This is a genomic window from Isoptericola luteus (assembly GCF_020297055.1).
GTDB lineage: Bacteria > Actinomycetota > Actinomycetes > Actinomycetales > Cellulomonadaceae > Isoptericola > Isoptericola luteus.
In genome coordinates, this window is record NZ_JAIXCQ010000005.1 from 1 (window position 1) to 56,806 (window position 56,806).

Genomic DNA, 56,806 nt, shown 5'->3' on the forward strand with positions numbered 1-56,806 from the left:
CCCTTAAGCGCCGATGGTACTGCCCTCGAGAGGGGGTGGGAGAGTAGGACGCCGCCGGACACCATTCACATGAAGGCCCACCCCACCCCGGGGTGGGCCTTCATGCATTTCCAGCCTTCATGCACCCGGTCGGCTGTGAGCCGCCGCCGGGTGCTGGCCCTACGACGCCGGGGCACTTTCTTCGGCGCGACGGCCGAGGTGACCTCAGACACCTCGTCTGGCGGCCTGGCTCTCCCAGGCACCACCGACATGGACCCGCGTGGGAGAATCAGGGCGACCCCATCCATCCGAGAGGAACACCGTGAACGACTCCGCCTCCGAGCAGGGCCGCGACGACGACCGCGCGCGCTCACGTCCCGACGGTGCCCGCCGTCGCGGGCCTTCTGAAGGACGCTCCGAAGGCGCTCGTGGCGACCGTCGGGGTGCCGGCAACGACCGGAACGCACGCCGCGACGACCGCGGCGGCAGGGACGAGCGGCCCTCGCGGCCGTCGTACGGTGACCGCCGCGACGACCGCGGTTCGCGCCGCGACGAGGGCCGGGACGACCGTCGCCCGCCGCGCAGTGACGACCGCCCCTCACGCGGGTCCTACGGGTCCGGTCGGGACGAGCGCGGTTCGCGTCCCTCGTACGGGGCCGGCCGTCGCGACGACCGGGGGCCGCGTCGCGACGCCGGTCGTGACGACCGTCGGCCGCCGGGCAGTGATGACCGTGGGTCGCGTCCGTCGTACGGTGAGCGTCGTGACGATCGGGGGTCGCGTCCGTCGTACGGTGAGCGCCGTGACGATCGGGGGTCGCGTCCGTCGTACGGTGAGCGCCGTGACGAGCGCAGCCCGCGTCGCGACGAGGGGCGCGACGACCGTCGCCCGCCCCGCAGCGATGACCGGGGTTCCCGTCCGTCGTACGGTGAGCGTCGTGATGACCGGGGATCGCGTCCGTCGTACGGTGAGCGCCGTGATGGCCGTGGGTCGCGTCCGTCGTACGGTGAGCGCCGTGACGAGCGCAGCCCGCGTCGCGACGAGGGGCGCGACGACCGTCGCCCGCCCCGCAGCGATGACCGTGGGTCGCGTCCGTCGTACGGGGACCGTCGCGACGACCGTGGCCCGCGCCGGGACGACGAGCGTCGGGCACCGCGCGGTGGTGCGCCCCGCGACGGTGGACGCCCCGGGCGCCCCGCGACCCGTCCGACCGAGCCGCGTCCGCGAGTGGCCGAGCCTGCGATCGACGAGGACGTCAACATCGGTCAGCTCGGGCGCGAGGTGCGCGGCCGGCTGCGCGGTCTGACGAAGGAGAACGCCGAGCGGATCGGCATGCACCTGGTGATGGCCGGGCGCATGCTCGACGTCGACCCCGAGCGGGCCTACGAGCACGCCCAGGCTGCGGTGCGCCGCGGCGGCCGTGTCGACATCGTCAGGGAGGCCGCTGGCATCACCGCATACCGCACGGGTCGCTTCGCCGAGGCTCTGCGTGAGCTGCGGACCGTACGTCGGCTCAACGGCTCGTCGGAGCACCTGCCGATCATGGCGGACGCCGAGCGGGGCCTCGGGCGGCCGGAGCGTGCGCTCGCGCTCGCCGCGAGCGAAGAGGCCGGCACCCTGGACGCCGAGGGGCGCACCGAGCTGGCGATCGTGGCCAGCGGTGCGCGATCCGACCTCGGCGAGCACGAGGCCGCCCTCGCCGTCCTCGACCGGATCCCGGCGGCGGAACGTCGCGGTGACCTGGGGTTGCGCGTGGTCCAGGCGCGGGCGGCGGCGCTCGAGACGGCGGGCCGCACGGCCGAGGCTGCTGCGCTTCTCGCCGGGGTCGACCAGGAAGCGCTCGCGCGGGCGACCGGTGCAGCCGTGGTCGAGGAGGACGTCGTCGTCTACGACGTCTACGACGAGGACGCGGAGCCCGACGACATCACCGACGACGTGGCCGCAGATGACATGGCCGCAGATGACATGGTCGATGACGACGTCGACGAGCTGGGTGACGGCTCGGACGACGGGCTCGACGCCGAGGCCGGCGACGCCGATGTCGAAGGGGCCGACGTCGAAGGTTCCGATGCAGCCGACGTCGACGAGCCCGACGTCGACGAGCCCAGCGAGGCGGCGGACGCCGACGCCGGTGCGGGCACGGCAGCAGCGGACGATGCGACGGACGAGTCGGCCGACGGGAAGACCGAGTGAGCGCGACGCTTCGCGGCAGTGACGTGCCGCTGGTGGCCGCCCACGACCTGGCTCTCGTCGACCTCGACGGCGTGGCCTATCGCGGGCACCAGCCGATCGCGCACGCCGCGTCCAGCCTGGGAGCCGCGCGCGAGGCGGGAATGCGGCTCCTGTTCGTCACGAACAACGCCTCGAGGGAGCCGGAGGACGTCGCGGACCAGCTCTCCGGGCTGGACATCCCGGCGTCGCCGGACGAGGTGATGACGGCCGCCCAGGCCTGCGCGGCGCTGCTGCGCACGCGCCTCGACCCCGGCGCGAAGGTGCTGGTGGTGGGTGGCGCGGGTCTGGTGACCGCGGTGCGCGCTGAGGGCTTCGAGGTGGTCGCCTCGGCCGACGACCGGCCCGACGCCGTCGCGCAGGGCTACGCGGCCGACCTCGCGTGGCCGGACCTGGCGGAGGCCGCGTACGCCGTGGCGGGCGGGGCCTGGCACGTGGCGAGCAACCTCGACCTTTCGCTGCCGACCGAGCGCGGCTTCGCACCTGGCAACGGGGCTCTCGTGGGCGCGGTGACCGCGGCGACGGGAATCACCCCGGACAGCGCGGGCAAGCCGTCGCCGACGATGTACCGGATGGCGGTCGACCGTGCGGGCGCGACGCGCCCGCTCGTCGTCGGCGACCGGCTCGACACGGACCTGGCGGGTGCCCGCGCCGGTGGCTATCCGGGGCTGCATGTCCTCACGGGCGTCTCCTCGGCGCGCGACGCGGTTCTCGCCGGACCGGGCCTGCGGCCCGACTTCGTGGGCGAGGACCTGCGGGCGATCCTCGAGCCGCACCCGCTCCCCGTCGCGACGGAGGACGGCTGGTGGCGGTGCCGGGACCGTGCGGCGAGGGTCACGACCGAGGGGCTGGAGGTCGACGGCCGCGGACCCGCGGGGATCGACGTCGTCCGTGCCGCCTGTGCCGCGGCGTGGGCCGCGGCAGACGAGGGCCGGCCGCTGGACGCGTCGACGGTGCCTGAGCTGACGGCCTGAGCGTGCCGACGACCCCGCTGTGCGTGGTGCGTGGGAGGGTCGCCCGGTCCGGGTAGCGTGGACCCGGGCCGGTTCGCGGAGTCACGCAGGCCCCGTCGGGCAGCGGAGCGAGGAGGGACGATGACGCAGGAACCGGGATCTCCCGAGGAGGTCGCCGGCACCCCGGACGCGCTCCTCGTCGGGCTCGACGACCTCCCGCTGGAGGTTCACGTGGAACGCTTCGCCGCCGTGCACGACGTGCTCCGGGCGCGGCTCGACGGCGAGCCCAAGCCCCAGGCCGCCCCTGACGGGGCGCAGGAGTGATGGCGCCGGCACGCGCCGACGCCGAGCTGGTCCGCCGGGGTCTCGCCCGGTCGCGCGGCGCTGCGGCGGTGCTCGTGGCCGCCGGGCGGGTGCGCGTCGGCGACCGCGTCGTCACCAAGCCGTCCACGCCCGTGGCGCCCGATGCCGCGCTGGCCGTCGTGGCCGACGCCGACGACCCGGAATACGCCTCCCGTGCGGGCGGCAAGCTCGCCGGCGCCCTCGACGCCCTCGGCGCGGACCCCGTGGGCCGCGCCCTGACCGCGGCGATCCCGGGTGCCCGCTGCCTCGACCTCGGTGCGTCGACGGGCGGCTTCACCGACGTCCTGCTGCGTCGTGGCGCGGATCAGGTGACGGCCCTCGACGTCGGGCACGACCAGCTCGTCGACCGGTTGCGCGCCGACCCACGCGTGACGGTGGTGGAGGGCTTCAACGTCCGCGACCTGACCGCGTCCGACCTCGAGGGCGCGCCGGACGTGGTCGTGGGCGACCTGTCGTTCATCTCCTTGACGCTCGTGCTCGGCCCGCTCGTGGCGGTGCTGGGTCCCGGCTCGGCGGCGCTCCTGCTGGTCAAGCCGCAGTTCGAGGTGGGCCGGGAGAGGCTCGGCAGCGGTGGGGTGGTGCGCGACCCGGCGCTGCACGTCGAGGCGGTGCGGACGGTGGCTCTGGCGGCCGCGGCCCGCGGGCTGGCGCCGCGGGCCGTCGTGCCGAGCCCGCTGCCCGGTCCCAGCGGGAACCGCGAGTACTTCTGCTGGTTCGACGCCCCCGCGACCCCCGACGCCGGCGCCCACCCTGTCCACCCTGTCCACGTCGACCTCCAAGGTCTGGACCGCGCCGCGCAGGCCGCGGTGGACTGGCAGCCGTCGTCCTCGTCCCTCCCGCCCGTCCTGCTCATCGAAGGAGCCCAGTGACCCGTCGAGTCCTCATCGTCACGCACGGCGGCCGCCCGGAGGCGCTCGCTGCGCTCTCGGAGGCCGTGCGCGAGCTGACCGCCGCGGGGTTCGAGGTCGCGTTGCACGACGACGACCTGGCCGAGACGTTCGGTGACCACATGGCCCTGACCCGGGCGCGCGAAGGCGTGGCCGAGTCGGAGGTCGTGATGGTGCTGGGCGGCGACGGGACGATCCTGCGCGCCGCAGAGCTCACCCACGGCACGGGGGTGCCCCTGCTCGGCGTCAACCTGGGGCACGTGGGCTTCCTCGCCGAGAGCGAGCGGGAGAACCTGCGCGAGGCGGTGCGTCGGCTCGCCGCCCACGACTACGAGGTCGAGGAACGTGCCGTCGTCGACGTCGTCGTGCACCTGCCCGGCCAGAGCGAGCCGGTCACGGGATGGGCGCTGAACGAGGCGACGGTGGAAAAGGCGCAGCGCGAACGGATGGTCGAGGTGGGCATCGCCGTCGACGGTCGGCCGCTGTCGTCGTTCGGCTGCGACGGCGTGGTGATCTCGACCGCGACGGGTTCGACGGCGCACGCCTTCTCGGCCGGCGGGCCGGTGATCTGGCCCGACGTCGACGCCGTCCTGCTCGTGCCGCTGTCGGCGCACGCGCTGTTCGCCCGCCCCCTGGTCATCGGGCCGCAGTCGACCTACACCGTCAAGGTGCTCGAGCGCAGCCCGATGCCGGCCGTCCTGACCTGCGACGGACGGCGTCGGATCGACCTGCCGGTGGGGGCGCAGGTCGAGGTCCGTCGCGGCGCGCTGCCGCTGCGGCTCGCCCGGCTGTCGACCGCACCGTTCACCGACCGGCTCGTGTCCAAGTTCTCCCTCCCCGTCGTGGGGTGGCGTGAGCTGGCCGCGTCCCGGCCCGAGCACGACAAGGAGGTCTGAGGGTGCTCGAGGAGATCGCGATCGAGAACCTGGGCGTCATCGAGGTGGCCCGGGTGCCGCTGGCCACCGGGCTCACCGTCATCACGGGGGAGACCGGCGCGGGTAAGACGATGGTGCTCACGGCGCTCGGCCTGCTCATGGGCGGCAAGGCCGACGCCGGTGCGGTGCGGCCAGGGGCCTCCGGTGCCGTCGTGGAGGGCCGCGTGCACGTCGCGGACCGGCCCGAGGTCGCCCGTCGGGTGGACGAGGCCGGGGGAGAGGTCGACGACGACGGGACCGTCGTGGTGCTGCGGACCGTCGCCGCGGGCGGCAGGTCGCGCGCCCACCTCGGCGGGCGCAGCGTGCCGCAGGGCGTGCTCGCCGAGATCGCCGACGACCTGGTCACGGTGCACGGGCAGGCCGACCAGCTCCGGCTGCGGACCCCCGCCAAGCAGCGGGACGCGCTCGACGCGTTCGCGGGCCACGCGCACCTGGGGGAGCTCGCCGCCTACCGCGCCGCGTGGGCCGAGCGGGCAGGGCTGCTCACCGAGATCGACGACCTCGTCGCCCGCGCGTCCGAGCGGGCCCGCGAGGCGGAGCTCCTGCGGCTGGGGCTCGCCGAGGTGGAGCGGGTCGACCCGCAGCCCGGGGAGGACGCCGACCTCACGGCGCTCGTCGCGCGGCTCGGCAACGCCGAGCAGCTGCGCGTCGCCGCCCAGCAGGCGCACGACGCGGTGGCCGGTGACGACGTCGAGGTGGTCGGCAGCGCGGTCGAGGCGGTCGAGCGGGCTCGGCACGCGCTGGAGGCGGTGGCCGGCGACGACCCGGCGCTCGGCGGGTATGCCAGCAGGCTGGCCGAGGCCGGGTACCTCCTGGCCGACGTCGCCACGGAGCTCTCCGCGTACACCGACGACCTGCAGGCCGACCCGGCCGGCCTCGAGACGGCCCATGCCAGGCTCGCCGAGCTCACGGCGCTGACCCGCAGCTACGGGGAGACGATCGACGACGTCCTGCGGTGGGCCTCGGAGGCCGGGCTGCGGCTGCTCGACCTCGACGACGGGGGCGAGCGACTGGAGTCGATGCGTCAGCGCACCGCGGAGCTGGACGAACGGCTCGCGGACGCCGCAGCCCGGCTCACGGTGACGCGGCGCACGGCCGCGGACGCGCTCGCGGCGGCCGTGACCGACGAGCTGGCGGGCCTCGCGATGAGCGGTGCGCGCCTGGTCGTCGATGTCGCGCCCGCACCCGAGCCGGGGCCGTGGGGCGCCGACCAGGTGGCGTTCCTGCTGGAGCCGCACCCGGGCGCGCCCGCGCGACCACTCGGCAAGGGCGCGTCGGGCGGCGAGCTCTCGCGCGTCATGCTGGCGGTCGAGGTCGCGTTGGCGACCGCCCGGGTCGAGGAGTCCGACGCCGCGTCCGGCGCGTCGGCGCCGCTGCCCACGTTCGTGTTCGACGAGGTCGACGCCGGGGTCGGCGGGCGTGCGGCGGTCGAGGTCGGCCGCAGGCTCGCGTCGCTCGCCCGGAACACCCAGGTGGTCGTGGTGACGCACCTCGCGCAGGTGGCGGCCTTCGGTGACGCGCACCTCGTGGTGACGAAGTCCCGCGGCGACGAGGGCGACGAGAACGACGGGGCCGGGGCTCGGGGTGCCACGGTGACCGGGGTGCGTGCCGTCGCGGACGACGAGCGCGTGCGGGAGCTGGCGAGGATGCTCTCGGGCCAGGAGGAGTCGGCCACCGCGCGGCAGCATGCGGTGGAGCTCCTCGAGTCCTCCACCGTGGGACGATAGGGCTGATGAAGATGATTCTGCGCAAGTCCGACCGCGCGCCCGAGCCGGACGCCGAGCTGCCCCAGACCGTGGGGCCCGCCCGGGTCGGTTCCCGGACGAAGGACCTGACCAAGCGCCTGCGAGCGGGCGACATCGCCGTCATCGACCACGTCGACATCGACCGCGTGGCCGCCGACGCGCTCGTCACCGCCGGCCCCGCCGCGGTGCTCAACGCCGCCCGGTCCACGTCCGGGCGATACCCGAACGCGGGCCCCGGCATCCTCGTCGAGGCGGGCATCACGCTCGTCGACGACCTCGGCCCCGCCGTCATGTCGCTGGCGGAGGGTGCGACGGTCACGATCGACGAGGGCAGGGTCGTCGTCGACGGCGTGACCGTGGCGGAGGGGACGCGCCAGACCGCGGAGACGGTGGCCGCGGAGACGGCGGTCGCCCGTGAGGGGCTGTCGGCGGAGATCGAGAACTTCGCCGAGAACACGATGACGTACCTGCGCCGGGAGCGGGACCTCCTGCTCGACGGCGTGGGCGTGCCCGACGTCCGCACGAGCTTCGACGGCAGGCACGTGCTGATCGTGGTCCGCGGCTACCACTACCGCGAGGACCTGGCGATGCTGCGGTCCTACATCACCGAGAACCGGCCCGTGCTCGTCGGCGTCGACGGCGGCGCCGACGCGATCGTCGACGCCGGCTGGAAGCCGGACATGATCGTCGGCGACATGGACTCGGTCTCCGACCGGGCCCTCTCGTCGGGCGCCGAGATCGTCGTGCACGCCTACCGGGACGGGAACGCGCCCGGGCTGGAGCGCGTGCGCGCGCTCGGCGTCGACCCGGTCGTGTTCCCGGCCACGGGGACCAGCGAGGACATCGCCATGCTCCTGGCGGACGACAAGGGCGCAGAGCTCATCGTCGCCGTGGGCACGCACGCCACGCTCGTGGAGTTCCTCGACAAGGGGAGGGCGGGCATGGCCAGCACCTTCCTCACCCGGCTGCGCATCGGCGGCAAGCTGGTCGACGCCAAGGGCGTCTCCCGCCTGTACCGCACCCGGATCTCGAACCTGCAGCTCACGCTCCTCACGCTCGCCGGTATCGCCGCCGTCGTCGCGGCGCTCTGGTCCACCTCTGTCGGCCAGACGTTCTTCGGCCTCGTCGGTGCCCGCATCGACGACCTCGTCTCCTGGGTGGGCAGCCTCTTCGGCGCCTGACGTCCGCGGCCCGCTACCCTGGGTCGCCGCACGCACCGCACCGCCACGACCACCCGCCGCCCCCGACCAAGGAACTCTCTCCGTCGTGATCGACTTCCGGTACCACCTCGTCTCGCTGATCTCCGTCTTCCTCGCCCTGGCGATCGGCATCATCCTCGGTGCGGGCCCCCTCCAGGGCGCCCTCGGCGACCAGCTCACCGACCAGGTGGGCACGCTGCGCGCCGAGCGCAACGCGCTCCGCGACGAGCTCAACCAGGCGGAGGCGACCGCCACGGAGCAGCGTCGTTTCATCGACGCCGCCGGCGACCAGCTCGTCGCCGGTGCGCTCACCGACAAGCGCGTCGCCGTCGTGGACGTCGACGGGGCGGGGGACGGCGTGACGGGGCCGCTCGTCGAACAGCTCGAGGCGGCCGGAGCCACGATCGTGGCGCAGGAGGCGCTCACCGAGTCGTGGACCGCGGCCGACGAGGCGACCATGCGCGACACGGTCGCGGGCGGCCTGCGCGAAGGGCTCGCGGACGGCCTCGAGGAGGGCACGATCGGCGACGAGACGGGCACGTCCGCGGTGCTGGGCGCAGCCCTCACACTGGCGCTGACCGACGCGGACCCGGTGGACCCCGCCCTGCGGAGCACGGAGGCGGCGGACCTGCAGCAGCAGCTGGAGCGGTTTGGCCTGGTCGACGTCGAGATGGCTCCCGAGGCCCCCGCCGACGCGATCCTGCTGGTCTCCGGCGGCGAGACCGGCGCGCAGGGCGAGTCGCCCGACGACGTCGACCCCGCCGAGTGGGGCGTGGGGTCGCTGGTGGGCCTCGCGGGCATGGCCGGGGACATCACGGGGGCCACGGTGGTCGCCGGGCCGACGACGGCCGACGGCGACCTCGTCTCCGAGGTGCGGGCCGACGACGACGTGGTGAGCGTCGTGAGCACCGTCAGCGGCACCGAGCAGCTCACCGGGCGGGTCGTCGTCCCGCTCGCGGTCGCCGCGCAGCTGGGTGGCACCGTGGACCAGTACGGCTTCGAGGAGGGTGCGACGGTGCTCCCGGCGAAGCCGGAGGAGCAGGACGCCCAGTCGGACGACGCGTCCGCCGACGGGCAGGAGACGACGGGGGACGAGCAGTGACCGGCGTGCGCGCGGGTCTCGGCGCGGCGGCCGTGGCGGCCGCCGTGACCGCCGGTGTGCGCAGGGTCCTCGACACCGACCCGCCCGGCGGCGCGGCGCGCTGGACCCGCACCAACCATCGCGGCGAGCCCGTGAGCATGCTGGAAGGGCCGGCCGTCGCGGCGGGCCTCGTCGCGGGTGCACTGGCCGCCGGCTCGGGCCGGACGGCGTCCGCGACGGCGCTCGCCACGGCGGGCGCGGGAGCGTTCGGCCTGGTGGACGACCTCGCCGAGGACGCCTCCACCCGCACCAAGGGGCTGCGCGGCCACCTGGGCGCGCTCGCGCAGGGCCGGCTCACCACGGGCGGTCTCAAGGTCCTCGGTATCGGCACCACGTCGCTGGTCGCGGCGGCGGTCGGCACGCGGCGCACCGGTGGCGCCGTCGGGCACGTGGCGGACGTCGCGGTGAACGGCGCGCTCGTCGCCGGGACGGCGAACCTGCTCAACCTCCTGGACCTGCGCCCTGGGCGCGCGCTCAAGGCCGCGGCGCTGCTGAGCGCGCCCGCGGCGTGCGGTGCCACCGGGGCCACGACGGGCGCCGTCGCGGGCGCGGGCGCGGTCGCCGCCACGGGCGACCTGGCCGAGCGCGACATGCTCGGGGACGGCGGGGCGAACGCGCTCGGTGCCCTCGTCGGGTCGCAGTGGGCGTTCGGCGCCCCGCGGCCGGTGCGTGTCGCCGCGCTCGCCGCCGTCGTGGGCCTGACCCTCGCGTCGGAGCGTGTCAGCTTCTCCGCCGTGATCGACGCGACACCATGGCTGCGGCGTGTCGACCGCCTCGGACGCCGCCCGGCCGAGGCCGCCGCGCCGGACCTGGCGGACGCAGCCCGAGCTTCGGACGAGGACGCGCGCGCTTGACGACGCCGGCCGGCCGGGCGCGCGCCGGCCAGACGCTCGCCGGGGCGGCCCTGCTCATCACGGTCGTCACGCTGGCGAGCCGTGTGGTCGGGTTCGGCCGCTGGCTCGCCCAGGCGCAGTTCCTCGGCACCGGGGGCGTCGACGCGCCGTTCAACTCGGCGAACCTGCTGCCCAACGTCCTGTTCGAGGTCGCAGCCGGGGGCGCGCTCGCTGGCGCCGTCGTGCCGTTGCTGTCGGGCTACCTGCTGCGGGGCGACTCCGAGCGCGCCTCGCGCACCGCCTCCGCCCTGCTCGGCTGGACCCTCGCCGTGCTCGTCCCTGTCGGCGGGCTCATGGCCCTGCTGGCGGGCCCGATCTCGGAGCTGCTCCGGCTGGACGACCCGGTCAACACGGCGGTCGCGGCGGACTTCCTGCGCGTGTTCGCGCTCCAGATCCCCCTGTATGGGCTGGCCGTCGTGCTCGGCGGGATCCTCCAGGCGCACAAGCGGTTCTTCTGGCCGGCCTTCGCCCCGCTGGTCTCCAGCCTCGTAGTCATCGGGGTCTACGCGGTCTTCGGGGAGCTGGCGGAGGGCAACCAGCAGGACGTCGCCGCGCTGACCTCCGAGGCGCTGGGCTGGCTCGCGTGGGGGACGACGGCAGGGGTGGCGTTCCTGGCGCTGCCGCTGCTCGTGCCGGTGCACCGCACGGGGCTGCGGCTGCGGCTCACCCTGCGGTTCCCGGACGGCGAGGGCCGCCGGGCCGCCCGGCTCGCGTTCGCGGGGGTGGGCGCGCTGGTGGCCCAGCAGCTGTCCGTGCTGGCCGTGATGGCGGCGGCGAACGAGGCGGGTGACGCCGCGACGTTCACCGTCTACCTGTACGCCCAGCAGGTGTACTTCCTGCCCTACGCGGTGCTCGCCTTCCCGATCGCGACGAGCGCCTTCCCGCGGTTCTCCGAGCACGCCGCCGCCGAGCGGTGGGACGACCTGCGCGGCCTGGTCTCGTCGACCACGCGGCTGCTGCTCGTCACCGTCGGTGCCGGGGCGGCGGCGCTCGTCGCGGCGGCCCCGCTGGTGCAGAACGTGTTCGACCTGGTGGCCGTCGGCGACGCCGCGGGCATGGCCCAGGCGCTGACCTGGATGGCGCCGGGGCTCCTGGGCTACGCCCTCGTGCTGCAGCTGTCCCGGGTGCTGTATGCCCTCGACGCGGGCCGCGCGGCCGTGGTGGCCACCGCGGCCGGCTGGCTCGTCGTGGCTCTCGGGGCGGGCGCGACGGTGCTCGCGTTCCCCCTGGCGGCGACGGCGGAGATGCGTCCGGCGGTGCTGTCCTGGCTGGGAGGTGCCACGACCGTCGGCATGACGGTCGCGGGGGCCGGCCTGCTCCTGGCCGTGGGCAGCCGGCTCGGTCGGACGGCCCTCAGCGGGGTGTTCCGCACGCTGGCCGTGGTGGTCGTCGCGGGCGCTGGTGGAGCGGCGCTCGGCCGGGCCGTGGTGCCCGTCGCGGACCGCGCGGCGGCGACCGGCACGGACGGTGCGTCCGCGGAGACGGTCTTCACGGCCGGGGCCTTCGCAGCCGACGTGGGCCTGGGGCTCGGGGCCGGGCTGATCGCGGCGGCCGTCGTCGTGGCGCTCGTGTGCCTGACCGACCCGCCGGTGCGGCGCCGGCTGGGCGCGCTGGTGCGCCGGGTGTGAGGTTCGTCCGCGCCACGCCGCCGGGGGCCCACATCGCGGGCGAGCGGGCGGTTGTCGTTTAGGATGGAGTTCCGTGGCCGACACCAACCGACTCCAGCCCCGATCCACCAGCCGCGCCGGTGCCACGCACCAGACGCGCCACATCTTTGTGACGGGCGGTGTGGCCTCCTCGCTCGGCAAGGGTCTGACGGCGTCGTCGCTCGGCCGGCTCCTTCGCTCCCGCGGCCTGCGCGTCACGATGCAGAAGCTCGACCCCTACCTCAACGTGGACCCGGGCACGATGAACCCGTTCCAGCACGGCGAGGTCTTCGTCACCGAGGACGGCGCCGAGACGGACCTCGACATCGGGCACTACGAGCGATTCCTCGACGTCGAGCTCCCGGCCTCCTCGAACGTCACCACCGGTCAGGTCTACTCCCGGGTCATCGCCAAGGAGCGTCGCGGCGAGTACCTCGGTGACACCGTGCAGGTGATCCCGCACATCACCGACGAGATCAAGTCCCGCATGCGTGACCAGGCCGGGTCCGACGTCGACGTCATCATCACCGAGATCGGCGGCACCGTCGGCGACATCGAGTCGCAGCCGTTCCTCGAGGCGGCGCGGCAGGTGCGCCACGAGCTCGGACGGGACGACTGCTTCTTCCTGCACGTCTCGCTGGTGCCCTACATCGGCCCCTCGGGGGAGCTGAAGACCAAGCCGACGCAGCACTCCGTCGCGGCGCTGCGCTCGATCGGCATCCAGCCGGACGCGATCGTGCTGCGCTCGGACCGGGTGGTCCCGGACGGCATCAAGCGCAAGATCGCGCTGATGTGCGACGTCGACAACGAGGCCGTGATCAACTGCGCCGACGCGCCGTCGATCTATGACATCCCACGGGTCATCCACTCCGAGGGCCTTGACGCCTACGTGGTGCGCCGCCTCGACCTGCCATTCCACGACGTCGACTGGGACGGCTGGAACCGCCTCCTGGAGCGGGTGCACGAGCCCGAGCACACCGTCGAGATCGCGCTGGTGGGCAAGTACATCGACCTGCCGGACGCGTACCTGTCGGTGATCGAGGCCCTGCGGGCCGGCGGGTTCGACAACGACGCCAAGGTGACCATCCGCTGGGTCGCGGCCGACGACTGCAAGACGCCCGAGGGCGCTCAGGAGTCGCTCCAGGGGGTGGACGCCGTGCTGGTGCCCGGCGGGTTCGGCGTGCGCGGCATCGACGGCAAGCTGGGCGCCCTGCGCTGGGCGCGCGAGAACCTGGTGCCCACCCTCGGCATCTGCCTCGGCCTGCAGTCCATGGTCATCGAGTACGCGCGCAACGTGCTGGGCCTCCAGGACGCGTCGTCGACGGAGTTCGAGCCGGACAGCACCCACCCGGTGATCGCCACGATGGCCGAGCAGCTCGCCATCGTCGGCGGTGAGGGCGACCTGGGCGGCACGATGCGGCTCGGCTCGTACGAGGCGCACCTGACCCCGGGCTCGGTCGTCGCGAAGACGTACGGGTCGGAGCGGGTGTCCGAGCGGCACCGTCACCGTTACGAGGTGAACAACATCTACCGCGAGCAGCTCGAGGCCGAGGGTCTCGTGTTCTCCGGGACGTCGCCCGACGGGACGCTGGTGGAGTTCGTCGAGCTCGCCGCCGACGTGCACCCGTACTACGTGAGCACCCAGGCGCACCCCGAGTTCAAGTCGCGCCCCACCCGCTCGCACCCGCTGTTCTCCGGGCTGGTCGCGGCGGCCCTCGTGCGGCAGGGTGCCACGGCGTGACCCGCCCCCCGGGTGCCGCGGGCGCCGACGGCGGTCACGGCACGGACGGCAGCGTCGTGGACGAGGTCGACCCGCGCCCGGTGCGGCGTCACGAGACGCTGCACCGTGGCCGGATCATGGACCTGGTGCGCGACGACGTCGACCTGGGCCCGGCGGGCGTGGTGACGCGTGAGTACGTCGACCACCCGGGTGCCGTGGCGGTCGTCGTGCTCGACGACGACGACCGCGTCCTGCTCCTGCGGCAGTACCGGCACCCGGTGCGCTCGTCCCTGTGGGAGGTCCCGGCGGGCCTGCTCGACGTCGACGGCGAGCCCGCGGTCGGCGCGGCGGCGCGCGAGCTCGCCGAGGAGGCCGACCTCACGGCCGAGGTGTGGGCCGTGCTCGCGGACTATGCGACCACGCCCGGCGCGAGCAACGAGGCCGTGCGGGTGTTCCTGGCACGCGGCCTCGCCGAGGTGCCCGGGGACGAGCGGCACACGCGCACGGGCGAGGAGGCCGGCATGGTCCCCGTCTGGGTGCCGCTGGACGAGGCGGTGGGCCTCGTGCTCGACGGCAGCCTGCACAACCCGTCGACGGTCGTGGGGGTCCTCGCCGCGGCGGCGAGCCGTACGCAGGGGTGGGCGTCGCTGCGCCCCGCCGACGCGCCCTGGCCCCACCGCCGTGGGGCGCTGCCCGACGCACCGACCGGCAGCTAGGTCGCCGCGGGTCGGGCCCCTGGGGGCCTGCGTCGTGCCCGGGGGCCGGGGCCCGGGGGTCGTGCCCGGGGCCCGGGTCGTCAGGCGCGGGTGCGCAGGCGCAGGATGGCGTGAGCGGTGGCCCAGACGAGGGTGCCGGCCCCGACCATGTGCAGCCCCACGAGGAGCTCCGGCAGGCCGGTGAAGTACTGCACGTAGCCGATCAGGCCCTGGGCGAGCGTCACGCCCAGCAGGAGCCACGCGGCCCGCCGCGCGAGGACGACGGCGGCGCCCGCCCCGGCCGGCAGGCGGTGCAGCAGGACGATGAGCAGGACGAGGACCAGGGCGAAGAGCCACACGGAGCCCGAGTGGGCGCGGGTCACCTCGAGCGGGTCGAGCGCGAGGCGGTACCCGACCTCGTCGTCGCCGGAGTGCGGCCCCGCCCCGGTGACGAGCACCCCGAGGGTGACGACCGGGACGAGCAGCAGGCCGAGCAGCGCGCCCAGCGTGCTCACCTGCCGGTTGCCCACGGGCACGGGGGCACCGTCGCCCTCGCCGTGCCGGTGCAGCAGGTAGGCGCTGAACCAGACGAGGGCCGCGGACGCGCCGAAGTGCAGAGAGACCCAGCCGGGGTGCAGGTCGAGCAGCACGACGACGCCGCCGATGACGGCCTGCGCCAGCACGCCGACGAGGGGGACGACGCCCAGCGCGCGGTACCGGGCGGTGCGGTCGCGGTCGGTCCACACGAGCAGGAGCACCATGATGCCGATGACGCCCAGGACGCCCGTGATCGTGCGGTTGCCGAACTCGATGTAGGGGTGGATCGACGACGCCTCGTGGAACTGGGGGGTGAACTGCCCGGGCTCGCACAGCGGCCACGTGGAGCAGCCGAGCCCGGAGTCGGTCAGGCGCACCGCGCCGCCGGTGCCGATGATGAGGATCTGCCCGATCACGTTGGCCAGCAGCACCCCACGGGTCCAGGGGCGGAACCGGGCGAAGCGGTCCGGCTGCTCCGACGTCTCGGGGTCGACGGAGGGGCGCACGGCAGGACTTGGCGACGTCACGGGTCCACGCTAGCGCTCGTGGCGGCGTGCTCCGGCGCGAACGGGCGCCCAGGGTTGTGACCTTCGCCCGCCCGGGCCCGGCGGGGTGCCGGGTGCGGGTCCCGGGACGACGTCCGCGGGCGCTACTGCCAGCGGAAGAAGCGGACCGTGGCCCCGGCCAGCAGCGCCGTCCACGCCGCGAGGACCACGACGGCCAGGGGCGGCACCCCGGTCCCCAGCAGCGCGCCGCGCATCGCCTCGCCCAAGGCCCCGGAGGGCAGGAACGTGGCGAGGTGCGCCAGCGGGCCGGGCAGCTGGTCCGGCGGCACGAGCAGGCCGCCACCCACGACGAGGAGCACCAGCAGGAGGTTCGCCACGGCGAGGACGCCCTCGGCCCGCAGCGTGCCCGCGATCAGCAGGGCGAGAGCGGTGAAGGCCGCGGTGCCGAGCAGGCCGGCGCCGACGGCCGCGGGGATGCCGGCGACGTGGGGCTGCCAGCCCAGCAGGAGCGCGGTGACGCCGATGACGACGACCTGGACCACCTCGACGGCCAGGACGCCGAGCACCTTGCCCGCCAGGAGCCCGCTGCGGCCCAGGGGTGTGGTGGCCAGGAGGCGCAGCACGCCGTTGCGGCGGTCGAACGCGGTCGCGATCGCCTGCGACGTGAACGCCGTCGTGACGCAGGCGAGGGCGAGCACGCCCGGGGTCACGAAGTCGATGCGCGGCAGCCCGCCGGTGTCGAGCCCGATGATGCTCGTGCGGGCGAGGCCGACGAGGACGAGCACGGGGAGCACGATCGTCACGAGCAGCTGCTCGCCGTTGCGCAGGATGGTCCGGGTCTCGAAGCCCGCCTGGGCCGTCACGCGCCGCGCGGGGGAGGCCGCGCCCGCGGTCCCGGGGGCCGGCGGGGGAGCGCTCGTGGTGGTGTCGCTCATCGCAGGTGCCGTCCCGTCAGGTCGAGGAAGACGTCCTCCAGCGTGCGGCGGCCCACCGTGATGCGGCCCGCGAGGACGTCGTGGTCGGCGAGCCAGGCCGTGAGCTCGGCGAGGGTGCGCGGGTCGGCCGGCCCCGTCACGACGTAGGACCCGGGCTCGGCCTCGGCGGCGGACCAGCCGGTCGCCGCGTCCGGCGTGACCGTGCTGAGCCGTGCGGTGAGCGGGGCGAGGTCGAGGCCCGCGACGGTGTCGAACCGCAGGGTGCCCGCGTCGCCGTCGGGCTCGGTCGTGAGCAGGTCGTGGACCGTGCCGGAGGCCAGGAGACGCCCACGGTCGACGACGTGCACGTGGTCCGCGAGGTCCTCCGCCTCGTCCATGAGGTGCGTGGTGAGCACGACGGCGACGCCGTCGGAGCGGAGCTCGCGCACCAGCTCCCACACGGCGTGCCGGCTCTGGGGGTCCATGCCGGCGCTGGGCTCGTCGAGGAAGACCACCTCGGGCCGTCCGACGACGGCGGCCGCCAGGGCCAGTCGCTGGCGCTGGCCCCCGGAGAGGCGCCGGACGGTCGTGCGGGCGAACAAGTCCACCCCGAGCCGCTCGGAGAGCTCACCGGTGTCGCGCGGCGCGGCGTACATCGCGGCGACGTGGCGCAGCACCTCCCCGGCGCGCGCCCCGGTCGGCAGGCCGCCGTCCTGGAGCATGACGCCGACCCGCGGCCGCAGGGCACGGGCGTCGGCGACGGGGTCGAGGCCGAGCACCCGCACGCTGCCCGCGTCGGGGGTGCGCAGCCCCTCGCAGCACTCGACGGTGGTGGTCTTGCCCGCCCCGTTGGGGCCGAGCACCGCGGTGACGGCGCCCGCACGCGCGACCAGGTCCAGCCCGTCGACGACGTCGCGTCCGCCGTAGCGCTTGACGAGCTGGTGGACGACGACGGCGTGGTCCGCCGTCGGGACGACGCCGGATGGCGCGATGCTGGTGGGCACCGGAAGATTCTACGGACTCCACCGACCGGGATCTGCAGGAAGAGGCGGGAGAAGCCATGACCTTGTACACGTTCACACCCCCGGCCGACGTGGCGGCCCTGGCGCGCAGGATCTGGTACTGGCCGGTCGTCCGCGGCGTCCTGGCCCTGCTGTTCGGCCTGCTGGCGATCTTCCTGCCCGACAAGACGCCGGGGCTCATGGTGCAGGTCTTCGGCATCTTCGTGCTGGTTGACGGGCTCGTGAGCCTCGTCGACGGCCTGCGCAGGCGGCGCTCGTCCGCCGGCTCGGTGAACACCGGCGTCGGCGTCGTGGCGCTCGTCCTGGGGGCGCTGCTGCTGTTCCTCCCGGAGGTCTTCCTCGGCATCGCGCTGGTGCTGGTGGCGATCTGGGCGCTGCTGCTCGGCCTGCTGCAGCTGTTCGTCGTGCCGGCGCTGCGCCGGCGGGGCGGGGCGTCGTGGGTGTGGAACCTGATCGCGGGCGTCCTGTTGATCGCGCTGGCGGTCGTGTGCTTCGTCAACCCCGGCAGCGCGATCGTCGGTCTGTCCGTGCTCATCGGCGTCTTCGCCGTGGTGATCGGCGTCGCGATGCTCGCGCTCGGGCTGAAGCTGCGCGCCCTCGGCGCGCAGGCGGCCGCGGGCGGTCCACCGACCCGGCGGGGGGAGATCGTCGAGGGCGAGGTGGTCGACGAGGAGGAGTGATCTTCGCGACATCCGGCTCACATCGGCCCTTTTTGCCGGGCCTGGTGAGGCTTGCCTTGCTTGACATCCTGGATTACGCAACAAGGATGTTCTCTATATCGACGATGCTGCGCAGGGTGACGTGTGCCCCTGGCGGCGCCGTCCCGCAGGGTGACGACCGGAGGAGGTGCGCATGACGACGACCCCCGTGGCGCACCGGCCTGCGCCGTCAGGCCCGGCCACCGGCGACCTCGACGGCACCACGCGTCGCCGGGTGCTCGAGCTCGTGGCCGCGGAGGGCCCGGTCTCGGCGGCCGAGCTCGCCCAGGCCCTCGGCCTCACGTCCGCAGCGGTCCGCCGCCACCTCGGCGTCCTCGAGGAGGACGGCACGATCGTCGTCCGTGAGGCGGGTCCCTCGACCGGCCGCCGCGGGAGGCCCGCGCGCCGGTACGTCGTCAGCACCCGCGGACAGTCGGACCTGGCGGGCGGCTACTCCGAGCTCGCCGCGCAGGTGATGCGTCACCTGCGCGAGGTCGGCGGCCACGACGCCGTCGCGCGGTTCGCCGCCGAGCGGTACGACGCCGTGGTGCGGCGCTTCGCGCCCCGGCTGACCGCCACCGACCCGCAGGGGCGTGCCGCACAGCTTGCCGACCTCCTGGCCGCGGAAGGCTACGCGGCCTCGGTGCGCCCCGTCGGCACGCTCGTCCCCACGATCCAGCTCTGCCAGGGGCACTGCCCCGTCCAGGGCGTGGCCGAAGAGTTCGGCGAGCTCTGCGAGGCGGAGGCCAAGGCCTTCTCCGAGCTGCTCGGCACCCACGTCCAGCGGCTGGCCACCATCGCGGGCGGCGCGCACGCCTGCGTCACGAACATCCCGATCCCCCCGACCGTATCGACCCCCACCCCCGCGAGCCGCGTCAGCGGCCAGCAGGAAGGATCACGATGAGTGCTCCCACCCAGGACGCCGCCCAGGCCTCTGGCGAGCAGCGCGCCGACAAGCAGAGCGATGACGAGATCATCGCCTCGATCGGTGCCTACGAGTACGGCTGGCGCGACAGCGACGCCGCGGGCGAGACCGCCCAGCGTGGCCTGAACGAGAACGTCGTGCGCAACATCTCGGCGCTGAAGGACGAGCCCGAGTGGATGCTCAAGGCCCGCCTCAAGGCGCTGCGCCTGTTCGACAAGAAGCCGATGCCGAACTGGGGCGCCGACCTCACGGGCATCGACTTCGACCGGATCAAGTACTTCGTGCGCTCCACGGAGAAGCAGGCCACGTCCTGGGAGGAGCTGCCCGAGGACATCAAGGCCACGTACGACCGGCTCGGCATCCCCGAGGCGGAGAAGCAGCGACTCGTCGCCGGCGTCGCCGCGCAGTACGAGTCCGAGGTCGTGTACCACCAGATCCGCGAGGACCTGGAGGAGCAGGGCGTCATCTTCGTCGACACCGACACCGGCCTGCGCGACTACCCCGAGCTCTTCGCCGAGTACTTCGGCACGGTCATCCCGTCGGGCGACAACAAGTTCGCCGCGCTGAACTCCGCGGTGTGGTCGGGCGGCTCGTTCGTCTACGTCCCGCCGGGCGTGCACGTCGAGATCCCGCTGCAGGCCTACTTCCGTATCAACACGGAGAACATGGGCCAGTTCGAGCGGACGCTGATCATCGCGGACGAGGGCTCGTACGTGCACTACGTCGAGGGCTGCACCGCACCCATCTACACGAGCGACTCGCTGCACTCGGCCGTCGTCGAGATCATCGTCAAGAAGAACGCCCGCGTGCGCTACACGACCATCCAGAACTGGTCGAACAACGTGTACAACCTGGTGACCAAGCGCGCCACGGCCGCCGAGGGCGCCACCATGGAGTGGGTCGACGGCAACATCGGCTCCAAGGTGACGATGAAGTACCCGGCGATCTACCTGCTGGGCGAGCACGCCAAGGGCGAGACCCTGTCCATCGCCTTCGCGGGCGAGGGCCAGCACCAGGACGCCGGCGCCAAGATGGTGCACGCCGCGCCGCGCACGTCCAGCTCCATCGTGTCCAAGTCGGTGGCCCGTGGTGGCGGCCGCACGTCGTACCGCGGCCTGGTGCAGGTGCTCGAGGGCGCCTCGCACTCCGCCTCGACCGTGCTGTGCGACGCGCTGCTCGTCGACCAGATCTCCCGGTCCGACACCTACCCGTACGTCGACGTCCGCGAGGACGACGTGTCCATGGGGCACGAGGCGACGGTCTCGCGGGTGAGCGAGGACCAGCTGTTCTACCTCATGTCCCGGGGCATGGAGGAGACCGAGGCGATGGCCATGATCGTGCGCGGGTTCGTCGAGCCCATCGCGCGCGAGCTGCCCATGGAGTACGCGCTCGAGCTCAACCGCCTCATCGAGCTGCAGATGGAAGGGTCCGTCGGCTGATGGCCATCACTACCGATCACACCCGCGCCGTGGCCGACGGCGCCCACTCGCACGGCGTCGTCCCCGCGGGGTCGCGCGCCGAGCGCAAGACGTCGTTCGACCTCGCCGACATCCCCGTGCCCACCGGGCGCGAGGAGGAGTGGCGGTTCTCGCCGGTCGCGCGCCTCCAGCCGCTGTTCGCCGAGGACCTGGGCGCCGGCGGCGTCCTGACCACGGTCGTCGAGGCGCCGGAGGCCAAGGTCGAGATCGTCGGCAAGGACGACGCGCGCCTGGGCACCACGGGCAAGCCGGGCGACCGCACGGCCGTCACGGCCTGGAACGCGGCCCAAGAGGCGACCGTCATCACGCTCCCGGCCGAGGCCGTCGCCAGCGACGTCACCTCCGTGCGGGTCGAGGGCGTCACCAAGGACGTCACGGCCCAGCACCTGCTGGTGCGCGCGGAGCACCACGCCGAGGGCGTCGTCGTCATCGACCACCGTGGCGACGCGATGCTCAACCAGACCGTCGAGATCGTCGTCGAGGACGGCGCGCACCTCACGCTGGTCTCCGTGCAGGACTGGACGGACGGCGCCGTGCACGCCTCGAGCCACCGCGCCCGCGTGGGTCGTGACGCGAAGCTCAAGCACGTCGTGGTGACGTTCGGTGGCGACGTCGTGCGCATCACCCCGGACGCGACGTTCACCGCCGAGGGCGGGGAGGTCGAGATGGTCGGCCTGTACTTCGCCGACACGGACCAGCACCAGGAGCACCGCCTCTTCGTGGACCACGCCGTGCCGCGCTGCAAGTCCCGCGTCACCTACAAGGGCGCGCTGCAGGGCGTCGGGGCGCACACGGTGTGGGTCGGCGACGTGCTGATCCAGGCCGAGGCCGAGGGCACCGACACCTATGAGCTGAACCGCAACCTCGTGCTGAGCGACGGCGCGCGCGCCGACTCGGTGCCGAACCTCGAGATCGAGACCGGCGAGATCGACGGTGCCGGGCACGCGTCCGCCACCGGCCGGTTCGACGACGAGCAGCTGTTCTACCTCATGGCCCGTGGCATCCCCGAGGTCGACGCCCGTCGCCTCGTGGTGCGCGGCTTCTTCGCCGAGCTGATCGAGGAGATCGGCGTGCCGTCCGTGCGCGACCGGCTCATCGCCTCGATCGAGGCCGAGCTGGAGAAGTCGATGAGCGTCATCACCGGGATCGCCCCCGCAGCCGCCGGCGAGGCGGAGCAGGCGTGACCGCCCAGCCGGCCTGCTCCGTGGACGACCTCGGACCGGAGGAGGCCATGCTCGTCGAGCTCGCCGACGCGGACGGGACCACGGTCCCGGTCGCGATCGCGCGGGACGTCGACGGCGGGTGGCACGCCATCAGCGACATCTGCTCGCACGGGCAGGTGTCGCTCTCGGACGGCGAGGTGGAGGGGTGCCTCGTGGAGTGCTGGCTGCACGGGTCGCAGTTCGACCTGCGCAGCGGCAAGCCGCTCCAGCTCCCCGCGACGCAGCCGGTGCCGGTCTACCCGGTGACCGTGGACGGCGACCGCATCCTGGTCGACGTCGACGAGCCGCTCGCCATCGCGTCCTGACGCCGTCCTGACGCTCACTCAGCCCAAAGACTTTCGCTACACGACCTGGAGACACAAGAGATGCCCACCCTGGAGATCCGCGACCTGCACGTCAGCGTCGACACCAAGGAAGGCCCCAAGCCGATCCTGCGCGGTGTCGACCTGACCATCAACTCCGGCGAGACGCACGCCATCATGGGCCCGAACGGCTCCGGCAAGTCGACCCTCGCCTCGGCGCTCGCCGGCCACCCGAAGTACCAGGTGACCTCGGGCACCGTGACGCTCGACGGCGAGGACGTCCTCGCGATGACCGTCGACGAGCGGGCGCGCGCCGGCCTGTTCCTGGCCATGCAGTACCCCGTCGAGGTGCCCGGCGTGTCCGTGGCCAACTTCCTGCGGACCGCCAAGACCGCCATCGACGGCGAGGCGCCCGCCCTGCGCACGTGGGGCAAGGAGGTCAAGGCCGCGATGGCGGACCTGCGCATCGACGCCGCCTTCTCCGAGCGTTCCGTCAACGAGGGCTTCTCCGGTGGTGAGAAGAAGCGCCACGAGATCCTCCAGATGGAGCTCTTCAAGCCGCGCTTCGCGATCCTCGACGAGACGGACTCCGGCCTGGACGTCGACGCCCTGCGCGTCGTGTCCGAGGGGGTCAACCGCGCGAAGCAGAACACGGACGTCGGCGTCCTGCTCATCACGCACTACACGCGCATCCTGCGCTACATCAAGCCCGACTTCGTGCACGTCTTCGTCGACGGCAGGATCGCCGAGGAGGGCGGGCCCGAGCTGGCCGAGCGCCTCGAGAACGAGGGCTACGACCGGTACGTCGGTACCGGCACGACGATGTCGGCCTGAGACCGGCCCGGACCCACGAGGCAGACATGACCACCACCGGCACCGCGCGTCCGGCAGGGACGCCCGCAGCACTGTCCGCGACCGAGCTCGCCGCCGTGCGAGCGGACTTCCCGCTGCTCGGGCGCACGGTGCGGGGTGGTCGTGACCTCGTGTACCTGGACTCCGCCGCCACCTCGCAGAAGCCGAACGTGGTGCTGGAGGCCGAGGTCGAGTTCTACGAGCAGCGCAACGCCGCCGTGCACCGCGGCGCGCACCAGCTCGCCGAGGAGGCCACCGAGGCGTTCGAGCAGGCCCGGGCGGCGGTCGCCGCGTTCGTCGGCGCCGACCCGGGCGAGATCGTGTGGACGTCGGGAGCGACGGCGGCGATCAACCTCGTGGCGTACTCCCTGGCCAACGCCACGGCGGGTCGCGGGGGAGCGGCCGCCGAGCGGTTCCGCCTCGCCCCCGGCGACGAGATCGTCGTCACCGAGGCGGAGCACCACGCCAACCTCGTGCCGTGGCAGGAGCTATGCGCCCGTACGGGCGCCGTCCTGCGCTGGTTCGGCGTCGACGACGAGGGACGGATCGACCTCTCCGACCTCGGCTCGGTCATTACCGCACGCACCCGGGTGGTGGCGTTCGGGCACGTCTCGAACGTCACCGGGGCGATCGCACCGGTGGCCGAGATCGTGGCCGCGGCGCGGCAGGTCGGCGCACTGACCGTCCTGGACGCCTGCCAGTCGGTGCCGCACCTGCCGGTGGACCTGCACGCGACCGGCGTCGACTTCGCGGCGTTCAGCGCGCACAAGATGGTCGGGCCCACGGGCGTCGGCGCGCTCTACGGGCGGCGCGAGCTGCTCGAGGCGATGCCGCCCGTGACGACCGGCGGATCGATGGTCGAGGTCGTGACGATGGAGGCGACGACGTACGCGCCGCCGCCGCAGCGGTTCGAGGCCGGTACCCAGATGGTCGCTCAGGCGGTCGGCATGGGGGTGGCCGCGCAGTGGCTGGAAGAGCTCGGGATGGACGCGGTCGCTGCCCACGAGCAGCACCTGGCCACCGAGCTGGTGCGGATCTCCGAGATCCCGGGCGTGCGGATCGTCGGCCCGGCCGACGCGCACGACCGGATCGCCGTCGTGTCGTTCGTCGTGGACGGCGTGCACGCCCACGACGTCGGTCAGGTGCTGGACGACCGCGGCATCGCGGTGCGGGTGGGCCACCACTGCGCCCAGCCGCTGCACCGGCGGTTCGGCGTCGCCGCGACCGCCCGCGCGTCGGCGTCGGTCTACACCACCACCGAGGAGATCGCCGCCTTCCGGGAAGCATTGGCAGGCGTGCGGGCGTTCTTCGGTGTGGACTGAGAATTCGGCGACGGTGAAGGCAGGCAAGTGAGCTCTCTCGAGCAGATGTACCAGCAGGTGATCCTGGACCATGCGAAGCGCCCGCACGGCCAGGGCCTGGTCGACGTGGCCGCCGGGCACCTCGGCGGGGAGTCGCACCAGGTGAACCCGACCTGCGGCGACGAGATCACCCTGCGGGTCGACGTGGACGGCGACACCGTGGCGGGCGTGTCCTGGGAGGGCCAGGGTTGCTCGATCTCGCAGGCGTCGGCCTCGGTGATGACCGAGCTCGTCGCGGGCCGCCCCCTGGCAGAGGTGGCCCGGCTCGACGCCGCGTTCCACGACCTCATGGGATCGCGGGGCAAGGGGCTGGAGGACGAGGCGGCGCTCGACGACCTGGGGGACGCGAGCGCGTTCACCGGCGTGTCGCAGTATCCCGCCCGCATCAAGTGCGCGCTGCTCGGCTGGGCGGCGCTCAAGGACTCCCTCGCGCGCAGCGGCGCGCTGGGCTGAACCGGAGGACACGATGACCGAGAACACGACCGAGCCGGCCGCGCCGGCGGCCGCCCCCACGCCCACCACCGCGGCGGACGTCGAGGAAGCCCTGCGCGACGTCATCGACCCCGAGCTGGGCATCAACGTCGTCGACCTGGGCCTGATCTACGGCGTGCAGGTCGACCAGAACAACCACACCACGATCGACATGACGCTCACCTCCGCGGCCTGCCCGCTGACCGACGTCATCGAGGACCAGTCCGGCCAGGCGCTCGAGGGCATCGTCGACGGCTTCCGCATCAACTGGGTCTGGATGCCGCCGTGGGGCCCGGAGAAGATCACCGACGAGGGCCGTGAGCAGCTGCGGATGCTGGGCTTCAACGTCTAAGGCCGCACCTCCTGTCCACGGGGCACCCTGCCCTGGTCGCTGCCTCCGGGCCGGGCAGGGAGCCGCCGGTCGAGGTAGGCGAGGAGCAGGGCCAGCAGGACCCCGAGGGCGAGGACGACGCCGACGCTCCGTAGCGCGGCCGGATACCCGACGACGTCCACGTCGAGGAACGGGTACGGGTACCAGCCGGTGATCTCGCCCTGCACGAAGGTGTAGACGACCCACGCGACGGGCCACTCCAGCGCCCGGACGACGGTCGTCGCAGTGATGCGCGGTCGCGGGCCGAACATCATCCAGCCCGCGAGGGCGATCCACGGGGCGGCGTAGTGGAACCCGATGGTGAGCCACAGGCCGAGACCGGACAGCTCGACGTCCGGCGACAGCACCAGGGCGAACACCAGCCCGGTGATGACGATGCCGAGCATCGCGTCGAGCCGCAGCACCCGCCATACGGGTCCGTCCCTGTCGGGCCGTAGCGCCAGCGTGGCGCTGCTGGCCAGCAGCAGGACGTTGCTCTGGATGGTGAAGTAGCTGAACATCCGACGGAACCGTTCGCCGGTGGCGACGGTCTCGGTGGCTTGGCCGGAGTTCGCGTCCACGCCGCCTGCGAGGATCACCGCGATCTGTACGACGAAACACGTGCCGATCACGGCCACGAGCAGTCCGTTGAGGACCCGAGGTGCCACCGGTCGTCGCCGCATGGGGTCATTCATCGCACGGGCGCCCGCCTGCGTCAACGACAGGCGCGCGTGGTACAGGCACGTGCTGCCGCGGCGTGCCGGTGGGCGCGTGCCGTGGACGGGTGCACGCTGGACGCGATGAATCGCGCGCCCGGTCAGGCGCACGGGTCCTGATCGGGTGGTCTTCTCGGATCCGGCATCGGCGCGTGGACGCGGCTGCGCGACCTCAGGCGGGCGGCTAGGCATGACCGGGTGGGCCGCGTCGAGAGGGGCCGGCCCGCGAGGGCTGGGCACCCGGGCGCACCACCGGGGACGCTGGAATCACATCGTCCCCGTGGCGGGGACGCCGTCGGCCAGCCCGTAGCGCAGGTACACGGTGCCCTTCGGGCTCGCCACGGGCTGGGACAGCAGCGTGACGTTCGAGGGCACCGCGCCGCCGTCGAACAGCTTCTTCCCGGTGCCGAGCACGATCGGGTGCACCCACAGGTCGAGACGGTCGAAGAGCCGCTCGCGCAGGAGCGTCTGCACCAGGTCCAGGCTGCCGACCACCTTGACGTGCTCGTGCCGGTCGCGGACCTCCCGGACGGCCGCCGGCAGGTCGGGGCCGAGCTGCGTGGTGCCGGCCCACGACAGGTCGGGCGTGCCGCGTGAGGCGACGAACTTGGGGACGCGGTTGAACAGGGTGGCGAAGTCGCCGCTCTGGTGCGGCCAGTAGGCGGCGAAGATGTCGTAGGTCCGGCGGCCGAGCAGCAGGGCGTCGGTGCCCTCGTACGCGGCCGCGATCTGCGCTTCCGCGACGTCGTCGATCAGGGGCGCCTGCCAGCCGCCGAACGCGAAGCCGTCCGGGTCCTCGTCCGGCGCGCCGGGCGACTGCCCGACCAGGTCGAGGGTGGCGAACAGCTCGATGTCGATGAGTCCCACGGTTCCTCCTGGTGTGTGTCACCAGGGGGGACCGGCCCGGGCCGCCGGACTCATCGGCGCGCGCGAGACTGTGATGGTGAGCATCGTCGCGCGCAGGCTGCGCTCCCTCGTCGCCCCGCTGACGCGCACGCGCGCCTTCCGCCGGTGGGCGCCCAGGGCCATGCCTCCGGTCGAGCGGGCGCTGGCCCTGGTGACGCGGGGTCGGTTCCAGCTCAGCGCGGTGCTGGTGCCCTCGCTGGTGCTGCACACGCGCGGTGCACGCTCGGGCAACCTGCGGCAGACCTACCTGATGTACACGCCGGACGGAGCGGGCGGCCTGATCGTCGCGGGCACGGCGTTCGCGCAGGACCGGCACCCGGCCTGGACGTACAACCTGCTGGCCGACCCGGAGGCGTCGGTCAGCATCGCCGGGCGACGGACCCGGGTGCGGGCGACGCCGCTGCGCCCCGACGAGCGCGACGCCGCGTGGGAGCGGATCGAGGCGCAGTGGCCGGGCTACCGTGCGTACGAGCGGGACTCGGGCCGGGAGGTCCGGCTGTTCCGGCTGCGGCGCGTCCCACCCGGCTGACGCGCGGCACGGCCGGGTGCTAGCGTGAACCGCATGCGCAGCGCACAGGTCACGACGACGCCGGACACCTCCGGCGCCCGCTGACCGCTGCACCGCAGCACCTCACGCACCGGCCCCGGAGCTCGCTCCGGGGCCTTCGTCGTCCCTGGGCAGCTCCGTCCCACGAAGGAGCACCGCCATGAACAGCCGTCCCGCCCCTCACGCCCAGGGGCCCGCCCCCGTCGACCATCGTGACCTCGGCCGCGACATGGGCATCTTCGCTACCAGCCCGCTCGTCGGCCCGGGGCTGCCGCTGTGGCAGCCGGCCGGGGCGGTCGTGCGGCGCGAGCTCGAGCGCCTCGCCGAGGACGTCGCGCTCGCGGGCGGGAGCGAGCCCGTCTACACCCCCGTGCTGGGCAAGCGGTCGTTGTTCGAGCGCTCGGGTCACTGGGACAAGTTCGCGGACGACATGTTCGAGCCCTTCGACGACGGTACCGACGACCCGCTCGTGCTGCGGCCCGCGAACTGTCCGCACCATGCACAGGTCTACGCGTCGGCGCCCCGCAGCCATCGGGACCTGCCGGTGCGGTACCACGAGCTCGGCGCGATGTTCCGCGCCGAGCGGTCCGGCGTGCTGTCCGGTCTCAGCCGGGTGCGGCAGATCAACCTCGACGACACCCACGTGTTCTGCCGCCCGGACCAGGTGGCCGCCGAGGTGCGGCTGGCGCTCGACGCCGTCGCCGAGGTCGTGCGGGTGCTCGGGATCGAGGTCGACCACGTGCGGCTGTCGCGGCGGGACGACTCGGGCCGCTGGCTCGGGGAGCCGGCGCGGTGGGACGACGCCGAGGGCCAGCTGGGCGACGCCCTCGCCGGCGCGGGCCTCGCGTGGGTCGACGGGCCGGGGGAGGCTGCGTTCTACGGACCGAAGCTCGACGTGCAGGTCCGCGACGCGCGGGGCCAGGTCGAGAGCGTCGCCACCGTGCAGATCGACTTCAACCAGCCCGAGCGGTTCGGTCTCGAGTACGTGGTTCCGGACGGTTCCCGTGCGCGCCCGGTGATGATCCACCGCGGCACCGTCGGGTCCATGGAGCGGATGACCGCGTTCCTGCTCGAGCAGCACGGCGGCCGGCTGCCGTTCTGGCTCGCGCCGGTGCAGGTGTGCGTGCTGCCGGTGGGCGACGTCGCGGCCGAGGACGCTGCGCGGGCGCTGCGCCGCCAGGGGGTCCGGGTGCGGGTCGAGGCGGACGGTTCGCTCGGCAACCGGGTCCGCCTCGCCCGGGGTCGCCGGGACGCGCTCCTGGCGGTGCTCGGTCCTCGCGAGGCGGCGGCCGGCGTGCTCGCGGTGAGCGACCCGTCGACCGGGGAGCGGGCCGACCTGCCGCCGGACGAGCTGGCGCGGCGTGCGGCGGCGGCAGCATCCCACCGGGCGCGGGCGGTGAGCCTGCGAGACGTGGACCCCGCCGCTGACCGGTCCTGACGACGGGTCATGACGACACCACATCTTGTGGTCTATCGCCCTGCTGACCACTAGGGCTAGTGTTCGCGTTGCTGGCCAGCGCAGACATGGTTCTCCGTCCCGGATGAAGGTAGGCAGATGTCCACCGTCCTGAAGTACGTCGTCGTCGCCGTTCTCGCCGTCGTGTCGATCGCCTGGCGCGACCTCAACCTCCACACGTTCCTCGCGCCGGGGGTCGAGCTCGTCACGGTGCTCGCGGTGGCCTCGGCCGTCCTGCTGCCCCGGGTGCCGGCCGTCGCGGTCCCGCTGGTGACGGTCGCCGTCGGCGACGTGGTCCTCGGCTCCTCCTCGGCGATCTCCCTCTACGTCTGGGTGGCCTGGTGCGCCGTCGCGGTGGGTGCGCTGGCCCTGCGCGCGGCCCGGAGCCGGCGCGCGACCCTCGCGCTCGGCGCCGGGTTCGGGGCAGCCGCCAGCACCCTGTTCTTCCTGGTGAGCAACTTCGGCACCTGGATGCTCGGGCGCGGCGAGTGGTACGCCGACTCCCTCAGCGGGTTGCTCGCCGCCTACGCGGCGGGAGTGCCGTTCTATCTCGTTCCGCTCGGGGCCAACCTCGTCCTCGTCCCGGTGGCCGCCCTCGCCGCCCACGCCCTGCGCGCGTCGAGCGCCGTCCCCGCGCCGTCCCCGCTGCCTGTCCGCTGACCCGGCCACCGGCCGCCAGAGAGGAAACTCGTGCTCACCTTCCAGCTCCCTGACTCCTTCGTCGCGGCGTACGCCGGGCGGCCCGTGCCCTGGGGCTACGCGGACGCCGCCGGGAACTCCCTCGGCGAGATCACGTTCCTGCGCACGTACTCCCGCCAGCGCGAGGACGGCACCAAGGAACGCTGGCACGAGGTGGTCCGCCGAGTCGTCGAGGGCATGTTCTCGATCCTGCGGGACCACACGACGAAGCAGCGACTGCCCTGGGACGAGGTCTGGGCGCAGGAGACGGCTCGGGACGCCTACGAGCGGCTCTTCGAGCTCAGATGGAGCCCGCCGGGCCGCGGGCTGTGGGTGATGGGCACCCCGCTGGTCAACTCCCTCGGCAACTCCGCGCCCCTGCAGAACTGCGCCTTCGTCTCGACCGACGAGATGAGCGCCGCCGAGCCGGCGCTCCCGTTCACCTTTCTCATGGAGGCGTCCATGCTCGGCGTGGGCGTCGGGTTCGACACCGCCGGCGCCGCCCGGGGCCTGACGCTGCAGGACCCGAGGGTGCACGACGCGAGCGAGGGACTCGTGCTCGACGCCACCGGGCGGGCCCTGCCGCCGGTGGTCGGGGCGGGGACGCCCGTCCACACGATCCCCGACACCCGGGAGGGCTGGGTCGCCTCCACGGCCATGGTCATCGACGCCTACCTCCGGGGCGACGAGCTGCCCGTGATGGACTACTCGCTCGTGCGGCCCCTGGGTGCGCCGATCCGGACCTTCGGCGGCACGGCCGCCGGCCCCGTGCCGTTGCACCGCCTGCACACGGCCCTCCGCGGCGTGCTGGCGGGACGCGCCGGAGAGCCGCTGACCACCCGGGACATCGCCGACATCGGGAACCTCATCGGGGTGTGCGTTGTCGCCGGCAACGTCCGCCGCTCCGCCGAGATCCTGCTCGGCCGGATCGACGACCCGGACTTCCTCGACCTGAAGAACCCCGAGGCCTTCCCCGAGCGCAACTCCTACGACCCCGCCCGGCCGGGATGGGCGTGGATGTCGAACAACTCGGTCGTCGTCGACACCGCCACCGACCTGTCGGGCCTGACGGAGGCGATCGCGCGCAACGGCGAGCCCGGCGTCGTCTGGCTCGACACCACCCGTGCGTACGGTCGGCTGGCCGACCCCGCCGACCACAGGGACCACCGGGTCCAGGGCTACAACCCGTGCGCGGAGCAGCCGCTGGAGTCGTTCGAGTGCTGCACCCTCGTGGAGACCTTCCCGTCCCGTGCGTCGTCGAAGGAGGACTACTTCGCAACGCTGCGGATCGCCTTCCTCTACGGCAAGGCCGTCACCCTGCTGCCCACCCACTGGGAGCGGACCAACGCCGTCATGCAGCGCAACCGGCGGGTGGGCACCTCGATGTCCGGGATCGCGGACTTCGTGGACACCCACGGCACGGAGGTGATGCGCGAATGGATGGACGAGGGCTACGGCGTGGTCCGCGCGTGGGACACCGAGCTGTCGGAGGTTCTCGCGGTGCGCGAGTCGATCCGCACCACGACGGTCAAGCCCAGCGGCACGGTGAGCATCGTCGCCGGCGTCTCCCCGGGCGTGCACTGGGCGCCGGGCGGCACCTACTTCCACCGGGCGATCAGGTTCCGCACCGAGGACCCGCTCGTCACCCTGTTCCGGGCCGCCGGGTACCGGGTGGAGCCCGCCGGCGAGGACCCGTCCGGGACGTCGGTCGTGTTCTTCCCGATCCGGTCGGCGGCCCGCCGCTCGGAGAAGGACGTCACCCTGCGGGAGAAGGCCGGGCTGGCCGCGCTCGCGCAGCGGTACTGGTCCGACAACTCCGTGTCGGTGACGCTCTCGTTCGACCCGGAGACCGAGGGCGGGCAGATCGGCGACGTCCTGCGCGACCTCGCCGGGCGCCTCAAGACGGCCTCGTTCCTGCCCCAGGGCAACTTCGTCTACCCGCAGATGCCGTACACGCAGATCACCGCCGAGGAGTACGAGGCGGCGTCGCGGCGACTCGTGCCCGCCTACCTCGACGCCGTGTACGACGGCGACCTGGAGACGATCGACGCCCTCGGCGAGGCGTTCTGCGACACGGACGACTGCGAGCTCGACGGGATCCGCATCAACGCCGAGCTCGGGGGAGCCTCGTGACGCCGGCGCTCAGAGCGTGTCGGCGGACAGGGCGTCGCAGTCCTGCATCGTGCCGCCCTCGTACCCCATGGTGAACCAGCGCACCCGCTGCTCCGAGGTGCCGTGGGTGAAGCCCTCCGGGGTGATCCGGCCGGTGGCCTGTCGCTGGATGTGGTCGTCGCCGACGGTGGCCGCGGCGTCCAGCGCCTGGCCGAGCTCGGCCTGCGAGATCGGGTCCAGGAAGGTGACGCCGGTGTCGGGGTCGACCACTGTCGCGGCGGACCCCGCCCACATGCCGGCAAGGCAGTCGGCCATGAGCTCGATGCGCACGGAGTCGGACTCGGGCCCGCTGCCGCCGCGGTCGGCGGCGTCCATCGCTCCGGAGAGCTGCTCGACGTGGTGCCCCATCTCGTGCGCCACGACGTACATCTCCGCGAGCGGCCCGCCCTCGGCGCCGAACTGGGAGCTGAGCTGGTCGAAGAACGACACGTCCACGTAGATCGTCTGGTCGGGCGGGCAGTAGAACGGCCCCGTCGCGCTCGACGCCGCGCCGCAGCCGGTCGTCGTCGACCCGGAGAAGCTCTCGACCGGCGGGGGCACGTACTCGACGCCCGCCTGCTCCGGCAGCACCTGCTCCCAGTAGGCGTCCAACGACTGCACGCTCGCGGACAGGCGGCACTCCCGGTCGCTGTTCGCCTCCTGGGCCGTGCAGTCGTCGATGAACTGCTGCTGACCCTCGCCGACGGGCGCGGGGCCCTCCTGGACCGCGCCGCCGAGCGAGCCGACGACCTGGCCCAGGTCGCCGCCGAGGAAGACCGCCAGCAGCGCCACCACGACGGCCCCGATGCCGCCACCCACGACCGCGCCCCGGCGACCGCCGCCCTTGCGGACCCGGCCGCCCTCGAACTGCCCACCCTCGTTGAACGTCACGAGCACACGGTAGGCCGGGCGGGCAGCGCTCGCGCCCGGATCGGGGCACGGGTCACGACAGGAGCCACGGCAGGCGTCACGACTCGTAGCCCGTCGGCGTCTCGACCGACTCCCAGTGCCACGGCTCCGGGAGACGCCCGTTCGGCCCGGCCCAGTCGGGATGGTGCCACCCGTGCTCCTCGGCGTGATCCGTGAGCCAGCGGTAGCGGGCGCTGTCGAAGCCGTCAGGCCCCATGGCCAGGTCGACGGCCGTGCCCAGCCCGTGGTTGGAGCAGCCGGGCGGCGCGGCGAGCGGGTTCGGGTCGTCCGGGTTGTAGACGTCGATCTGTTGCGCATAGCTCCGGTAGGCGGAGTTGACGGTGAGGTGCTGCCCGAACTCGGCCAGGTAGGCGCGGTCGAGCTCGACGAGGCCGTCCAGGACGTCGGCCCGCACCAGGTACTGCGGTGCCCACGGGATCGGCGCGAGCTCGGCGTCGTCCAGGCGCCCGGCCTCCGGGAACCAGACCTGGTCGGGCTCCGGGCAGGCGGCGGTGTCCTGCGCCGTCAGGAGCATGGTGGTGGAACGCCCGAGCTCGTCGAGCTGCGCCAGCAGGGTGGCGGCCACCGCCTCGACGTCCTCGAGCGGCGCGCCCTGCAGGGCGTCGTCGCCGCTCGCGTCCAGCGCCTCGACCGCGGACCCGAGCGCGGTCCGCGCCGTGGTGCCGACGTCGTCCGCCACCGCGCGCCCCTCGTCGGCCAGCTCGTCGCTCGCGGCCAGCACCACCTCGGCCCGCTCGGCCACGGGTGCGAGCGCCTCCCGGGCCCCGCCGACCTCGGTGTGCGCGAACTCCAGCCGCGAGGCACGCACCGCCGCGACGCCCTCGTCGAGACGCACCTGCAGGGGGTCGGCGTCCCCCGGCCGCACGTCGAGGAGGGGGGTGCCGTCGAGGACGTCCTGCGCGTCGTCGACGGCGGCGGTGAGGACCGTCCGCACCGTCGTGTCGGCGACCCGGTCGGCGGAGTCGGCGAGCTCCGTGCGTGCCGTGGCGGTCCGGGCGGCCAGGTCGGCCTGCTCGCCCCGGACCGTCCAGACCAGGGCTCCGGCGGTCCCGGCCAGCGCCACGCCCACCAGGACGAGCGAGACCGCGACCCGCACGCCGCGACGACGCCCCGGCAGCACCCTCGCGTGCCGCAGGTCCAGGTCGACGGCGCGCGAGCGCGGCCGGACCAGGTGGAGCAGCGCACCCCCGGCCGCGGCGCCGAGCGCGTACCAGGCGAGGTCCGTGGCGCCGAAGGCCGTGCCGAACACGTACCTCGCCTCCGGGACCGCCTCGAGGATCTGGGCGGGGACCGCGCTGAGGTGGGACAGCTCGATCGCCGCGCAGACCACGAGGGCGGCACCGGCCGCCACGACCGGGCTCGTGCGCGGACGCACCAGGACGAGGAGCAGGAGCACGAGGACGGTGAAGAGGGCGTCCCCGAGGGGGCCGCCGACCTCCGGGGGGAGCACGGCCCGCCCTCCGAGCCCGGCGAGGATCACGACCAGGGCGAGGACTGCAGCCGTCGGGCGGGGGGTGCGGGGCAGCCGGGACGTCACGGTCAGACACCCTATCGACCGTCGTGACGCCGGCCGGCCGCCGTTCGTGCGGTTTCGGGGGAGGTCTCCGGGGTGTGACGTGCGTCGTCGTCGGTGCCCGCGACGCCCCGTAGACTCGGAGGAGCCTCCCACCCCCTTGTCGAAGGACACCCCTGCCTTGATCACCGCCCACGGCGTCGAGCTGCGCTTCGGCGCCCGCGTCCTGCTGCACGAGGCCACGTTCCGCGTGGCCCCGGGCGACCGCATCGGCCTCGTCGGTCGCAACGGCGCCGGGAAGACGACGCTCACGAAGACGCTCGCCGGCGACACCCTGCCCACGGGCGGCAAGATCGTGCGCGGCACCGACATCGGGTACCTGCCGCAGGACCCGCGCACCGGCGACCTCGAGGTCGTCGCCATGGACCGCGTGCTCAGCGCCCGCGGCCTCGACCGGGTGGTCGCGCAGATGCGCGAGGCCGAGGGCCAGATGGCGTCGGCGGACCCGGAGACGCAGACCGCGGCGATGGAGCGGTACCCGAAGCTCGAGGCACGGTTCCTCGCGGCCGGCGGGTACGCGGCCGAGTCCGAGGCGCACCGCATCACCAGCAACCTCGGCCTGGACGACCGCGTGCTCGCCCAGCCCCTGAACACCCTGTCCGGGGGTCAGCGCCGGCGCATCGAGCTCGCGCGCATCCTGTTCTCCGGCGTCGACACCCTGCTGCTGGACGAGCCCACCAACCACCTCGACGCCGACAGCATCGTGTGGCTGCGCGACTACCTCAAGTCGTACCCGGGCGGGTTCATCGTCATCAGCCACGACGTCGAGCTCCTGCGGGCGACCGTGAACAAGGTGTTCCACCTGGACGCGAACAGGGGCGAGCTCGACCAGTACAACCTCGGCTGGGACGCCTACATCGCCCAGCGTGAGCAGGACGAGCGCCGCCGGCGCCGCGAGCGCGCCAACGCGGAGAAGAAGGCCGGGGTGCTGCTCGCCCAGGCCGACAAGATGCGGGCCAAGGCGACCAAGGCCACAGCCGCCCAGAACATGATGAAGCGCGCGGAGCGCATGCTCTCGGGCCTCGAGGGCGAGCGCCAGGCCGACCGGGTCGCGCACCTGCGCTTCCCGACGCCGGCACCGTGCGGGCGCACGCCGCTCACCGCCGAGGAGCTGTCCAAGAGCTACGGCTCGCAGGAGGTCTTCGCCGGGGTCGACCTCGCGATCGACCGGGGCTCCCGGGTCGTGATCCTGGGGCTCAACGGCGCCGGCAAGACGACGCTGCTGCGCATCCTGGCCGGTGTGGAGGCGTCCGACACGGGCGAGGTCGTGCCCGGGCACGGGCTCAAGATCGGCTACTACGCGCAGGAGCACGACACCCTCGACATGGACGCGACGGTCGTGGCGAACCTGCGGCACGCGGCGCCCGACCTCACGGACACCCAGGTGCGCTCCGTGCTGGGCTCGTTCCTGTTCAGCGGCGACGACGCCGAGAAGCCCGCGCACGTGCTCTCCGGCGGCGAGAAGACCCGGCTGGCGCTGGCGACGCTCGTGGTCTCGAGCGCCAACGTGCTGCTGCTCGACGAGCCCACCAACAACCTCGACCCTGCGTCGCGCGCCGAGATCCTCGGGGCGCTCAACACGTACGAGGGGGCCGTCGTGATGGTCACCCACGACGACGGCGCGGTCGAGGCCCTGGAGCCGGACCGCGTCCTGCTGCTGCCGGACGGTGACGAGGACCTCTGGTCGGACGACTACGCCGAGCTGGTGTCCCTGGCCTGACGGGGGGTGCCGCCGCCTGCCGCCGCGGAGTCCTCCGCGGCGTCGATCAGGGCGTCCTCGTAGTCCTCGTCGACGCGCCGGGGGGCGCGTCGGGGTCGCGCCGCCCCGCGCCCCCGCGACCCGCCGGGGTCCGGGCCGGCCGCGAGCAGGTCGCCGGCAGTGACGGTGGCGGGGCGCGTCTCGCGCCGCCACAGGGCGACGAAGCCGCCGACCGCGCCCAGCGCGAACACGCACCACTGGAACGTGTAGCTGAGGTGGGAGCCGGGATCCGTGTCCGGCTCGGGCAGCGCGACCAGCGCCGTCGTCGGGGCCGGGTCCTCCGCCCGCAGCTGGCCGTAGGCGCCGACCGTGCGGCCCTGCGCCCACGCGCCGCCGCCGGGCCCGGCCGCGAGCACCTGGTCGGTGCTGATCGCCTGCACCTGCCCGTCGGGGGTGCCGCGGTCCGAGGCGGGCTCGTCGGCGCGCATCGTGACCTCGACGCGCACCTCGCCGTCGGGCGGGTCGGGGACGGCGGCCGGCTCGCTCGCGTCCGCCCCGACCGGGACGAAGCCCCGGTCGACGACGAGCACGACCTGCTGCCCGTCGGCGAGCGTGGTCTCGAACGGGACGAGCAGGTGGAACCCGGCGGTGCCGCCCACCGGACGGTTCCGCAGCAGCACGGTGTCCTGCGGCCGGTAGGTGCCGGTGGCCTCGACGGGACGCCAGACGTCGTCGTCGCCGAGCGTGTCGCCGGGGCCGTCGAGGACGTCGCCGAGCGGGACCGGGGCGGAGGCGTAGTTGGACTCGACGAGGTCGATCTGCGCCTGCCGGTCGGTGTAGCGGTGCCACTGCCAGAACGCGGCGAGGACGCAGAGGGCGGCGAGGAGCACCGCCGCGAGGCCGAGGGTGACCCACTGGCGGCGGGTCCGCGGGGCGTCGGCCCCGTCGGGGGACGGCTGCTCGGGGACGGGCGTGGTCACGCGCGCTCGAGCTCCGTGACGGGCACGGTCTGCTTCCAGAAGGACCTCGCCCCGAGGAACTGCTCGAGGTGCTCGCGGTGCGTGTCGCACGCCAGCCACACCTTGCGGCGCTCCGGGGTGTGCAGCCGCGGGTTGTTCCACAGCAGCCCCCACCGGGCCTCGCCGCGGCAGCCCTTCGCGGAGCAGATCAGCTCGCCCGCCACGGGGTCGGCGCTGCCTCCGAGCAGGTCCATCAGTGCTCCTTCGTCGGGTCGTCCGAGCGGGTGCCCGGGGTGTCGTCGCGGGTGTCGTCGGTGTCTTCGCGGGCGTCGGTGTCGTCGGGGGCCTCGTCGTCCTGGTGCTCGATGACGCGGCCGGGACCGCTCGACGGCGAGGCCGCGTCGCCGGGTGGGGCCGGGGCCGGGTCCGCGGGCGCCCGCAGCGCCGGGAGGTCGGCCCTCACGAAGGGCGAGGTGTCGTAGGTGACCCGGTCGCGGCCCGCGTTGGCGAACAGCACGGCCGAGTACGGGAGCACGACGGCGGCCGCGAGGAGCACCATCTGCAGCCAGAGGATCCCGCGCGCGAGGAAGATCGCGGACAGGAAGCAGACGAGCCGGATACCCATCTGCACGAGGTACCGCCGGGTCCGGCGCGCCTGGTCCTCGGAGAGCGGCTCCGGGGCGTTCGTGATCGACGGGACGTCGGCCGGGCCCTGTGCAGGAGGCTGCCCGCGCCCGGGCGAAGGCGCTCCGGCCGGCGTCGATCGGGCATTGCTCACCGTGCCAGTCTACGGCGGCACGGGTGCCTTCCTCACGCCCCCGGACGGCTCCGGGTTGTAGGTAACCGACAAACGGTCGCGATCCGCTGTGGCCCGTCCCCAGCCGGTGTCCTGGCCGGTCCGGGGTAGCGTCACCCTGGGCCGGGCACACCCGTGTCCCGTCCCGACAGACCGCACGCCGTACCCGCCGCCCGAGGAGAGAACCGTGACCGACGCCCCCGCCGCGCAGCCCCAGGAGACCCCCGCTCGCGTCGTGGTCGTGACCGGAGCCGCCCGCGGCATCGGCCGCACCATCGCCGAGCGCTTCGTGGCGGCCGGCGACACCGTCGCCACCCTGTACCGCGGCGGCGACCTGCCCGCGGGCGTGCACGGCTTCGTGGCCGACGTCACCGACAGCGCGGCCGTGGACGCGGCGTTCGCCGAGATCGAGAAGTCGCTGGGCGCGGTCGAGGTGCTCGTCGCCAACGCGGGCGTGACCCGCGACCAGCTCCTCATGCGGATGAGCGACGAGGAGTTCGAGACCGTCCTGGACGTCAACCTCACCGGGACGTTCCGCTGCGTGCGCCGCGCGTCGAAGGGCATGATCCGCGCGCGCAAGGGCCGCATCGTGCTCGTCGGCTCGGTCGTCGGGCTGTACGGCGGGCCCGGGCAGGTCAACTACTCGTCGTCCAAGGCCGCCCTGGTCGGCATGGCGCGCTCGATCACCCGTGAGCTCGGCGGGCGCGGCATCACCGCGAACGTGGTGGCACCGGGCTTCGTCGAGACCGACATGACGGCCACCCTGCCCGAGGCGACCCAGCAGCAGTACAAGGCGTCCATCCCCGCCGGGCGGTTCGCCTCCACCGACGAGGTCGCGGGCGTGGTCCAGTTCCTGGCCTCGGACGCCGCGGCCTACGTCTCCGGCGCCGTCGTCCCCGTCGACGGCGGACTCGGCATGGGGCACTGACCGCTCCCGTGCCACCGCGGCCCCGGCCGCCCCACGCTCTCCCCGCACCCAGCGAAAGGTCATCATGGCTCTGCTCGACGGCAAGAAGCTCCTCATCACCGGCGTCCTCACCGACAGCTCGATCGCGTTCCACGCGGCCCGGCTGGCCCAGGAGGAGGGCGCCGAGGTGGTCCTGACGTCCTTCGGGCGCCAGATGAAGCTCACGCAGGCCTTTGCCAAGCGCCTGCCGGTCACGGCGCCGGTCGTCGAGCTCGACGTCACCAGCGGAGACGACCTGGCCGCGCTCGCCGACCGCGTCCGCGAGCACACCGACCACCTGGACGGCGTCGTGCACTCCATCGGGTTCGCGCCCCAGACGGTCATGGGCGGCAACTTCCTCGCCGCGGGGTGGGACGACGTCGCCACGGCGCTGCAGGTCTCGACGTACTCCTACAAGTCGCTGGTCGAGGCGGCGCGCCCGCTCATGTCGGGCGGGGCGTACGTGGGGCTCACGTTCGACGCGCAGTTCGCCTGGCCGGTCTACGACTGGATGGGCGTCGCCAAGGCCGGTCTCGAGTCCGCGAACCGCTACCTGGCCCGTGACCTGGGGCCGCACGGCATCCGGTGTAATCTCGTCTCCGCCGGGCCCATCCGCACCACGGCGGCGAAGTCCATCCCGGGCTTCGAGACCATGGAGGAGGCCTGGCCGCGTCGCGCGCCGCTCGGCTGGGACCAGACGACGGCGGAGCCTGCGGCGCGCGCCGTGGTGGCTCTCCTGTCCGACTGGTTCCCCGCCACGACCGGCGAGATCGTCCACGTCGATGGCGGAGTGCACGCGATGGGTCAGTGACCGGTCCGCACCTGGACCGGCGCGGGGTCGACTACTCTCCGCAGTAGTCACGGAACGGGTGGACGGGGAGCATGAGAGCCGATTCGCACGCCGAGGGGACAGCGCCGGTGCGGCGCCTGGTCCTCCTGCGGCACGCCAAGGCCGAGCCGGGGCGCGGCGTCGTCACGGACGACCAGCGTCCGCTCGCGCTGACGGGCCGCAAGCAGGCCTCCCGGGTGGGCATGGCGTTGACGGCGGCGAGGCTCGTGCCCGATCTGGCCCTCGTCTCCTCCGCCCTGCGGACCCGCCAGACCTGGGACCTCGCCTCCGCGCACCTCGACGGTGCCGCGGACGTGGTGCTGCAGGTCCGCGACGAGCTGTACGAGTCGAGCGTGAAGGACGTGGTCGCGCTGCTGCGCGACGTGCCCGACCACGTCCGGACCGTCCTCGTCGTCGGCCACGAGCCGACGATGGCGGCCACGGCCGCCCACCTCGCGGGGGAGGGGTCCGACGACGCGGCGCTCGCGCAGGTGCGCGTCGGGGTCCCGACCGCGACCTACTCCGTGCTCGAGTCCGCCGACCTGCCCTGGTCGGGCTGGGGCAGGTCGGCGGTCCGGCTGGTCCACGTCGGCCGGCCCTCCTGACCGGAGGGCCGCTGGGGCGCCCTAGGTCCCGGCGACGGCGTCGACCCCGTCGATGACGTCGAGGACCGCGTCCAGCCGGGGGCCGTCGACGCTGAACGGCGACTGGGCGCGCACCACCGGCTTGGCGGCGAACGCGATCCCGATGCCGGCGGCGCCGATCATGTCGAGGTCGTTCGCGCCGTCGCCCACCGCGACGGTGTCGGTCATGGCGATCCCGCACTCGGCGGCCCAGCGCCGCAGGGTCGCGGCCTTGTCCGCGCGGTCGATCACGGGACCGACGGTGCGGCCGGTCAGCACGCCGTCCGAGACCTCGAGGCGGTTGGCGCGCCACAGGCGGATGCCGAGCGACTCCGCGAGCGGCTCGAGGATCTCCGCGAACCCCCCGGAGACGAGGCCGAACTCCCAGCCGCGCCGCCGCGTCTCGGCGACGAGCTCGCGGGCGCCGGGGGTCAGCTCGACGGCGTCACGCACCGCGTCAAGGGCCTCCGTCCGGACACCGGCCAGCGTGGCGACGCGCTCGCGCAGGGAGCCGGCGAAGTCCAGCTCGCCGCGCATCGCGCGCTCCGTGACGGCGGCCACCTGGGCGCGCGTGCCCGCGTGGTCGGCGATGAGCTCGATGACCTCGGCGGTGATGAACGTGGAGTCGACGTCGGTGACGACGAGCCTGCGGGGGAGGACGTGCGAGTGCGCGGACTGCTGATCAGGCAAGGACGGTGCCCTTCGGGACGACGGTGATCCCCGACGCCGTGACGGTGAACCCACGGGCCCGGTCCTCGTCGTGGTCGACGCCGATCCGGACCCGCTCGCCCACCACCACGTTCTTGTCGAGGATGGAGCGGTGGACCTGGGCGTGCCTGTGAACCTGGACGTGGTCCATCAGGACGGAGTCCGTGACGGTTGCCCAGGAGTGCAGGTACGTGCCCGGGGACAGGATGGACCCTGCGACCGTCGCCCCGGAGATGAGGACACCAGGCGAGACGATCGAGTCGGCGGCGTGGCCGAGGCGGCCGGCCCCGGCGTGCACGAACTTGGCGGGCGGCAGGCCGGTGTAGCCCGTGAAGAGCGGCCAGTCCGAGTTGTAGAGGTTGAACACGGGCTGGACGGTGATGAGGTCCTGGTTCGCGTCGAAGTAGGCGTCGATCGTGCCGACGTCGCGCCAGTAGTCCCGGTCGCGGTCGGTCGAGCCGGGCACGTCGTTGCGGATGAAGTCGTAGACGGCGGCGGTGCCCTCGGCGACGAACGCGGGCACGATGTCGCCCCCCATGTCGTGCCGCGAGTCCGGGTCCGCCGAGTCCTTGGTGACCGCCTCGACGAGCGCGTCCGCGTCGAAGACGTAGTTGCCCATCGAGGCGAGCACCTCGGTGGGGGAGTCCGGCAGCCCGACCGGGGCGACGGGCTTCTCGAGGAAGTCGCGGATCCGGGTGGGGTCGTCCGGGTCGACGTCGATGACGCCGAACTGGTCGGCCATGGCGATCGGCTGCCGGATGGCCGCGACAGTGGCCCGTGCGCCCGAGGAGACGTGGGCCTCGACCATCTGCGAGAAGTCCATGCGGTAGACATGGTCGGCGCCCACCACCACGACGATGTCGGGCCGCTCGTCGGAGATGATGTTGAGGCACTGGTAGATCGCGTCCGCGCTGCCGAGGTACCAGTGCTTGCCGACGCGCTGCTGCGCCGGCACGGACGAGACGTAGTTGCCCAGCAGCGGGGACATCCGCCAGGTCTTGGAGATGTGCCGGTCCAGCGAGTGCGACTTGTACTGCGTCAGCACGATCACCTGGAGGTAGCGCGAGTTGATGATGTTCGACAGCGCGAAGTCCACGAGGCGGTAGATCCCGCCGAACGGGACGGCCGGTTTGGCCCGTTGGGCAGTGAGCGGCATGAGCCGCTTCCCCTCGCCGCCGGCGAGGACGATCGCGAGCACGCGGGGGTGGGTCGACGCCATGGACCCGACCCTAGGACCTTCGAGCCCCTGGCGCCGCGCGACCGCCCGGTGCGGCGGCGGTCGGGCACCGGATCACGTTAGGTTGGCGTGCGTGAGCACCGCCTCGACACCTGCGCCGCCCTCCGTGCGGATCGACCTGCTGACCCGGGAGTACCCGCCGCACGTGTACGGGGGCGCCGGCGTGCACGTCGCCGAGCTGTCCGCAGCGCTGCGCGGACAGGCGGACGTGCGGGTCCGGTGCTTCGACGGCCCGCGCCCCGACGGCGGCCCCGGGGTGACGGGGTACGGCGTGCCCGCCGAGCTCGCGGGGGCGAACCCCTCGCTGGGCACGCTGGGCGTCGACCTCCAGATGGCGGCGGACGTGGCCGGGGCCGACGTCGTCCACTCGCACACCTGGTACGCGAACCTGGCCGGGCACCTGGCGTCCCTGCTGCACGGCGTCCCGCACGTCGTGACGGCCCACTCGCTGGAGCCGCTGCGGCCGTGGAAGGCCGAGCAGCTCGGCGGCGGGTACGCGGTGTCGTCGTGGGCCGAGCGCACGGCCTACCTGTCCGCCGCGGCGGTCGTCGCGGTGTCGGCGGGCATGCGTGCCGACATCCTGCGCGTGTACCCCGAGCTGGACCCCGAGCGCGTGCGCGTGGTGCACAACGGCATCGACCTCGCGGGGTGGCAGCGGCCGCCGGCGGGCGACGAGGCCGCCGACCGCACGGTGCGCGCGCTCGGCATCGACCCGGAGGCGCCCGCGGTGGTGTTCGTCGGCCGGATCACCCGGCAGAAGGGGCTGCCGTACCTGCTGCGCGCGGCGGCGCTCCTGCCGCGCGAGGTGCAGGTGGTGCTCTGCGCCGGCGCGCCGGACACGCCCGAGATCATGGCGGAGGTCCGCGGCCTGGTCGACGAGCTGCGGCGGGCTCGCGGCGGGCCGCCCGGCGACGACGCCGGCGTGGTCTGGATCGAGCAGATGCTCCCGCGCCCCGACCTGGTGGCGGTGCTCGCCGCGAGCACCGTCTTCGTGTGCCCGTCGGTCTACGAGCCGCTGGGCATCGTCAACCTCGAGGCGATGGCGGTGGGCCTGCCCGTCGTCGGCACCGCCACCGGCGGCATCCCGGAGGTGGTCGACGACGGCGTGACCGGTGCGCTCGTGCCGATCGAGCAGTCCGACGACGGCACCGGGACGCCGCTCGACCCCGACCGGTTCGTGGCCGACCTGATGGGCGCGCTCACCAGGGTGCTCGAGGACCCGGCCCGAGCCCGGGCGATGGGAGCGGCGGGCCGCCGTCGCGCGGAGGAGCACTTCGCCTGGTCGACGATCGCGCAGCGGACGATGGAGGTCTACCGCAGCGTGCTGTAGGTGGCGGCCGACAGCGCGTGGCGCGCCGTGCGCTCCACCTCGCGCAGCGCCGTGGTGCGCTGGTCGGACTGCCAGAGGTTGACCGCGCCGCCCTCGTCGACGGTCGCGAGGTCGACGATCGCCAGGAGCCGGGTCGCGAGCTGCAGCACCCGGCCGCGGCGCCCGTCGAGGTCGGGCACGGGCCAGCCGGACGTGGTGCTGCGGCGCACGCGCTCGATCGCGTCCGCCGCGTCGTCGCGCCAGCGGGCGACGTCGAGGGAGTCCAGCGCGTCGGTGGCCACCACGAGGCTCGTGCGCAGGTCCCGCTCGGCGTCCGGGAGCGACCCGAGCGCTCCGGCGACGAGGGTGGTCCAGGCGGGCACCGGCCGGACCTCCCAGCGCACCAGGTGGCCCGGTTCCAGCGAGCTGCCGAAAGCGGTGACCTGCGGCACGGCGGCCCACGAGCCGTGCGGGGTCGTCACGACCACGCACTCGCCCGCCTCGGTGGCCTGGGGGTTCACGTCGGCGGGGACACCGGCGGGGTCGCCCGGCGCGGGCAGGAGCGCGCAGACCTCCCGGGGGCCGGTGCACCACGACGTGACGAGGTCCTTGAGCCCGGCGTCGGCGCTGGTGCCGGGCAGCCCGGCGACGGTGTGCGGCTCGTCGTCGTCCTGGACGCTGCGGACGGCGACGCCCGGCGAGGTGCCGACCGCGCCGAGCCACAGCGCCAGCACGACGCTGCGCGGGAGGGCGTTCTGGTCGGTCTCCACGGGCACCCACCCTAGACGGCGTGCGGAGGTGCGTGCAGGCAGGTCGCGCCGTCCGGGCGCCGGTGCGGGACGCCGGTGCGGGCGTCGCGCTCGGGTAGGGTCGGGCCTCATGAGCGCGGTTCTCGACCTGCAGGGCGTCACCGTCCGACGCGGCCCCAAGACCATTCTCGACGGCGTCGACTGGCAGGTGAACGAGGGCGAGCGCTGGGTGGTCCTGGGTCCTAACGGCGCCGGCAAGACGACCCTCCTGCAGATCCTCGCCGGTCGGCTGCACCCGACGGCCGGGACGGCGGACCTGCTCGGTGAGCGGATCGGCCGGGTCGACGTCTTCGAGCTGCGCCCCCGCATCGGCTTCTCGTCCGCGGCGCTCGCCGAGCGCATCCCTGGCCACGAGAAGGTGCGCGACGTCGTCCTGACCGCCGCCTACGGCGTGACCGGCCGGTGGCAGGAGGAGTACGAGGCGTTCGACGACGAGCGGGCCGGTGACCTCCTCGCGGCGTTCGACGTGGCCGAGCTCGCCGACCGGCACTACGGCACGCTGTCGGAGGGGGAGCGCAAGCGCGTCCAGATCGCGAGGGCCCTCATGACGGACCCCGAGATCCTGCTGCTCGACGAGCCCGGTGCGGGGCTCGACCTGGCGGGCCGGGAGGAGCTCGTGGGGGCGCTGTCCGAGCTCGCCGGGGACGAGGCGTCCCCCGTGCTGGTGCTGGTCACGCACCACGTGGAGGAGATCCCGCCCGGGTTCACCCACCTGCTGCTGCTCGGCCAGGGCACCGTCCAGGCGGCCGGCCAGCTGGGCGAGACGCTCACGGCCGACAACCTCTCCGAGGCCTTCGGGATGCCGCTCATGGTGGCCCACGGGGGCGGCCGCTGGCTGGCGCGCGCCGCGCGGCCCGGCGGCCGCTGAGATCTTTCGGGGGCGTGCGATTGCTTGGTAAAGTCTAAGCAAAACCCTGTGACCGGAGGACATGCTCCCCGGTGCGGGCTCTGGTGGAGGTGACCATGGATTCGTGGCTGTGGTGGGTCGGCGCGGCGCTGGTGCTGGCCGTGATCGAGATGCTCTCCTTGGACCTCGTGTTCATCATGCTGGCGGGCGGTGCTCTCGGCGGCGCGGCCACGGCGGCCCTGGGTGGGCCCCTGTGGCTCCAGTTCGTCGTGGCGTGCCTCGTCGCCGCGCTGTTCGTCTTCACTCTGCGGCCCTGGCTGCTGCAGCACCTCCGCGCGCGCGGCCCGCTCGTGGAGACCAACGCCGCCGCGCACGTGGGCCGGCCCGCCGTGGTCATCGCGACCGTCACCGAGACCGGTGGCCGCGTGAAGCTCGCCGGCGAGGTCTGGAGCGCGCGGCTCGAGGACGACGGCGTCCCGAACAGCTCGGACGCCCTGCCCGAGGGCACCGAGGTGCGCGTGGTGCGGATCGACGGGGCGACCGCCGTGGTCGTGCCCGTGGTGACGTCGCACGAGCATCCCGCCTGACCCCGGTGGCCGGGACCCCGGCCACCGGCTCTCGTCCTGACAAGAAAGGGACACCGTGTCCGAAGAAGTGACCGCCGGCTCTGTCGCCATCTGGATCTTGATCATCGCGCTCGTGATCTTCTTCATCGTCGCGCTCTTCAAGATGGTGCGGGTCGTGCCGCAGGCGACGGCCCAGATCATCGAGCGCCTCGGTAGGTACAACAAGACCTTCGAGCCCGGCCTGCACTGGCTCTTCCCGTTCATCGACCGGGTGCGCGCCGGCGTCGACCTGCGCGAGCAGGTGGTTTCGTTCGCCCCGCAGCCCGTGATCACGAGCGACAACCTCGTGGTCAGCATCGACACGGTGATCTACTTCCAGGTCACCGAGCCCAAGTCGGCCGTCTACGAGATCGCGAACTACATCACCGGCATCGAGCAGCTCACGGTGACCACGCTGCGTAACGTGGTCGGTTCCATGGACCTGGAGCAGACGCTGACCAGCCGCGACCAGATCAACGGCCAGCTCCGCGGGGTGCTGGACGAGGCGACCGGCCGATGGGGCGTGCGCGTCAACCGCGTCGAGCTCAAGTCGATCGACCCGCCGGCGAGCGTGCAGGGTGCCATGGAGCAGCAGATGCGCGCCGAGCGCGACCGCCGAGCGACGATCCTCACGGCCGAGGGCGTCAAGCAGTCGGCGATCCTCACGGCCGAGGGCGAGAAGCAGTCGCAGATCCTGCGCGCGGAGGGCACCGCCCAGTCGGCGATCCTCACGGCCGAGGGCGAGGCGCGCGCCATCCTCCAGGTCTTCGACGCCATCCACCAGGGCGACGCCGACCCGAAGCTGCTCGCGTACCAGTACCTGCAGATGCTGCCGCAGATCGCCAACGGCACGGCCTCGAAGCTGTGGGTCGTGCCCACGGAGTTCACCGCGGCTCTCGGGTCGATCGCGCAGGGCTTCGGCGGCACGCCCGGTACCCCCGGGATCCCGGCGCCGCCCTCCGAGGGTGACGACGGCCCGACGCAGCGGCAGCGCCCGCTGTTCGGCGAGTCGGCGCTGACCGACCCGGGCGAGGCGCTCGCCGAGGCGCGCCGCCAGGCCGAGGCCGCGACGGCGGACGCGACCAGTGCGGGGACGCGCTCGGGCTCGCCGTTCGACCCGGGCGCCGAGCGTGGTCAGCGTCCGGTGGCCGAGCCGCCGCTCCCTCCGTCCACCCCCGGCGCGGCGCCCCGGCCGCTCGGGGTGGACCCGGAGGACCCGTCGCAGCCGTGACCGGCTGAGCGGGCGCCGCGTCGGACGGCGGGAACACGCCGAGTCCGCCGAGCTACGTCAGGATCGAGAGGGCCGTCACCCCGAGGGGTGGCGGCCCTCTCGCGCGCCGGGGAGCGGCGTGGCGGGCGCCAGTTGCGGAGTGAGCGCTCACTCATTTACGGTGGACGCCGTGACCCCCAGCCCGACCCCCGGCAGGCGCGCTGCACCTCTGTCGCCCGACGACCGGCGCAGCGCGATCGTCGAGGCGGTCCTGCCGCTCGTGGGCGAGCGTGGCATCGACGTCACGAGCCGCGAGCTCGCCGACGCCGCGGGCGTGGCGGAAGGGACGATCTTCAGGGCGTTCGGCGACAAGCACACCCTGGTCGGTGCGGTCGCCGTCGAGGGCCTCCACCGCGCCTCCGGCCCCGACGCGACGCGGGCCGAGCTCGCGGCGATCGACCGGGGGCAGCCCCTGGAGGCCCGGCTGACCCAGGTCATCGAGCTCGGACGCCACCGGATGGCCGACGTCGTGCGGTGGATGTCGGTGCTGCGCCTGCTGCACCACCGCGCCGGCGCACGCGACCAGGTGCCCGGCAAAGACGTCCAGGACTTCCGGGTGAGCCTCATGGAGCAGCGCGAGCTGCAGCGGCAGGCCACCATCGACGGGCTCGGCGCGGTGCTCGCGCCGGACGCCCACCGGCTACGGGTGCCGGTCGACGTCGCCGTCGCCATGCTGGAGGCGAGCATCGCCGGTACGCACGGCCGCGTCGACCACCTGGTTCCCGCCCCCGACGCCGCCGTCATCGCCGACGCCCTCGTGCACGGCATCGCGCGGACCGAGGAAAAAGAGCAGGACCGCCGTGCCGCGGTGCCGGAGAACCACCACCGAGCGACCCCCCGACCCACCCGACCCGAGGAATCCTGATGCTCGTCTCCCTCGCGCGGACCTACCTGCGCCCCTATGCGGGCGCCGTGTGGACGCTGCTGGCCCTGCAGCTGCTCGCGACGCTCGCCTCGCTGTACCTGCCGTCGCTCAACGCCGACATCGTCGACAACGGGGTGACGCAGGGCGACACCGCCTACATCATGCGCGTCGGCGGCTGGATGCTCGTCGTGAGCCTCGTCCAGGTCGCGTGCGCGATCGGGGCCGTGCTGCTCGGCGCCCGTGCGGCGACGGCCCTGGGCCGGGACGTGCGCCGCGACCTCTTCGACGCCGTGCAGGGCTTCTCCGCCCGCGAGCTCGGCCGGTTCGGCGCCCCGTCGCTCATCACCCGCACCACCAACGACGTGCAGCAGGTGATGATGGTGGTGCTCATGACGTTCACCATCATGGTGATGGCGCCGATCATGCTGGTCGGCGGCGTCATCATGGCGTTGCAGGAGGACGTGGAGCTGTCGGCGCTGCTGCTCGTGATGGTGCCGGTGCTCGGCATCGCCGTCGGCCTGCTGATGTGGCGGATGGTGCCCTACTTCCGGGCCATGCAGAAGCGGATCGACGCGATCAACGCGGTGCTGCGCGAGCAGATCACGGGCCTGCGCGTGGTACGGGCGTTCGTCCGCGAGCGGCGCGAGCTCGAGCGGTTCGGCGCCACGAACGAGGCGCTGTACGACACGTCCCTGAACGCGGGCAAGCTCATGGCGCTCGCCTTCCCGATGGTCATGCTCATCATGAACGCCTCGAGCGTCGCGGTGCTGTGGTTCGGCGCCCAGCGCATCGAGAGCGGACAGATGCAGGTGGGGGCGCTCATGGCGTTCCTCAGCTACATCATGTTCATCCTCATGGCGGTGATGATGTCGACGATGATGGTGATGATGGTGCCGCGCGCGGCCGTCGCGGCGGGGCGCATCACCGAGGTGCTCGACACCGAGACGTCCGTGACGGAGCCGGTCGCGCCCGTCCCGCTGACCGCGCTCTCCGACGGCGCGGGCCCGCGCGGGGTGGTGCGCTTCGAGGGGGTCGAGTTCCGGTACCCCGGGGCCGACGAGCCCGTGCTCCAGGACCTGACGTTCACGGCGGTGCCCGGCGAGGTCACCGCGATCATCGGTTCCACCGGAGCCGGGAAGACCACGTTGCTGGGTCTGGTACCCCGCCTGGTCGACGTCACGGGCGGCCAGGTGACGATCGACGGCGTGGACGTGCGCGACCTGGCGTCCGCGGACGTCGGCTCGCTGCTGGGACTGGTACCGCAGAAGGCCTACCTGTTCAGCGGGACGGTGGCCGACAACCTGCGCTACGGGCGCGCGGACGCGACCGACGACGAGATGTGGGCGGCCCTGGAGATCGCGCAGGCGCGCGACTTCGTCGAGGCGCTGCCCGAGGGGCTCCAGGCGCCGGTGGCCCAGGGCGGGTCCACGTTCTCCGGCGGGCAGCGCCAGCGGCTGGCGATCGCGCGCGCCGTCGTGCGCCGGCCCCACGTGTACCTCTTCGACGACTCGTTCTCCGCGCTCGACTACGCCACGGACGCTCGGCTGCGGGCCGCGCTCCGGCCGCGGACGCGCGAGGCGACGGTGATCGTCGTCGCCCAGCGGGTCGCGACCATCCGCGACGCCGACCAGATCCTCGTGCTCGACCAGGGCCGCATCGTCGGCCGCGGCACGCACGCCGAGCTGCTGGCCGAGAACGCGACCTACCAGGAGATCGTCTCCTCCCAGATGTCCCTCGAGGAGGCGGCATGAGCACCGAGAGCAAGGCGCCCCCCGCGCGACGGGGTCCCGGCGGCCCGATGGGGATGGCAGGCGGCCCCCCGGTCGTCAAGGCGATGGACTTCCGCGGGTCGCTGCGGCGGTTCGCCGGGGTGATGCGCCCCGAGCGCACGCGCGTCGTCCTCCTGACCCTGTGCGGCGTGGTCTCGGTCGCGCTCAGCGTGGCCGGGCCGAAGATCCTGGGCGACGCGACCAACGTGATCTTCGAGGGCGTGGTCGGCAAGGCGCTCGGCGACACCCTGCCCGCGGGCACCACGGCCGAGCAGGCGATCGACCAGCTGCGTGCGTCCGGCGACACCGCGCAGGCCGGCCTGCTGGAGTCGATGGACCACCTGGTCGTCGGCCAGGGCGTGGACTTCGCGCGGCTCGGCCAGATCCTCCTGACGGTGCTCGCGATCTACGTCGGCGCGTTCCTGTTCGGGTGGATGCAGGCGCGGATCATGACGATCGCGGTGCAGAACACGATGCGCCGCCTGCGCGACGACGTCGAGGCCAAGCTGCACCGCGTGCCCCTGAGCTACGTCGACAAGCAGGCCAAGGGCGAGATCCTGTCGCGCGTCACCAACGACATCGACAACGTCGCGCAGACGACGACCCAGACGCTGGCCCAGCTCGTGACGTCCCTGCTCACGGTGGTGGGCGTGCTCGCGATGATGTTCTGGATCTCGTGGGTGCTGGCGCTGGTGGCACTCGTCACCGTGCCGCTGTCGGTGATCCTCACGGTGCAGATCGCCAAGCGATCCCAGCCGCAGTTCGTGGCGCAGTGGGCCGCCACCGGCCGGCTCAACGCGCACGTCGAGGAGATGTTCACCGGGCACGCGCTGGTCAAGGTGTACGGGCGCCAGGAGGCCGCGGCTGCCACCTTCGCCACGGAGAACGACGCCCTGTACGACGCGTCCCGGCGCTCGCAGTTCATCTCGGGCACGATGCAGCCGTCCATGGGCTTCCTGGCCAACCTCAACTACGTGCTCGTGGCCGTGATCGGCGGCCTGCGGGTGGCCTCGGGCCAGCTCTCGCTGGGCGACGTGCAGGCGTTCATCCAGTACTCGCGCCAGTTCACGCAGCCGCTGTCGCAGATCGCCTCGATGATGAACCTGCTCCAGTCCGGCGTCGCGTCGGCCGAGCGCGTGTTCGAGCTGCTCGACGCACCCGAGCAGGACCCGGACCCGGCGGACCCGCGGCGCCTCGCGGACGTGCGAGGGCGGGTCGCGTTCGAGGACGTGTCGTTCTCCTACGACCCCCAGACCGCGCTCATCGAAGGCCTGGACCTCGTGGCGGAGCCCGGGCAGACGGTGGCGATCGTCGGCCCCACCGGCGCGGGCAAGACCACCCTGGTCAACCTGCTCATGCGCTTCTACGAGGTCGACGGCGGCCGGATCACGCTGGACGGCGTCGACACCCGCGAGCTGACGCGAGACGACCTGCGCTCGCGGATCGGCATGGTGCTGCAGGACACGTGGCTGTTCCAGGGCAGCATCGCCGACAACCTGCGGTACGGGGTGCGCGCCGACGCCGGCCTGTCCGACGAGGACTTCCTCGCCGCGACGCGCGCCACGCACGTGGACTCGTTCGTGCGCACGCTGCCCGAGGGCTACGACACCCTGCTCGACGACGAGGCGACCTCGCTGTCCGCGGGGGAGAAGCAGCTGGTGACCATCGCCCGCGCGTTCCTCGCCGACCCGGAGATCCTCGTCCTGGACGAGGCCACGAGCTCGGTGGACACCCGGACCGAGGTGCTCGTGCAGCAGGCGATGAACGCTCTGCGCGCGAACCGGACGTCGTTCGTCATCGCGCACCGGCTCTCCACGATCCGCGACGCGGACCTCATCGTGGTGATGGAGCACGGGCAGATCGTCGAGCAGGGGGACCACGAGACGCTGCTCGCCGCCGACGGCGCCTACGCCCGGCTGTACGACTCCCAGTTCAGCGCCCCCGTCGTGGACGAGGAGGAGATCGCCGCGGGTCGCGCCGAGGTCTGACCCCGACCCCCGATCAAGCGTGCTGGCTTGATCCTCACACGGGCCGTGCGAGGATCAAGCCAGCACGCTCGATTCCTCTCCGGGGTCGGGGAGCACGAGCAGCCGGGCGGGCGGCGCCCCCTCGTGCTGCCAGTCGAACCGGGCCTCGCCCACGACGCGCCACCCGCGGTGCACGTACACGGCGTGCGCGACGCCGTCGCGGTCGTCGACGTCGAGCACCGGGGTGCGCCTCTGGGCCCGCAGGTGCGCGACGGCGACGTCGAGCAGGGCCCCGCCGATGCCGCGGCCCTGCGCCTGCGGGCCCAGGAAGAGCACGGACACGCATCCCAGCTCGGCGACGGGCCGGCCCGCGCCCGCCGACCAGATGGCGCCGTACCGGTCGTCGGGCACGGTCGTCACGCTGACGTGACCGACGGCCCGGCCCGCCATCTCGGCGACCCAGGCGCGCTCCTCGTCCTCGCGGACGACGAACTGCTCGACCGGGTAGGGCAGCGGCCACCGGTGGGGGTAGCCGGACGCCGGCTGCTGGGCCTCGAGCGCCTCGACGAGCGCCGGCAGGTCGTCGGCCGTGCGGCCGCGCAGGACGACGGCCGGGGCGGGTGCGGTGATGGGGTCGTGAGTCACCCCGCGATCCTGGCACGCGGCCCCGACAGCGGCGGGGCGCGCCGGTCAGCAGGTCGCACCGCTGCGACCGGCGTCATGCGGAGACGCTGAGGGTGGCGCCCACCGTGGCGGCGTCGTCGAGCGCGTCGGCGAGCACGTGGGCCACCTGAGCGCGGGACACCTTGAGCGCGCCGCGGCTGTCGTCGGTCGTGACGCGCGCCGGCCCCGACCACGGCGCGTCCGTCAGCGAGACGGGGCGCACGACGGTCCAGGCGAGCCCGCTGTCGCGGACGGCCTCCTCCTGGCGCGCGGAGTCGACGAGCTGGCGGCCGATGACGAGCCGGAACACGAGCTTCCAGGTGAGGTCCAGATGCTGCCACGAGTCCCCGAGCCCGTACGTGGTCTGCACGACGACGCGTCGGGGGCCGCCCAGGCGCATCTGCTCGAGCAGGACGGCGGTCCCGCGCGAGCGCACGTCGGGTGCCGTGCCGGCGCGGCGCAGGTACTGCACCGCGAGCGGGTTGTCGGAGATGCCGAGGGTGACGACGACGGCATCCTGCCCGACCAGCGCCTTCGCGACGGCGTCCGGGTCCAGCACGTCGCCGTCGACGGCGCGCACGGTGCCCGGTCCGGGCACGTGGTGCCGGGTAGGCGCGTAGGCGGCGCTCGCGGTGCGGCCGAAAGCGGTGACGTCGTGGCCTCGGGCCACGAGCTCCTCGGTGACCGCGCGGCCCGTGCCGCGCGTCGCCCCGACGACGAGAACGTCCATGATCGTCTCCTTGCTGGTGGGGACCGGTGCGGCCCCTCGATGCGTCCAGCCTTGACGACGCTGCCAGGACGGACAATGAGCAAGTTGCCGATTCTCTTGACCGATCGTCCGGACGCTCGCAGGATAGGGACATGATGCAGAGCGTGGCCTCGACGGCCGTCGTTCCTCCGGTCGAGGTGCGCAGAGACCCCGGTGCCCGGCAGGGCGACCCGTGGGGCGAGGTGCTGGGCGAGCTCGAGATGGTGGGCGTCTTCTGCTCCACCGGCCGGTTCAGCGAGCCGTGGGGGCTGGAGCTGCCCGCCCTGCCCCGCACGCTGATGTACCACCTGCTCCTCGACGGGCGCGCCGTCGTCGACGTCGAGGGCGCGACGCTCGACCTCGCGCCCGGCGACGTCGTGCTGGTGCCGCACGGCACCGGCCATCGCGTCACAGGCACCCGGGAGGACCCGGCATCCGGACTGTGGGACGTCGAGCGCACCGTCGTCCAGGAGCGCTACGAGCAGCTGCGGATCGACGGCGGCGGCCGGCCCGCGACACTGGTGTGCGGCGCCGCCGGCTTCGCGGACCCCGGCGTGGGCCGGCTCCTCGCGAGCCTGCCCCCGGTGCTGCGGGCGCCAGGCGGCGGTGCGACGCGCGCGGTCGTCGAGGCCATCGGCGACGAGACACGCCACCCCCGCCCGGGCACGGACGTGGTCACCGCGCGCCTGGCGGACGTCGTGCTGGTGCACGCGATCCGCGGCTGGCTCGAGGCGGCCGAGCCGGCGTCCGGCTGGCTGGGCGCCCTGCGGGACCCGGCGCTCGGACCCGTCCTGCGGGCGGTGCACGGCGCCCCGGCGGAGCCGTGGACCCTGGAGTCGCTGGCCGCGCGGGCGCGCCTGTCCCGCTCGGCCTTCGCCGAGCGGTTCGCCGCCGTCGTCGGGGAGCCGCCGATGGCGTACGTCGCCGGGCACCGCATGGACGTCGCGGCCCGGTTGCTGCGCGAGCCGGGGGCGTCGGTCGCGGCCGTCGCGGGCCGGGTCGGGTACGAGTCGGCGCCGGGGTTCCACCGCGCGTTCGTCCGCCGGCACGGGTGCACGCCCGGCACCTGGCGCACGGCCGCCGGGCCGCGGACGCTCGAGGACGTGCTCGGCGCCTGAGCGGGCACCGAACCGCCGCGGGGGAGAATGTCGCGGTGAGCATCCCCACCCCCGACGGCCCCGCCGGCGTCCCCGTCGTCCGTGTCACCGACCCCGCCGACCCGCGCCTGCGCGACTACACCGACCTCACGGACGTCCGGCTGCGCTCCGTGCGAGAGCCCGCCGAGGGGCTGTTCATGGCGGAGTCGTCCTCGGTGATCCGCCGTGCGCTGGAGGCGGGTCACCGCCCCCGCTCGTTCCTCATGGCCGACAAGTCGCTCGCCACGATGGCCGACGTGCTGGCCGCGCACCCCGAGGTGCCGGTGTTCGTGGCCGAGGACGACGTGCTGCAGGGGATCACGGGCTTCCACCTGCACCGGGGGGCGCTCGCGGCCATGCACCGGCCCGTGCTGCCGGGCGTGCACGAGCTGGTCACGGGCGCTCGCGGGGGTGCCGGGGCGCGGCGAGTCGCGGTGCTGGAGGACATCGTCGACCACACGAACGTGGGGGCAGTGATGAGGTCGTGTGCTGCACTCGGCGTCGACGCACTGCTCGTGACACCGCGATGCGCGGACCCGCTCTATCGCCGCTCGGTGCGGGTGTCGATGGGAACGGTCTTCCAGGTGCCGTGGACACGCATGCCGGACTGGCCGAGCGCTGCCGGGGGGAGCGGCCAAGCCGGTGGCATCGACCTGTTGCGCGAACTTGGGTTCACTGTCGCGGCACTCGCACTATCGGACGACGCAGTGAGCCTCGATGACCTTGCGGCCGACCCGCCCGATCGGCTAGCACTCGTGCTCGGGACCGAGGGCGATGGACTCCGACCGAAGACCGTCGCGGCAGCGGACATGGTCGTGAAGATTCCGATGGCAGGGGGCGTTGACTCGCTCAACGTCGCTGCGGCGTCAGCTGTCGCATTCTGGGCAACTCGTGTTTTCTAGCGTGCCGTACCGGGACGGCTAGTCGAGTGGTTCAAAACTGGGACGTGGCGCGAGTACGGGTGTCCTAGTCTCATTTACTAGGAGCCACTCGGGTGCCTGTACGGAAACGAGCCTGTGATCCACGCCGATGAGATCTTGTTGTGCGGCCTCGTTGAGTCCGCCAAGAATATCTGAAACCTTGGCCGTCGGAAATCTCTCAAGCTGCTCGGCAACACGCTGACCCTTCGCACTGGGCTTGAGGTAGTACGGCGGTCGTTGCTGTTTTCCGATCGTGTATACCGCCGACGCTACGGACCAGTATGCGTCGTTAAATAGGCCCATAAAGCCATCGGGGTCCGGGAGGACAGCGAGCCAGAGCCCACGGGCGCGGTCATAGCGAACGCCGGGGCTGAGGTCCTTGGCTGCCGGAACGATGCCGACCCGGAGGCCAGGGCCTCCCTCCAGCTGGTGATGATTGCTCTTAATCGTCGCGGCCGCATACCGTCTAGCATGCTCGTTGGAAAGAAAGGCATCAGATTTCCATACCTTCCGAATGCGATGGCCGAGCATAGATTCTGATCCTGCACCGCGGGCTGCATGGCGGAGCCAGTCGCTTCCGAAGCGATACGGGCGCCCCTGGCTATCGGGTAAGAGCACGGCTTGCTCGCCGGCGTCCTGTACCACAGCTTCGAGGAAGCCAAGATACTTAGCTCGCTCGTAGCCGAAGAGAAGCGAAGTGGTTCCGGAAGAGCCCTTGAACACTTTCGGAGAGGTTCGTGCGAGCGCATCAGCAACGATTTCCGTCACGCGTGGTTCTTCGCCAGCGATTGCTTCGTGGACTGCCCATTCGAAGCCGTCTCCGCGCATTCCCTTGTCGCGTTCGAGTCTTGCATAATGCGACATCTGTCGCATTGTGACGTTTACTCGGTCAACGTTGAGGTCTTGGAGGCTTAGCTGATCCAGCAAGGCACTCAAGATGGATCTAGCCACCGCATAGAGGGCTCGGCCGTACTCGTCCACGGGCTCGCGCTGGGCGAGAAATGTGACATCGCTCACGGAGCGAGTCTCCCATGCATGCCCACGTGGACCGAACGCGAAGAACGTGGAGGCGATCTTCCGTAGCGCCGCGGCCCTCGGGGTCGACGCCGTGCTCGTCTCCCCGCGCTGCGCCGACCCGCTGTACCGGCGCAGCGTGCGGGTCTCGATGGGCACCGTCTTCCAGGTGCCGTGGACGCGGCTCGAGTCGTGGCCCGGCGGGCTGGAGGCGCTCGCCGCCGACGGGTTCACCGTGGCGGCGCTCGCGCTGTCCGACGACGCCGTCAGCCTGGACGACCTCGCAGCCGACCCGCCGGAGAGGCTGGCGATGGTGCTCGGCACCGAGGGCGACGGCCTGTCGCGCGGCGCCGTGGCGGCCGCGGACGTCGTGGTCAAGATCCCGATGGCCGGGGGAGTGGACTCGCTCAACGTGGCCGCGGCGTCGGCCGTGGCGTTCTGGGCGACGCGCGCGGGCTGACCCGTCCCTTCGCGGCACCGGTGAGCCGGATCACAGATCCGGGGGTGTTCACCGAGGGCGATGAAGGTTAGCCTCACCTTTGTGAGTCAGACCTTACCGACGGAGGGCCTCGCGCTGGCGGGCCGGGACCTGAACCTGTCCTACGACCGGCGCACCGTGGTCACCGGCGCCGCGATCGAGCTGCGCCGTGGCGCCGTCACGGCGCTCCTGGGCCCGAACGGCTCGGGCAAGTCGACGCTGCTGCGCTCGCTCGCGCGCCTGCACCGGCCGGACGCCGGCGGGGTCACGCTCGGCGCCGACGGCGCCGACGCCCTCGCGCTGCACCCCAAGGACTTCGCCCGGCAGGTGACGCTGCTCTCGCAGAGCCGGCCGACCCCGAGCGGCGTCACCGTGCGCGACGTCGTCGCCTACGGCCGCCACCCGTACCGCGGACGGTTCCGCACCGCCGACCCCGACGGCCCCCGCGCCGTCGGGCACGCCATGGAGGTCACGGGCGTGGCAGCCATGGCGGACCGCGGCGTCGACGAGCTGTCCGGGGGAGAGCTGCAGCGCGTCTGGCTCGCCACCTGCCTCGCCCAGGACACGGGCGTGCTCCTGCTCGACGAGCCGACCACCTACCTCGACCTGC

The 56,806-nt window shown here is 73.4% G+C and carries 55 protein-coding genes and 1 pseudogene (1 of these 56 cut by a window edge); 40 read left to right on the forward strand and 16 right to left on the reverse strand.

Annotated features, from left to right (window positions below):
- Positions 1-1,204 precede the first annotated feature (1,204 nt).
- From LEP48_RS08670 to LEP48_RS08725, 12 genes are all read left to right on the forward strand, one after another.
- Positions 1,205-2,170 carry a hypothetical protein gene (locus tag LEP48_RS08670; protein WP_225565198.1) on the forward strand — a complete coding sequence of 322 codons (966 nt, stop codon included), beginning with the start codon at positions 1,205-1,207 and terminating at the stop codon, positions 2,168-2,170.
- On the forward strand, positions 2,167-3,180 hold the full coding sequence (locus tag LEP48_RS08675; RefSeq protein WP_225565199.1) for an HAD-IIA family hydrolase: 1,014 nt from the start codon (positions 2,167-2,169) through the stop codon (positions 3,178-3,180). The genes LEP48_RS08670 and LEP48_RS08675 overlap by 4 nt, the downstream gene beginning before the upstream one ends.
- A 120-nt stretch (positions 3,181-3,300) precedes the next feature.
- Positions 3,301-3,483: a hypothetical protein gene (locus tag LEP48_RS08680; protein WP_225565200.1), complete on the forward strand. Its 183-nt coding sequence runs from the start codon at positions 3,301-3,303 to the stop codon at positions 3,481-3,483.
- Positions 3,483-4,391, forward strand: a complete 909-nt coding sequence (locus LEP48_RS08685) for a TlyA family RNA methyltransferase (protein ID WP_225565201.1) — start codon at positions 3,483-3,485, stop codon at positions 4,389-4,391. The genes LEP48_RS08680 and LEP48_RS08685 overlap by 1 nt, the downstream gene beginning before the upstream one ends.
- Entirely contained in the window at positions 4,388-5,305 is a 918-nt protein-coding gene (locus LEP48_RS08690) for an NAD kinase (protein ID WP_225565202.1), read from the forward strand. The genes LEP48_RS08685 and LEP48_RS08690 overlap by 4 nt, the downstream gene beginning before the upstream one ends.
- 2 nt (positions 5,306-5,307) lie before the next feature.
- The gene (gene recN / locus LEP48_RS08695) at positions 5,308-7,071 is read left to right on the forward strand and encodes a DNA repair protein RecN (protein WP_225565203.1); all 1,764 of its coding nucleotides are present in this window, start codon (positions 5,308-5,310) and stop codon (positions 7,069-7,071) included.
- A gap of 5 nt (positions 7,072-7,076) precedes the next feature.
- On the forward strand, positions 7,077-8,270 hold the full coding sequence (gene steA, locus LEP48_RS08700) for a putative cytokinetic ring protein SteA (protein ID WP_422723815.1): 1,194 nt from the start codon (positions 7,077-7,079) through the stop codon (positions 8,268-8,270).
- An 85-nt stretch (positions 8,271-8,355) separates the two neighbouring features.
- On the forward strand, positions 8,356-9,390 hold the full coding sequence (locus LEP48_RS08705) for a copper transporter (protein WP_225565204.1): 1,035 nt from the start codon (positions 8,356-8,358) through the stop codon (positions 9,388-9,390).
- Positions 9,387-10,283, forward strand: coding sequence for a hypothetical protein (locus LEP48_RS08710; protein ID WP_225565205.1), 897 nt, complete (start codon positions 9,387-9,389; stop codon positions 10,281-10,283). Before LEP48_RS08705 ends, LEP48_RS08710 begins: the two co-directional genes overlap by 4 nt.
- Positions 10,280-11,950 carry a murein biosynthesis integral membrane protein MurJ gene (murJ, locus tag LEP48_RS08715; RefSeq protein WP_225565206.1) on the forward strand — a complete coding sequence of 557 codons (1,671 nt, stop codon included), beginning with the start codon at positions 10,280-10,282 and terminating at the stop codon, positions 11,948-11,950. The genes LEP48_RS08710 and murJ overlap by 4 nt, the downstream gene beginning before the upstream one ends.
- A gap of 73 nt (positions 11,951-12,023) precedes the next feature.
- Positions 12,024-13,709 (forward strand): CTP synthase, encoded by a 1,686-nt coding sequence (locus tag LEP48_RS08720; protein WP_225565207.1) that lies wholly within the window; start codon positions 12,024-12,026, stop codon positions 13,707-13,709.
- Positions 13,706-14,404, forward strand: coding sequence for an NUDIX domain-containing protein (locus LEP48_RS08725; protein WP_422723816.1), 699 nt, complete (start codon positions 13,706-13,708; stop codon positions 14,402-14,404). The genes LEP48_RS08720 and LEP48_RS08725 overlap by 4 nt, the downstream gene beginning before the upstream one ends.
- A gap of 80 nt (positions 14,405-14,484) precedes the next feature.
- Here LEP48_RS08725 and LEP48_RS08730 read toward each other — a convergent pair whose 3' ends face one another.
- The 3 genes from LEP48_RS08730 to LEP48_RS08740 all read right to left on the reverse strand — a co-directional run bounded on the left by LEP48_RS08730 (position 14,485) and on the right by LEP48_RS08740 (position 17,344).
- A complete protein-coding gene (locus LEP48_RS08730) occupies positions 14,485-15,447 on the reverse strand; it encodes a COX15/CtaA family protein (protein ID WP_422723817.1) in 963 nt (320 codons plus the stop codon).
- 122 nt (positions 15,448-15,569) lie between these two features.
- Positions 15,570-16,361 (reverse strand): ABC transporter permease, encoded by a 792-nt coding sequence (locus LEP48_RS08735; protein ID WP_225565208.1) that lies wholly within the window; start codon positions 16,359-16,361, stop codon positions 15,570-15,572.
- The gene (locus LEP48_RS08740) at positions 16,358-17,344 is read right to left on the reverse strand and encodes an ABC transporter ATP-binding protein (RefSeq protein WP_225565209.1); all 987 of its coding nucleotides are present in this window, start codon (positions 17,342-17,344) and stop codon (positions 16,358-16,360) included. Before LEP48_RS08740 ends, LEP48_RS08735 begins: the two co-directional genes overlap by 4 nt.
- A gap of 56 nt (positions 17,345-17,400) precedes the next feature.
- Here LEP48_RS08740 and LEP48_RS08745 point away from each other — a divergent pair, with 56 nt between their 5' ends.
- The 9 genes from LEP48_RS08745 to LEP48_RS08785 all read left to right on the forward strand — a co-directional run bounded on the left by LEP48_RS08745 (position 17,401) and on the right by LEP48_RS08785 (position 25,024).
- Positions 17,401-18,042, forward strand: coding sequence for an HdeD family acid-resistance protein (locus LEP48_RS08745; protein ID WP_225565210.1), 642 nt, complete (start codon positions 17,401-17,403; stop codon positions 18,040-18,042).
- A gap of 172 nt (positions 18,043-18,214) precedes the next feature.
- Positions 18,215-18,964, forward strand: coding sequence for a helix-turn-helix transcriptional regulator (locus tag LEP48_RS08750; protein WP_225565211.1), 750 nt, complete (start codon positions 18,215-18,217; stop codon positions 18,962-18,964).
- The gene (sufB, locus tag LEP48_RS08755) at positions 18,961-20,424 is read left to right on the forward strand and encodes a Fe-S cluster assembly protein SufB (protein WP_225565212.1); all 1,464 of its coding nucleotides are present in this window, start codon (positions 18,961-18,963) and stop codon (positions 20,422-20,424) included. Before LEP48_RS08750 ends, sufB begins: the two co-directional genes overlap by 4 nt.
- Positions 20,424-21,647: a Fe-S cluster assembly protein SufD gene (sufD, locus tag LEP48_RS08760; protein ID WP_225565213.1), complete on the forward strand. Its 1,224-nt coding sequence runs from the start codon at positions 20,424-20,426 to the stop codon at positions 21,645-21,647. Before sufB ends, sufD begins: the two co-directional genes overlap by 1 nt.
- The gene (locus LEP48_RS08765) at positions 21,644-21,991 is read left to right on the forward strand and encodes a non-heme iron oxygenase ferredoxin subunit (protein WP_225565214.1); all 348 of its coding nucleotides are present in this window, start codon (positions 21,644-21,646) and stop codon (positions 21,989-21,991) included. Before sufD ends, LEP48_RS08765 begins: the two co-directional genes overlap by 4 nt.
- Before the next feature lie 60 nt (positions 21,992-22,051).
- The gene (gene sufC, locus LEP48_RS08770; RefSeq protein WP_225565215.1) at positions 22,052-22,822 is read left to right on the forward strand and encodes a Fe-S cluster assembly ATPase SufC; all 771 of its coding nucleotides are present in this window, start codon (positions 22,052-22,054) and stop codon (positions 22,820-22,822) included.
- A gap of 26 nt (positions 22,823-22,848) precedes the next feature.
- Entirely contained in the window at positions 22,849-24,162 is a 1,314-nt protein-coding gene (locus tag LEP48_RS08775) for a cysteine desulfurase (protein WP_225565216.1), read from the forward strand.
- 27 nt (positions 24,163-24,189) lie between these two features.
- Positions 24,190-24,654, forward strand: coding sequence for a Fe-S cluster assembly sulfur transfer protein SufU (sufU, locus tag LEP48_RS08780; RefSeq protein ID WP_225565217.1), 465 nt, complete (start codon positions 24,190-24,192; stop codon positions 24,652-24,654).
- Positions 24,655-24,667: 13 nt separating this feature from the next.
- A complete protein-coding gene (locus LEP48_RS08785) occupies positions 24,668-25,024 on the forward strand; it encodes a metal-sulfur cluster assembly factor (RefSeq protein WP_225565218.1) in 357 nt (118 codons plus the stop codon).
- On the opposite strand, the gene LEP48_RS08790 is transcribed toward LEP48_RS08785, so the two are convergent.
- Positions 25,021-25,725, reverse strand: coding sequence for a Pr6Pr family membrane protein (locus LEP48_RS08790; RefSeq protein ID WP_225565219.1), 705 nt, complete (start codon positions 25,723-25,725; stop codon positions 25,021-25,023). The genes LEP48_RS08785 and LEP48_RS08790 overlap by 4 nt on opposite strands.
- Before the next feature lie 300 nt (positions 25,726-26,025).
- Positions 26,026-26,625 (reverse strand): dihydrofolate reductase family protein, encoded by a 600-nt coding sequence (locus tag LEP48_RS08795; protein WP_225565220.1) that lies wholly within the window; start codon positions 26,623-26,625, stop codon positions 26,026-26,028.
- Between the two features lie 76 nt (positions 26,626-26,701).
- On the opposite strand from LEP48_RS08795, the gene LEP48_RS08800 reads away from it, so the two are divergent.
- From LEP48_RS08800 to nrdJ, 4 genes are all read left to right on the forward strand, one after another.
- Positions 26,702-27,193: a nitroreductase family deazaflavin-dependent oxidoreductase gene (locus LEP48_RS08800; protein WP_422723818.1), complete on the forward strand. Its 492-nt coding sequence runs from the start codon at positions 26,702-26,704 to the stop codon at positions 27,191-27,193.
- A gap of 178 nt (positions 27,194-27,371) precedes the next feature.
- On the forward strand, positions 27,372-28,649 hold the full coding sequence (gene thrS, locus LEP48_RS08805; RefSeq protein WP_225565222.1) for a threonine--tRNA ligase: 1,278 nt from the start codon (positions 27,372-27,374) through the stop codon (positions 28,647-28,649).
- A 117-nt stretch (positions 28,650-28,766) separates the two neighbouring features.
- Entirely contained in the window at positions 28,767-29,327 is a 561-nt protein-coding gene (locus tag LEP48_RS08810) for a DUF6580 family putative transport protein (RefSeq protein ID WP_225565223.1), read from the forward strand.
- 30 nt (positions 29,328-29,357) lie between these two features.
- Positions 29,358-31,478 (forward strand): ribonucleoside-triphosphate reductase, adenosylcobalamin-dependent, encoded by a 2,121-nt coding sequence (gene nrdJ, locus LEP48_RS08815; RefSeq protein WP_225565224.1) that lies wholly within the window; start codon positions 29,358-29,360, stop codon positions 31,476-31,478.
- A 9-nt stretch (positions 31,479-31,487) separates the two neighbouring features.
- Here the strand turns inward: nrdJ and ypfJ are convergent, their stop codons facing one another.
- The gene (gene ypfJ / locus LEP48_RS08820) at positions 31,488-32,387 is read right to left on the reverse strand and encodes a KPN_02809 family neutral zinc metallopeptidase (protein WP_225565225.1); all 900 of its coding nucleotides are present in this window, start codon (positions 32,385-32,387) and stop codon (positions 31,488-31,490) included.
- Positions 32,388-32,463: 76 nt separating this feature from the next.
- Complete coding sequence (locus LEP48_RS08825; RefSeq protein WP_225565226.1) at positions 32,464-33,963, reverse strand: M15 family metallopeptidase; 1,500 nt, start codon at positions 33,961-33,963, stop codon at positions 32,464-32,466.
- A 157-nt stretch (positions 33,964-34,120) separates the two neighbouring features.
- Between LEP48_RS08825 and LEP48_RS08830 the strand changes: the two genes are divergently transcribed.
- A complete protein-coding gene (locus LEP48_RS08830) occupies positions 34,121-35,719 on the forward strand; it encodes an ABC-F family ATP-binding cassette domain-containing protein (RefSeq protein WP_225565227.1) in 1,599 nt (532 codons plus the stop codon).
- On the opposite strand, the gene LEP48_RS08835 is transcribed toward LEP48_RS08830, so the two are convergent.
- The 3 genes from LEP48_RS08835 to LEP48_RS08845 are packed head-to-tail and all read right to left on the reverse strand — an operon-like array spanning position 35,692 to position 37,435.
- The gene (locus LEP48_RS08835; protein WP_225565228.1) at positions 35,692-36,678 is read right to left on the reverse strand and encodes an SURF1 family cytochrome oxidase biogenesis protein; all 987 of its coding nucleotides are present in this window, start codon (positions 36,676-36,678) and stop codon (positions 35,692-35,694) included. The genes LEP48_RS08830 and LEP48_RS08835 overlap by 28 nt on opposite strands.
- Positions 36,675-36,911 carry a hypothetical protein gene (locus tag LEP48_RS08840; protein ID WP_225565229.1) on the reverse strand — a complete coding sequence of 79 codons (237 nt, stop codon included), beginning with the start codon at positions 36,909-36,911 and terminating at the stop codon, positions 36,675-36,677. Before LEP48_RS08840 ends, LEP48_RS08835 begins: the two co-directional genes overlap by 4 nt.
- Positions 36,911-37,435 carry a DUF3099 domain-containing protein gene (locus tag LEP48_RS08845; RefSeq protein WP_225565230.1) on the reverse strand — a complete coding sequence of 175 codons (525 nt, stop codon included), beginning with the start codon at positions 37,433-37,435 and terminating at the stop codon, positions 36,911-36,913. Before LEP48_RS08845 ends, LEP48_RS08840 begins: the two co-directional genes overlap by 1 nt.
- 205 nt (positions 37,436-37,640) lie before the next feature.
- On the opposite strand from LEP48_RS08845, the gene fabG reads away from it, so the two are divergent.
- The 3 genes from fabG to LEP48_RS08860 all read left to right on the forward strand — a co-directional run bounded on the left by fabG (position 37,641) and on the right by LEP48_RS08860 (position 39,833).
- Positions 37,641-38,381: a 3-oxoacyl-ACP reductase FabG gene (gene fabG / locus LEP48_RS08850; RefSeq protein ID WP_225565231.1), complete on the forward strand. Its 741-nt coding sequence runs from the start codon at positions 37,641-37,643 to the stop codon at positions 38,379-38,381.
- 64 nt (positions 38,382-38,445) lie between these two features.
- Complete coding sequence (gene fabI / locus LEP48_RS08855) at positions 38,446-39,210, forward strand: enoyl-ACP reductase FabI (protein ID WP_225565232.1); 765 nt, start codon at positions 38,446-38,448, stop codon at positions 39,208-39,210.
- Between the two features lie 71 nt (positions 39,211-39,281).
- Entirely contained in the window at positions 39,282-39,833 is a 552-nt protein-coding gene (locus LEP48_RS08860) for a SixA phosphatase family protein (protein ID WP_225565233.1), read from the forward strand.
- A gap of 21 nt (positions 39,834-39,854) precedes the next feature.
- On the opposite strand, the gene serB is transcribed toward LEP48_RS08860, so the two are convergent.
- A complete protein-coding gene (gene serB, locus LEP48_RS08865) occupies positions 39,855-40,541 on the reverse strand; it encodes a phosphoserine phosphatase SerB (RefSeq protein ID WP_225565234.1) in 687 nt (228 codons plus the stop codon).
- The gene (gene glgC / locus LEP48_RS08870) at positions 40,534-41,778 is read right to left on the reverse strand and encodes a glucose-1-phosphate adenylyltransferase (RefSeq protein WP_225565235.1); all 1,245 of its coding nucleotides are present in this window, start codon (positions 41,776-41,778) and stop codon (positions 40,534-40,536) included. The genes serB and glgC overlap by 8 nt, the downstream gene beginning before the upstream one ends.
- Before the next feature lie 124 nt (positions 41,779-41,902).
- Here glgC and glgA point away from each other — a divergent pair, with 124 nt between their 5' ends.
- Positions 41,903-43,126, forward strand: a complete 1,224-nt coding sequence (gene glgA / locus LEP48_RS08875; protein ID WP_225565403.1) for a glycogen synthase — start codon at positions 41,903-41,905, stop codon at positions 43,124-43,126.
- Here the strand turns inward: glgA and LEP48_RS08880 are convergent.
- On the reverse strand, positions 43,108-43,875 hold the full coding sequence (locus LEP48_RS08880) for a hypothetical protein (protein ID WP_225565236.1): 768 nt from the start codon (positions 43,873-43,875) through the stop codon (positions 43,108-43,110). The two genes, glgA and LEP48_RS08880, sit on opposite strands and share 19 nt — an antisense overlap.
- 109 nt (positions 43,876-43,984) lie before the next feature.
- Between LEP48_RS08880 and LEP48_RS08885 the strand changes: the two genes are divergently transcribed.
- The 6 genes from LEP48_RS08885 to LEP48_RS08910 all read left to right on the forward strand — a co-directional run bounded on the left by LEP48_RS08885 (position 43,985) and on the right by LEP48_RS08910 (position 51,258).
- Complete coding sequence (locus tag LEP48_RS08885; RefSeq protein WP_225565237.1) at positions 43,985-44,782, forward strand: ABC transporter ATP-binding protein; 798 nt, start codon at positions 43,985-43,987, stop codon at positions 44,780-44,782.
- Positions 44,783-44,877: 95 nt separating this feature from the next.
- Positions 44,878-45,348, forward strand: a complete 471-nt coding sequence (locus tag LEP48_RS08890) for an NfeD family protein (RefSeq protein WP_225565238.1) — start codon at positions 44,878-44,880, stop codon at positions 45,346-45,348.
- Between the two features lie 55 nt (positions 45,349-45,403).
- A complete protein-coding gene (locus tag LEP48_RS08895) occupies positions 45,404-46,597 on the forward strand; it encodes an SPFH domain-containing protein (RefSeq protein ID WP_225565239.1) in 1,194 nt (397 codons plus the stop codon).
- A 169-nt stretch (positions 46,598-46,766) separates the two neighbouring features.
- Positions 46,767-47,501: a TetR/AcrR family transcriptional regulator gene (locus LEP48_RS08900; RefSeq protein ID WP_225565240.1), complete on the forward strand. Its 735-nt coding sequence runs from the start codon at positions 46,767-46,769 to the stop codon at positions 47,499-47,501.
- Positions 47,501-49,252 (forward strand): ABC transporter ATP-binding protein, encoded by a 1,752-nt coding sequence (locus LEP48_RS08905; protein ID WP_225565241.1) that lies wholly within the window; start codon positions 47,501-47,503, stop codon positions 49,250-49,252. The genes LEP48_RS08900 and LEP48_RS08905 overlap by 1 nt, the downstream gene beginning before the upstream one ends.
- The gene (locus tag LEP48_RS08910; protein ID WP_422723819.1) at positions 49,249-51,258 is read left to right on the forward strand and encodes an ABC transporter ATP-binding protein; all 2,010 of its coding nucleotides are present in this window, start codon (positions 49,249-49,251) and stop codon (positions 51,256-51,258) included. Before LEP48_RS08905 ends, LEP48_RS08910 begins: the two co-directional genes overlap by 4 nt.
- 54 nt (positions 51,259-51,312) lie before the next feature.
- On the opposite strand, the gene LEP48_RS08915 is transcribed toward LEP48_RS08910, so the two are convergent.
- Both LEP48_RS08915 and LEP48_RS08920 read right to left on the reverse strand, forming a co-directional pair.
- Positions 51,313-51,882: a GNAT family N-acetyltransferase gene (locus LEP48_RS08915; protein WP_225565242.1), complete on the reverse strand. Its 570-nt coding sequence runs from the start codon at positions 51,880-51,882 to the stop codon at positions 51,313-51,315.
- Between the two features lie 73 nt (positions 51,883-51,955).
- Positions 51,956-52,630: an NAD(P)-dependent oxidoreductase gene (locus LEP48_RS08920; RefSeq protein WP_225565243.1), complete on the reverse strand. Its 675-nt coding sequence runs from the start codon at positions 52,628-52,630 to the stop codon at positions 51,956-51,958.
- A gap of 131 nt (positions 52,631-52,761) precedes the next feature.
- On the opposite strand from LEP48_RS08920, the gene LEP48_RS08925 reads away from it, so the two are divergent.
- Entirely contained in the window at positions 52,762-53,766 is a 1,005-nt protein-coding gene (locus LEP48_RS08925; RefSeq protein ID WP_225565244.1) for an AraC family transcriptional regulator, read from the forward strand.
- Positions 53,767-53,807: 41 nt separating this feature from the next.
- Positions 53,808-54,686: a TrmH family RNA methyltransferase gene (locus LEP48_RS08930; RefSeq protein WP_422723827.1), complete on the forward strand. Its 879-nt coding sequence runs from the start codon at positions 53,808-53,810 to the stop codon at positions 54,684-54,686.
- Positions 54,687-54,704: 18 nt separating this feature from the next.
- Here the strand turns inward: LEP48_RS08930 and LEP48_RS08935 are convergent, their stop codons facing one another.
- Positions 54,705-55,721: a hypothetical protein gene (locus LEP48_RS08935; protein ID WP_225565246.1), complete on the reverse strand. Its 1,017-nt coding sequence runs from the start codon at positions 55,719-55,721 to the stop codon at positions 54,705-54,707.
- Between LEP48_RS08935 and LEP48_RS08940 the strand changes: the two are divergent.
- Together LEP48_RS08940 and LEP48_RS08945 are read left to right on the forward strand one after the other, a co-directional pair.
- Positions 55,699-56,178, forward strand: a pseudogene (locus tag LEP48_RS08940) (TrmH family RNA methyltransferase); the annotation flags it as partial. The gene LEP48_RS08935 and the pseudogene LEP48_RS08940 overlap by 23 nt on opposite strands.
- 81 nt (positions 56,179-56,259) lie before the next feature.
- Positions 56,260-56,806, forward strand: the 5' portion of a protein-coding gene (locus LEP48_RS08945; RefSeq protein ID WP_225565247.1) for an ABC transporter ATP-binding protein. 326 nt of this gene lie beyond the right edge of the window; 547 of the gene's 873 nt are visible here — the first part of the coding sequence; it begins with the start codon at positions 56,260-56,262; the stop codon falls past the right edge of the window.

Coding starts and splice junctions, on each gene's coding strand:
- LEP48_RS08680 (WP_225565200.1), top strand. CDS start 3,301: ATGACGCAGGAACCGGGATCTCCCGAGGAGGTCGCCGGCACCCCGGAC.
- LEP48_RS08685 (WP_225565201.1), top strand. CDS start 3,483: ATGGCGCCGGCACGCGCCGACGCCGAGCTGGTCCGCCGGGGTCTCGCC.
- steA (WP_422723815.1), top strand. CDS start 7,077: ATGAAGATGATTCTGCGCAAGTCCGACCGCGCGCCCGAGCCGGACGCC.
- LEP48_RS08735 (WP_225565208.1), bottom strand. CDS start 16,361: ATGAGCGACACCACCACGAGCGCTCCCCCGCCGGCCCCCGGGACCGCG.
- LEP48_RS08745 (WP_225565210.1), top strand. CDS start 17,401: ATGACCTTGTACACGTTCACACCCCCGGCCGACGTGGCGGCCCTGGCG.
- LEP48_RS08750 (WP_225565211.1), top strand. CDS start 18,215: ATGACGACGACCCCCGTGGCGCACCGGCCTGCGCCGTCAGGCCCGGCC.
- sufB (WP_225565212.1), top strand. CDS start 18,961: ATGAGTGCTCCCACCCAGGACGCCGCCCAGGCCTCTGGCGAGCAGCGC.
- sufD (WP_225565213.1), top strand. CDS start 20,424: ATGGCCATCACTACCGATCACACCCGCGCCGTGGCCGACGGCGCCCAC.
- sufC (WP_225565215.1), top strand. CDS start 22,052: ATGCCCACCCTGGAGATCCGCGACCTGCACGTCAGCGTCGACACCAAG.
- LEP48_RS08775 (WP_225565216.1), top strand. CDS start 22,849: ATGACCACCACCGGCACCGCGCGTCCGGCAGGGACGCCCGCAGCACTG.
- LEP48_RS08785 (WP_225565218.1), top strand. CDS start 24,668: ATGACCGAGAACACGACCGAGCCGGCCGCGCCGGCGGCCGCCCCCACG.
- LEP48_RS08790 (WP_225565219.1), bottom strand. CDS start 25,725: ATGCGGCGACGACCGGTGGCACCTCGGGTCCTCAACGGACTGCTCGTG.
- thrS (WP_225565222.1), top strand. CDS start 27,372: ATGAACAGCCGTCCCGCCCCTCACGCCCAGGGGCCCGCCCCCGTCGAC.
- LEP48_RS08810 (WP_225565223.1), top strand. CDS start 28,767: ATGTCCACCGTCCTGAAGTACGTCGTCGTCGCCGTTCTCGCCGTCGTG.
- LEP48_RS08840 (WP_225565229.1), bottom strand. CDS start 36,911: ATGGACCTGCTCGGAGGCAGCGCCGACCCCGTGGCGGGCGAGCTGATC.
- fabI (WP_225565232.1), top strand. CDS start 38,446: ATGGCTCTGCTCGACGGCAAGAAGCTCCTCATCACCGGCGTCCTCACC.
- LEP48_RS08860 (WP_225565233.1), top strand. CDS start 39,282: ATGAGAGCCGATTCGCACGCCGAGGGGACAGCGCCGGTGCGGCGCCTG.
- glgC (WP_225565235.1), bottom strand. CDS start 41,778: ATGGCGTCGACCCACCCCCGCGTGCTCGCGATCGTCCTCGCCGGCGGC.
- LEP48_RS08885 (WP_225565237.1), top strand. CDS start 43,985: ATGAGCGCGGTTCTCGACCTGCAGGGCGTCACCGTCCGACGCGGCCCC.
- LEP48_RS08890 (WP_225565238.1), top strand. CDS start 44,878: ATGGATTCGTGGCTGTGGTGGGTCGGCGCGGCGCTGGTGCTGGCCGTG.
- LEP48_RS08905 (WP_225565241.1), top strand. CDS start 47,501: ATGCTCGTCTCCCTCGCGCGGACCTACCTGCGCCCCTATGCGGGCGCC.
- LEP48_RS08910 (WP_422723819.1), top strand. CDS start 49,249: ATGAGCACCGAGAGCAAGGCGCCCCCCGCGCGACGGGGTCCCGGCGGC.
- LEP48_RS08920 (WP_225565243.1), bottom strand. CDS start 52,630: ATGGACGTTCTCGTCGTCGGGGCGACGCGCGGCACGGGCCGCGCGGTC.
- LEP48_RS08925 (WP_225565244.1), top strand. CDS start 52,762: ATGATGCAGAGCGTGGCCTCGACGGCCGTCGTTCCTCCGGTCGAGGTG.